Source organism: Sphingomonas sp. TZW2008 (assembly GCF_002117915.1).
Classification (GTDB): domain Bacteria; phylum Pseudomonadota; class Alphaproteobacteria; order Sphingomonadales; family Sphingomonadaceae; genus Sphingomonas.
Genome location: NZ_BDJB01000011.1, coordinates 1 through 57,671 on the forward strand (window position 1 = coordinate 1; position 57,671 = coordinate 57,671).

49 protein-coding genes and 1 other annotated feature are annotated in these 57,671 nt (G+C 62.4%); of the genes, 27 read left to right on the top strand and 22 right to left on the bottom strand.

Features of this window, described 5'->3' with window-relative positions:
• Positions 1-92: 92 nt before the first annotated feature.
• A protein-coding gene (locus tag B7L05_RS13545) for an IS630 family transposase (protein WP_144037291.1) occupies positions 93-1,039 on the top strand; the annotation gives its coding sequence in 2 pieces (ribosomal slippage) (positions 93-429 and positions 429-1,039; 948 coding nt in all).
• 410 nt (positions 1,040-1,449) lie between these two features.
• Positions 1,450-2,007, top strand: a complete 558-nt coding sequence (locus tag B7L05_RS13550; RefSeq protein WP_085810828.1) for a hemerythrin domain-containing protein — start codon at positions 1,450-1,452, stop codon at positions 2,005-2,007.
• 327 nt (positions 2,008-2,334) lie between these two features.
• Here B7L05_RS13550 and B7L05_RS13555 read toward each other — a convergent pair whose 3' ends face one another.
• From B7L05_RS13555 to B7L05_RS13575, 6 genes are all read right to left on the bottom strand, one after another.
• Positions 2,335-2,712: a hypothetical protein gene (locus B7L05_RS13555; protein ID WP_085810829.1), complete on the bottom strand. Its 378-nt coding sequence runs from the start codon at positions 2,710-2,712 to the stop codon at positions 2,335-2,337.
• Positions 2,713-3,323: 611 nt separating this feature from the next.
• Positions 3,324-3,797, bottom strand: a complete 474-nt coding sequence (locus B7L05_RS16965; protein WP_144037292.1) for a hypothetical protein — start codon at positions 3,795-3,797, stop codon at positions 3,324-3,326.
• Positions 3,798-4,563: 766 nt separating this feature from the next.
• Positions 4,564-6,993 (bottom strand): PAS domain-containing protein, encoded by a 2,430-nt coding sequence (locus tag B7L05_RS13560; protein ID WP_085810830.1) that lies wholly within the window; start codon positions 6,991-6,993, stop codon positions 4,564-4,566.
• Between the two features lie 88 nt (positions 6,994-7,081).
• Positions 7,082-7,486, bottom strand: a complete 405-nt coding sequence (locus B7L05_RS13565; protein WP_218776022.1) for a response regulator — start codon at positions 7,484-7,486, stop codon at positions 7,082-7,084.
• A 176-nt stretch (positions 7,487-7,662) separates the two neighbouring features.
• Positions 7,663-9,120, bottom strand: coding sequence for an integrase arm-type DNA-binding domain-containing protein (locus tag B7L05_RS13570; protein WP_085810831.1), 1,458 nt, complete (start codon positions 9,118-9,120; stop codon positions 7,663-7,665).
• A 200-nt stretch (positions 9,121-9,320) separates the two neighbouring features.
• Positions 9,321-11,411, bottom strand: a complete 2,091-nt coding sequence (locus B7L05_RS13575) for an amidohydrolase family protein (protein WP_085810832.1) — start codon at positions 11,409-11,411, stop codon at positions 9,321-9,323.
• Positions 11,412-11,790: 379 nt separating this feature from the next.
• On the opposite strand from B7L05_RS13575, the gene B7L05_RS13580 reads away from it, so the two are divergent.
• Positions 11,791-13,248 (top strand): alpha/beta hydrolase domain-containing protein, encoded by a 1,458-nt coding sequence (locus tag B7L05_RS13580; protein WP_085810833.1) that lies wholly within the window; start codon positions 11,791-11,793, stop codon positions 13,246-13,248.
• A gap of 242 nt (positions 13,249-13,490) precedes the next feature.
• Positions 13,491-14,309, top strand: coding sequence for a DNA/RNA non-specific endonuclease (locus B7L05_RS13585; protein WP_179187224.1), 819 nt, complete (start codon positions 13,491-13,493; stop codon positions 14,307-14,309).
• Positions 14,310-14,755: 446 nt separating this feature from the next.
• Here B7L05_RS13585 and B7L05_RS13595 read toward each other — a convergent pair whose 3' ends face one another.
• Complete coding sequence (locus B7L05_RS13595; RefSeq protein WP_085810836.1) at positions 14,756-15,316, bottom strand: hypothetical protein; 561 nt, start codon at positions 15,314-15,316, stop codon at positions 14,756-14,758.
• Positions 15,317-15,830: 514 nt separating this feature from the next.
• Positions 15,831-16,235, bottom strand: a complete 405-nt coding sequence (locus tag B7L05_RS17495) for a hypothetical protein (protein WP_085810837.1) — start codon at positions 16,233-16,235, stop codon at positions 15,831-15,833.
• Positions 16,236-16,250: 15 nt separating this feature from the next.
• Between B7L05_RS17495 and B7L05_RS17885 the strand changes: the two genes are divergently transcribed.
• The 5 genes from B7L05_RS17885 (at position 16,251) to B7L05_RS16975 (ending at position 19,172) form a co-directional block, all read left to right on the top strand.
• Positions 16,251-16,373, top strand: a complete 123-nt coding sequence (locus tag B7L05_RS17885; protein WP_375601265.1) for a hypothetical protein — start codon at positions 16,251-16,253, stop codon at positions 16,371-16,373.
• A gap of 114 nt (positions 16,374-16,487) precedes the next feature.
• Complete coding sequence (locus B7L05_RS13610; protein ID WP_085810838.1) at positions 16,488-17,132, top strand: hypothetical protein; 645 nt, start codon at positions 16,488-16,490, stop codon at positions 17,130-17,132.
• A 256-nt stretch (positions 17,133-17,388) separates the two neighbouring features.
• On the top strand, positions 17,389-17,670 hold the full coding sequence (locus B7L05_RS13615; RefSeq protein ID WP_085810839.1) for a hypothetical protein: 282 nt from the start codon (positions 17,389-17,391) through the stop codon (positions 17,668-17,670).
• 196 nt (positions 17,671-17,866) lie between these two features.
• On the top strand, positions 17,867-18,118 hold the full coding sequence (locus B7L05_RS13620; protein WP_085810840.1) for a hypothetical protein: 252 nt from the start codon (positions 17,867-17,869) through the stop codon (positions 18,116-18,118).
• A 736-nt stretch (positions 18,119-18,854) separates the two neighbouring features.
• The gene (locus tag B7L05_RS16975) at positions 18,855-19,172 is read left to right on the top strand and encodes a hypothetical protein (protein ID WP_144037295.1); all 318 of its coding nucleotides are present in this window, start codon (positions 18,855-18,857) and stop codon (positions 19,170-19,172) included.
• Between the two features lie 255 nt (positions 19,173-19,427).
• On the opposite strand, the gene B7L05_RS13625 is transcribed toward B7L05_RS16975, so the two are convergent.
• Entirely contained in the window at positions 19,428-19,712 is a 285-nt protein-coding gene (locus B7L05_RS13625) for a hypothetical protein (protein ID WP_085810841.1), read from the bottom strand.
• A gap of 1,026 nt (positions 19,713-20,738) precedes the next feature.
• Here B7L05_RS13625 and B7L05_RS16980 point away from each other — a divergent pair.
• A complete protein-coding gene (locus B7L05_RS16980; protein WP_144037296.1) occupies positions 20,739-20,933 on the top strand; it encodes an Rmf/CrpP family protein in 195 nt (64 codons plus the stop codon).
• Between the two features lie 412 nt (positions 20,934-21,345).
• Here B7L05_RS16980 and B7L05_RS13635 read toward each other — a convergent pair whose 3' ends face one another.
• Together B7L05_RS13635 and B7L05_RS13640 are read right to left on the bottom strand one after the other, a co-directional pair.
• The gene (locus B7L05_RS13635; protein WP_085810843.1) at positions 21,346-21,567 is read right to left on the bottom strand and encodes a hypothetical protein; all 222 of its coding nucleotides are present in this window, start codon (positions 21,565-21,567) and stop codon (positions 21,346-21,348) included.
• Between the two features lie 299 nt (positions 21,568-21,866).
• Complete coding sequence (locus B7L05_RS13640; RefSeq protein WP_085810844.1) at positions 21,867-22,298, bottom strand: SOS response-associated peptidase family protein; 432 nt, start codon at positions 22,296-22,298, stop codon at positions 21,867-21,869.
• Between the two features lie 514 nt (positions 22,299-22,812).
• Between B7L05_RS13640 and B7L05_RS16985 the strand changes: the two genes are divergently transcribed.
• Positions 22,813-23,004, top strand: a complete 192-nt coding sequence (locus B7L05_RS16985) for a hypothetical protein (RefSeq protein ID WP_144037297.1) — start codon at positions 22,813-22,815, stop codon at positions 23,002-23,004.
• A gap of 260 nt (positions 23,005-23,264) precedes the next feature.
• Here B7L05_RS16985 and B7L05_RS16990 read toward each other — a convergent pair whose 3' ends face one another.
• Entirely contained in the window at positions 23,265-23,534 is a 270-nt protein-coding gene (locus tag B7L05_RS16990; protein WP_144037298.1) for a DUF6894 family protein, read from the bottom strand.
• A gap of 262 nt (positions 23,535-23,796) precedes the next feature.
• On the opposite strand from B7L05_RS16990, the gene B7L05_RS13645 reads away from it, so the two are divergent.
• The 5 genes from B7L05_RS13645 (at position 23,797) to B7L05_RS13665 (ending at position 28,802) form a co-directional block, all read left to right on the top strand.
• Positions 23,797-24,942, top strand: coding sequence for a serine hydrolase (locus B7L05_RS13645; RefSeq protein ID WP_085810845.1), 1,146 nt, complete (start codon positions 23,797-23,799; stop codon positions 24,940-24,942).
• A 221-nt stretch (positions 24,943-25,163) separates the two neighbouring features.
• Entirely contained in the window at positions 25,164-25,655 is a 492-nt protein-coding gene (locus B7L05_RS13650; RefSeq protein ID WP_085810846.1) for a DUF3489 domain-containing protein, read from the top strand.
• Positions 25,652-26,059: a DUF2924 domain-containing protein gene (locus B7L05_RS13655; RefSeq protein WP_085810847.1), complete on the top strand. Its 408-nt coding sequence runs from the start codon at positions 25,652-25,654 to the stop codon at positions 26,057-26,059. The genes B7L05_RS13650 and B7L05_RS13655 overlap by 4 nt, the downstream gene beginning before the upstream one ends.
• Positions 26,056-27,729 carry a recombinase family protein gene (locus B7L05_RS13660; RefSeq protein ID WP_085810848.1) on the top strand — a complete coding sequence of 558 codons (1,674 nt, stop codon included), beginning with the start codon at positions 26,056-26,058 and terminating at the stop codon, positions 27,727-27,729. The genes B7L05_RS13655 and B7L05_RS13660 overlap by 4 nt, the downstream gene beginning before the upstream one ends.
• A 47-nt stretch (positions 27,730-27,776) precedes the next feature.
• Positions 27,777-28,802, top strand: a complete 1,026-nt coding sequence (locus B7L05_RS13665; protein ID WP_085810849.1) for an alpha/beta fold hydrolase — start codon at positions 27,777-27,779, stop codon at positions 28,800-28,802.
• A gap of 588 nt (positions 28,803-29,390) precedes the next feature.
• On the opposite strand, the gene B7L05_RS13670 is transcribed toward B7L05_RS13665, so the two are convergent.
• The gene (locus tag B7L05_RS13670) at positions 29,391-30,221 is read right to left on the bottom strand and encodes a GGDEF domain-containing protein (protein ID WP_218776023.1); all 831 of its coding nucleotides are present in this window, start codon (positions 30,219-30,221) and stop codon (positions 29,391-29,393) included.
• 332 nt (positions 30,222-30,553) lie between these two features.
• Between B7L05_RS13670 and B7L05_RS13675 the strand changes: the two genes are divergently transcribed.
• Positions 30,554-31,510 carry a GGDEF domain-containing protein gene (locus B7L05_RS13675; protein ID WP_179187226.1) on the top strand — a complete coding sequence of 319 codons (957 nt, stop codon included), beginning with the start codon at positions 30,554-30,556 and terminating at the stop codon, positions 31,508-31,510.
• A gap of 439 nt (positions 31,511-31,949) precedes the next feature.
• On the opposite strand, the gene B7L05_RS17500 is transcribed toward B7L05_RS13675, so the two are convergent.
• Positions 31,950-32,120 (bottom strand): hypothetical protein, encoded by a 171-nt coding sequence (locus B7L05_RS17500; protein WP_179187227.1) that lies wholly within the window; start codon positions 32,118-32,120, stop codon positions 31,950-31,952.
• A 383-nt stretch (positions 32,121-32,503) separates the two neighbouring features.
• Here B7L05_RS17500 and B7L05_RS13680 point away from each other — a divergent pair, with 383 nt between their 5' ends.
• Positions 32,504-32,779: a hypothetical protein gene (locus tag B7L05_RS13680; protein ID WP_085810852.1), complete on the top strand. Its 276-nt coding sequence runs from the start codon at positions 32,504-32,506 to the stop codon at positions 32,777-32,779.
• Positions 32,780-33,174: 395 nt separating this feature from the next.
• Here B7L05_RS13680 and B7L05_RS13685 read toward each other — a convergent pair whose 3' ends face one another.
• A complete protein-coding gene (locus B7L05_RS13685) occupies positions 33,175-34,002 on the bottom strand; it encodes an IclR family transcriptional regulator C-terminal domain-containing protein (protein ID WP_218776024.1) in 828 nt (275 codons plus the stop codon).
• A gap of 240 nt (positions 34,003-34,242) precedes the next feature.
• On the opposite strand from B7L05_RS13685, the gene B7L05_RS13690 reads away from it, so the two are divergent.
• From B7L05_RS13690 to B7L05_RS13710, 5 genes are all read left to right on the top strand, one after another.
• Positions 34,243-35,970 carry a hypothetical protein gene (locus B7L05_RS13690; RefSeq protein ID WP_085810853.1) on the top strand — a complete coding sequence of 576 codons (1,728 nt, stop codon included), beginning with the start codon at positions 34,243-34,245 and terminating at the stop codon, positions 35,968-35,970.
• Between the two features lie 72 nt (positions 35,971-36,042).
• Positions 36,043-39,096: a TonB-dependent receptor domain-containing protein gene (locus B7L05_RS13695; RefSeq protein WP_085810854.1), complete on the top strand. Its 3,054-nt coding sequence runs from the start codon at positions 36,043-36,045 to the stop codon at positions 39,094-39,096.
• Between the two features lie 72 nt (positions 39,097-39,168).
• A complete protein-coding gene (locus B7L05_RS13700; protein ID WP_085810855.1) occupies positions 39,169-40,578 on the top strand; it encodes a M20/M25/M40 family metallo-hydrolase in 1,410 nt (469 codons plus the stop codon).
• Complete coding sequence (locus B7L05_RS13705) at positions 40,575-41,819, top strand: Xaa-Pro peptidase family protein (protein WP_256926737.1); 1,245 nt, start codon at positions 40,575-40,577, stop codon at positions 41,817-41,819. The genes B7L05_RS13700 and B7L05_RS13705 overlap by 4 nt, the downstream gene beginning before the upstream one ends.
• Positions 41,820-41,830: 11 nt before the next feature.
• A complete protein-coding gene (locus B7L05_RS13710; protein WP_256926738.1) occupies positions 41,831-43,183 on the top strand; it encodes a M24 family metallopeptidase in 1,353 nt (450 codons plus the stop codon).
• 109 nt (positions 43,184-43,292) lie between these two features.
• On the opposite strand, the gene B7L05_RS13715 is transcribed toward B7L05_RS13710, so the two are convergent.
• The 4 genes from B7L05_RS13715 to B7L05_RS13730 all read right to left on the bottom strand — a co-directional run bounded on the left by B7L05_RS13715 (position 43,293) and on the right by B7L05_RS13730 (position 47,873).
• The gene (locus tag B7L05_RS13715; protein WP_256926739.1) at positions 43,293-44,636 is read right to left on the bottom strand and encodes a M24 family metallopeptidase; all 1,344 of its coding nucleotides are present in this window, start codon (positions 44,634-44,636) and stop codon (positions 43,293-43,295) included.
• Positions 44,637-44,907: 271 nt separating this feature from the next.
• Positions 44,908-46,065 carry an acyltransferase gene (locus B7L05_RS13720; RefSeq protein ID WP_085810857.1) on the bottom strand — a complete coding sequence of 386 codons (1,158 nt, stop codon included), beginning with the start codon at positions 46,063-46,065 and terminating at the stop codon, positions 44,908-44,910.
• The gene (locus B7L05_RS13725; protein WP_144037299.1) at positions 46,044-46,844 is read right to left on the bottom strand and encodes a hypothetical protein; all 801 of its coding nucleotides are present in this window, start codon (positions 46,842-46,844) and stop codon (positions 46,044-46,046) included. The genes B7L05_RS13720 and B7L05_RS13725 overlap by 22 nt, the downstream gene beginning before the upstream one ends.
• 603 nt (positions 46,845-47,447) lie before the next feature.
• On the bottom strand, positions 47,448-47,873 hold the full coding sequence (locus B7L05_RS13730) for a hypothetical protein (RefSeq protein WP_085810859.1): 426 nt from the start codon (positions 47,871-47,873) through the stop codon (positions 47,448-47,450).
• Positions 47,874-48,346: 473 nt separating this feature from the next.
• Here B7L05_RS13730 and B7L05_RS13735 point away from each other — a divergent pair, with 473 nt between their 5' ends.
• Together B7L05_RS13735 and B7L05_RS13740 are read left to right on the top strand one after the other, a co-directional pair.
• On the top strand, positions 48,347-49,747 hold the full coding sequence (locus B7L05_RS13735; protein ID WP_144037300.1) for a hypothetical protein: 1,401 nt from the start codon (positions 48,347-48,349) through the stop codon (positions 49,745-49,747).
• A 109-nt stretch (positions 49,748-49,856) separates the two neighbouring features.
• Complete coding sequence (locus B7L05_RS13740) at positions 49,857-50,645, top strand: Crp/Fnr family transcriptional regulator (protein ID WP_085810860.1); 789 nt, start codon at positions 49,857-49,859, stop codon at positions 50,643-50,645.
• On the opposite strand, the gene B7L05_RS13745 is transcribed toward B7L05_RS13740, so the two are convergent.
• From B7L05_RS13745 to B7L05_RS13755, 3 genes are all read right to left on the bottom strand, one after another.
• Complete coding sequence (locus B7L05_RS13745; protein ID WP_179187228.1) at positions 50,631-50,999, bottom strand: response regulator; 369 nt, start codon at positions 50,997-50,999, stop codon at positions 50,631-50,633. The genes B7L05_RS13740 and B7L05_RS13745 overlap by 15 nt on opposite strands.
• A 1-nt stretch (position 51,000) precedes the next feature.
• The gene (locus tag B7L05_RS13750; RefSeq protein ID WP_085810862.1) at positions 51,001-53,832 is read right to left on the bottom strand and encodes a PAS domain S-box protein; all 2,832 of its coding nucleotides are present in this window, start codon (positions 53,830-53,832) and stop codon (positions 51,001-51,003) included.
• 254 nt (positions 53,833-54,086) lie between these two features.
• Complete coding sequence (locus B7L05_RS13755) at positions 54,087-55,583, bottom strand: SulP family inorganic anion transporter (protein WP_085810863.1); 1,497 nt, start codon at positions 55,581-55,583, stop codon at positions 54,087-54,089.
• Positions 55,584-55,645: 62 nt separating this feature from the next.
• Positions 55,646-55,701: a sequence feature (sul1 is cis-regulatory element that is thought to sense ions involved in sulfur or methionine metabolism; They are found in Alphaproteobacteria), on the bottom strand.
• A gap of 362 nt (positions 55,702-56,063) precedes the next feature.
• On the opposite strand from B7L05_RS13755, the gene B7L05_RS13760 reads away from it, so the two are divergent.
• On the top strand, positions 56,064-57,158 hold the full coding sequence (locus B7L05_RS13760) for a zinc-dependent alcohol dehydrogenase (protein WP_218776025.1): 1,095 nt from the start codon (positions 56,064-56,066) through the stop codon (positions 57,156-57,158).
• Between the two features lie 10 nt (positions 57,159-57,168).
• A complete protein-coding gene (locus B7L05_RS13765) occupies positions 57,169-57,660 on the top strand; it encodes a hypothetical protein (protein ID WP_085810865.1) in 492 nt (163 codons plus the stop codon).
• Positions 57,661-57,671: the final 11 nt, after the last annotated feature.

Below are 57,671 nucleotides of genomic sequence, written 5' to 3' on the forward strand. Positions count from 1 at the left end.
TAGAGCGGTTTCCGGCCCTTCTGAATCGTTGAGGATTCACATTGGCTCGATTTTCTGATTCAGGCTTCTTGCCGGATTGGAGGCCGGCAGGGATGCCGCGAGTGCTGTCACAAGATCTTCGGGAGCGGGTGGTCGCCGCGATTGCGGGCGGCATGTCATGTCGGGCTGCGGCAGCGCGGTTTGGGGTGAGTGCCGCAAGCGCGATCCGCTGGCGGCAGTTGGTCGTTCAGCACGGTACGCCGGCAGCCAAGCGGCAGGGTGGCGACCGCCGTGCGGCCCGGATCGACGCACACGCGGCCTTCATCCTGGACGCGATCGAGGCGAAGGACGACATCACGCTGGTCGAGTTGCAGGTGCTGCTCGCCGAGCGCGGCACGCCGGTCGGGATCGGGACGCTGTGGCGGTTCTTCGACCGGCATCAGATTACGCGCAAAAAAAGACAGCGCACGCCACCGAGCAGGACCGCCCTGACGTCTTGAAGCGCCGGGAAGAGTGGTTCGATGGCCAGCTCGACCTCGATCCCGAACGCCTGGTCTTCATCGACGAAACCTGGGCGTCCACCAACATGGCGCGTCGCCACGGTCGCTGCCGGCGCGGCGAGCGGCTGCGCTCGGGCGTGCCCCACGGACACTGGAAAACCACCACCCTTGTCGCCGGCCTGCGCCGCACCGGTATGGTGGCGCCGATGGTGCTCGACGGCCCGATCAACCGCGACGCGTTCGTTGCCTATGTCCGCCAAGTGCTGGTGCCCGACCTCTCGCCGGGCGACATCGTCATCATGGACAATCTGTCGAGCCACGAGGCGCCCGCCGCGCGCGATGCCATCGAAGCGGCGGGCGCCAGGCTGCTCTTCCTTCCGCCCTACAGCCCCGACTTCAACCCGATCGAGCAGGCGTTCTCCAAGCTCAAGGCGCACCTGCGCAAGGCCGCCGAGCGCACCATCCACGGCCTGTGGGACGCCATCGGCCGCATCCTCGACCTCTACCCACCACAGGAGTGCGCCAACTACTTCGCCAACGCCGGCTACGATGCAGACTGATCGGAAACTGCTCTAGTACCCCAAACAGCGACAACAAAGAGGGCGAGCAACAGGTGCGTTGCAGGAATGCCAGGCTCGGATTGGTTGATTCTGGTGTGAGGGAAGTTTGCCATCTGGCCGCGCTTACCGGCATCCACCCGTACGTGCCACCAGAGCTGGCAAGCTGAGCCCGCGCTATAAACCCAGCGGCGTACGAAAGGCGCAAGGATCACTGTGGGATGCGCTCGAGCATTTCTCAAGCGCGATTCCCCCGCAGCGTGGCACGGGCCTCTTGTCGTTGCATCCCCTGACGCCCGTCATCGCTCGTGCCCAAATAGTCGTTTGAATCGATCGGCACGTTCGGTCCTCCGACTGGGACAGGAAGGCTCGGACGTCGTTGCGGCGTTACATAGGGGGTGCACAGGACCGGCATGGAAGCGAAAGCGAGCAATCTCAGCCAATCGGTCGCAATGGGAGCCGCGGCGGGTCTGGCAGTAGGCCTTGCCGCCAATTTCGTCCGAAAGGCGGCCGTTCAAAGCCCGACGGTTCTTGCCAGCAACTGGGACGCTGCACTGGCCGCAGAACACGCTGCTGCGCTCAAGATCTTTGATCTAATCGAGCGCACTGACAACAAGGCGACCGGCCGGCGAGCGGCGTTGCTTGCTCAACTAAAGCACGCCGTCGGCAAACATGCGTTTCAAGAAGAAAATGTGATTTATGCAATGATGCGCGATCACGGGTTTACGGAGGCTGCGGACCACCTCAACCACGAGCATGGCTACGTTAAGCAGTATTTCTTCGAATTGACCGAGATAGCAAAGGACGATCGAGCCTGGCTGCCTAAGGTAAAGAAATTCCGCACCATGATCGAAACTCATATGCGGGAGGAGGAGAGTGACCTTTTCCCTAAGCTTCGCAGGAAATTATCTGACGAGCAGAACAAGCACGTCACAGCCGCGATGAATAAAGAAGGCTTCAAGCTGGCTTGACACGCTGTGAGCGCTCGAGCCGGAGGCTACGTGTGGCATTCTACACGCCACAACGAGGTGAACGCTCCTGAAGCCGTATCTAACGCAACCGAGCACCCCAGAGCGAGGATCAGCAATCACGACCATGTCACTTTATCTGCGAGCCGCATCCGCGTAGCGGTCGTGCGCATCGGTAAACGGGCTGTTGCCATAACCGGCACGAAGCGCTGCCGCGCGTGCGTGGCACTCAGAAGCTGACACAGACCAGAAAGTTCCTCGCGACCGAACTCCTAAACTCGACCGCTACAGCACCACGCCCGGACTGGCTGATGGCTGTGACAGGCTGCCTTAGTGCCCGCTATAGGGAGGCATAATGCGATCGAGGGGAAGGGAGTGACCGGCGGGAGTTAACCCGATAAGTTGAGGATCTAGCTCGCCAGCGGTAATCGCTATCTCGAAAGCGTCGAGCATCCTGGTTACATCATCAGCGTTCCAGAACGTAACCGACTGACCGTTGATTACCAGCTGTTGTCCATCAGGGCGGGTCGGCGAAAAAGCGACCCTGCCGTTCTCGTTTTCAGCGATCCATCCAGCACCAGGAAGGTCATGGCGCTTTTCCTCATAAGCGCGGCGAGCATGAGCTAATTTGGAGAGCATGAGCGTGCGCTCCTTCTTCGGATCGGGTGCGATGCCGGTGGCTTCTTTGATGGTGTCGGTCAGAGACATAAGGCTACCCGTCTGTTTCGCAGGGACCTTGTCCGAACGATGCCGGCATAATGCGAGTTCCAGCCGTTCAGATCTTGAACTACGTTCGGAGCAATCGGCCAACTTGATATACGCTGCTTCCTAAGGGCAGCGCTCGCGCTGCGTTCGAAAAGCAGCATATTCGACGATGGGCGAGTGAGATCCGACGTGAAAAGTTGGCCCGCCATGCCGTGTTCAGAGGAGTTGGCAGGCCATAGTTTGTTCCGCAGCCGACTCGCTATCGCTGCGCAACAATCGTGTACGCTTTGCACCGCCAGCAGAAGCGAATTTTCTTACAATTGTTTCGAAAAAAAGCGCCCCGCTGAAAAGGGAGAAGGCGGGGCGCAGGATAGAGTCATGCTCGCGCTTATTTCGCGCGCCGCATCAAAGCGCCGAGCAGCCGCTGGTTCCGTGATGTTGAAGATTGAAGGTGCCCCGCCCAGCTTCGGGTTGAGCGAGGCACCAGGTTGCGATTCAGGGAGAAACGCTGGGCCAGCCTGGTTCAAAAAATTTGGTGGCACAAGCCGCTATTTAGAGGGTTGCAACACGAGCACCAAGGCGGGGCTGCCCAAAGAACCTGCCCCAGCACGGAGCTATTTCATTTTTCTTTGTAGTGGCAGGGACACGTCCAACGTTAACCCGTATTTTGTCACCTTCCGGGCTTCTTCGCAGCCGCCTGTAATCACCGCTTTGCAAATAACAGGCAATCGATCCGCTTCTGCTTCGCTTATGATAGCGCGAAAGGCCGAAACGTGTTGCTCAGGGATCTGGCCCGCTGACATACCATCGATCGTGACGATTACCGCGCTTTTGTGAGAATCATCGTAGTCACTCGCTAATATTTGAGCGACTGCCTGCCAATATACACCATCACGCCACCTACCACCAATAATCTGCTGAAAGACATTTTGGCAGGCACTTTCACCCACAATGGTCACCCCGCCTCCGGTCGCTAGGGGAAACGCTTTATCGAGCTTCCACCAGTTGCGTTCAAGGAGGCGACGCCCTTTGCCGTCTTCTATTTTCTCCCCAAGCAGCAGCCTCGACAGTGACGACCAAATTTCCATGGCAAAAAAGCTGGAGTGATCACTGTCTCATGTCAATCGCATAGCAGGCCAGGTCTTCTTACACCGGTGGCTTGAAGCGAGACAAGCAGAGCGTGTCGTGCATCAGATCTGTGACGAGCCGGCTGCCGAACCACCGACTTTTCATGCCGCGTAAGGCGCGCCCTCCGAACGGCGATAGCGGAGGATAAACAGCGAACCACCGGCAAGAAACTGGCAGGGCGTCGCGCGGATATCTGGCAGTCACTCGGTGAGATCGACCTACATCAGAGCGGCTTGAACGATGGACGACAAGCCATTGGCTCCGGGCGTTGCTACCTTCAGCGATCCCGGGTCAGCGCCGTCGAATATACCGCGCGAATAGCGACGCGAGAGAGCGCCGAACGGCAGGCAGGCGTCGATCTGATCGTGAGCCTCAAGGGGGGGCGAACCTCCGTTCGACGAACGTGCGGTGTGCGGCAACGCGGGCGAGGTGATCGGGTTCAACGCTGGCGGTCAGCGCTCGGAGGGTAGAGGCTTGACGCGTCAACGCTATTCTGAAGGTGCCGCTCAGAACCAGCTGTGATCTTGTCAAATTGATCACTGTCGCGCTTTATGAGAGCGTTAAAACCGCGTCTTGGTCACTCGCACGATGCGTAGCACAACTGTAAACGTTTAGCTGCGGTATTGCCATGAGCAGATGTTCGTTCGTCTTGCAGAGACGGCGATCTATCGGCTCGCTGCTCGAGCTTTACGCACCCGGGCGGCGGCAGATGTTGCTAACGGGTGTTCAAGAACCCTCGATCATGTCGCGGATGCGGGTCGCAAGTGCCTCCACTGCAAACGGCTTGGTGATCATCTCCATGCCCGGCTCTAGGAAGCCATTGGCGACGGCGGCATTCTCGGCATAGCCGGTCATGAAGAGCACCTTGAGGTCGGGCCGTTGCTGACGCGCGGCGTCAACGACCTGGCGGCCGTTCAGTCCAGGTAGTCCGATGTCCGTGATCAGCAGGTCGAGCCGTACCTTCGACTGGAGGATGGCAAGTCCTGCAGGCCCGTCCGCGGCCTCAATGGCGCGGTAGCCAAGCTCCTCGAGCACATCGACCACGAGATCGCGCACAGCCGCTTCATCTTCGATTACCAGCACCGCTTCCCCGGCTGCGGCGCGATGGTCGTCGGTCAGTTCGCCATGATCTTCCTCGGCACCGTCAAGCTCGCCATAATAGCGGGGCAGGTAGAGCTTGACCGTGGTGCCTTGAGCAACCTCCGAGTAGATGCGAGCATAGCCTTCAGACTGCCGCGCAAAGCCGTAAATCATCGATAGCCCAAGTCCCGTGCCCTGACCGATCGGCTTGGTCGTAAAGAAAGGTTCGAACGCCTTCTCGATCGTGTCGGCGGTCATCCCGATGCCGGTATCGCTCACGCAGATGCAGATATATTGCCCTGGTTTGACGTCGCGCTGACGCGCGACATAGGCATCGTCGAGTTGCGCATTGCAGGTCTCGATCGTGAGCACGCCGCCTTCGGGCATCGCGTCACGGGCGTTGATCGTGAGGTTGAGAATGGCGCTCTCGAGCTGATGAGGGTCACACAGCGTCTGCCACAAGCCCCCGGCCGTCACGATCTTAAGCGAAATGGCTTCGCCAATCGTTCGCCGGAGCAGTTCCTCCATGCCGCTGACGAGGCGGTTCGCGTCGACTGACTTGGGATCGAGCGGTTGACGGCGCGAGAACGCTAGCAAGCGGTGGGTGAGCGCGGCCGCGCGATTGGCTGATGTCATCGCCGTCGTCGCGTAGCGCTCGATCTTGCTGGTCTCACCTTTGGTGATCTGGCGCTGCATCATGTCGAGCGAGCCGATGACGCCTGTGAGCAGGTTATTGAAATCGTGCGCGATGCCGCCAGTCAGCTGGCCTACCGCTTCCATCTTCTGCGCCTGGCGTAGGGCTTCCTGCGCCGCATGCAATTCGGCTTCACGTGCCTTGACGTGACTTAGGTCGCGACCAACCGCGATGAAGTTAAGCCCGTCGGGCTCAGGCGCGACGGTCCATTCGATCGGCTTCCAGCCGCCATCCTTTGTCGCGATCCTGTTCTCGAACCGGGTGGGCTTCCCGGTGGCGGCCATATGCGCAATCGCTGCCAGCGTCGGAGGCGCGTCCTCCGTATGCATGAAGGCCGCATAACCGCGCGATAGTAACTCTGCCTCGTTCCAGCCTAGAATGCGCGTCCAGGCTGGACTAACCGCCGACATCATCCCGTTGTAATCGGCGCGGGCAAGCATATCCTGAGACAAGCTCCACAGACGCTCGCGCTCAGCCACCGCGCCGCTCTCGCGAAGCACCGCCTCTGCTATCTTATTGTCGGTGATGTCCAAAACGACGCCGGCCGAGCGCAACGGCAGGCCGTCGACGTCTCGTTCGATGGCGCCACGTGATGCAATCCAACGCACCTCGCCGTTTGGCCGCAATATGCGGTACTCGCTGATCAGGTCGTCGCCGGACGACATTGCTTCAGCAAGTTCCTGCCACACGCGCACTCGGTCTTCCGGATGCAAGGTCTCGTTACGGCGCTCGGGCGTCACCTCACCGCCGTCCTCGACGCCCAAGATCTCCATCGTGCGCTTCGACCAAGACCCGCGGACCCGCCGCATATCCCAATCCCAGGTACCGATCTTGGCGCTCTCGGTAGCCAGTCGGAGCTTCGCTTCGCTCTCGCGAAGCGCTTGTACGCCGACAACTTTCTCGGTGGTCTCCGTACAGGCGCAAAATACGCCGGCGATTGCCCCGTCATCGTCGCGCGCCGGGGAATAGGAAAAGGTGAAGTACGTCTGCTCCTCGAAGCCATGCCGATCCATGAGCAACGGGAGATCTTCGAGCCAAGTGGCCTCGCCGGCCAAAGCTCGGCGCGCGAGTGGGCCAATCTCGGCCCAAATCTCACGCCAGATGTCCTCGAAGCGGGCACCCATCGCATGGGGATGCTTGTTGCCCAAAATCACCGCATAAGCATCATTGTAGATGAAGGCGAGCTCCGGGCCCCATGCAACGAACATTGGAAACTTGGACGCAAGCATTAACGAGACGATTGTTCGCAACGAATTGGGCCAGTGTTGCGGTGCGCCCAGCGGTGAATTGGCTGCATTCAGCGACCGCATCAAGGCGGCTGTCTCACCTTTGACGCGTAGGAAGGCCGGGGTATTTTCAGAAAAAGATGTCGGCTCAACCATGCGACCAAGCTAGCGAGCCGACGTGCGGCACGAAAGCAACTGCATCAATGCGGTCCATCTTTATGTCAGTCCGCACGCAGGGCTTTGGTCATGCGTCTTGAACGAGCGCGGCGATCTCGCGCCGAAGCTGGTCGACGCTATATGGCTTCCTTATAAATTGCCCGTCGTCAGGTACTTGCGATTTGGAAGGGAACGTGTCGCCCGACGTGATCAGAAGCTTGATCGAGGGCCAACGTTCGTGGACGATCTTCGCCAGCGCTAGACCATCGATACTGCCTGGCATGCGAATGTCGGTGAACAGCACCGCCACCTCGCCGTGCCTTTCGAGAAACTGCAACGCCTCCTCGGCCGTCTCAGCTTCGGCTACTTCGTAGCCAGCATCGGACAGGATGTCCGAACCTACCAACCGGACGAGCATCTCGTCCTCGACAATCAGGATACTGCGATCTTTACGCGTCAACACGTCGCCTACTCGATAACCGACTTCGCTCAACGCTACCTTGACGGCCGAGTTCCACTCGCGTCGTAGAAACAATCACATTATCAGCTACTTACCCTAATCGAGACTGCCGCAGGCCAATCCCCCCACTGTGGAACGGGAGCAGGCAGATGATCGATTTATCACGCCGCCGCCGTTCCAAAACTTGGCTGATGATGTCGCTCGGTGCCTCAGGCCATCGCATGGAAGAACGCGACGATCTGCTCCGCGTATAGCGCCGCGCCGATCGGCGTTGCTGTCGCGTGCGTGCGATCCGTCGGCCGATCGATAGACTGGCCGGTGACGGTGTCAGTCTCTATCGGTTTTGTCGGAAAAATCAGGCGGTCTGGCATAGCGGCGTGCGTGTTGATGATGTCGACCTGCGGGTCAGCCGCATATCGGCTTAGGTGATCGAGCAGCAAAGGAGCAAGACCGAGCTCCCAGTGATGATTGTACGTCTGATGATTGCCGATCATTGGGACTGCCAGCCCAATACGACAGGCAGGCGCGGCCGCTTTGATCTGGCCGACAATGATGGCGATCGCCGTCGATGCGCTCTGCACCCCCGTCATCAGGCCGTCCGTACCAATGTCATTGATGCCGAGCGCGATGGTCACTGCAGTCGGATCCGCGAAACCGAACCGGTCGAGGTAGAATCGGAAGTCGAACACGTGACCGTTGCGCACGATCGCGGGATCATCGGCTTCGGTTGCGGCGCGAATGAATGGGTTGCGATCATCGGTCGCACTCGCGCGGGCGGCTTGCTCGTCACCCGGCGGTAGCGGGCCGTATTTGTCGTCTGCATGAATAAAGTCGACGGCGCGCCAGCTTGCCCGGCCTTCGCCGTCGATCGTCGTTCCGTCCCATCGACGTGTTCCAATCCACGTCGGCGTCACCGCCGTTTTCGTCAGCATGTTGCCGATAACCTGCTGCGTACCCGCTGTCGTAGAGTCGCCGATCATCAGAAAAATTGGCGAGCCAACCTTCGTTGCATCAGATTTACCGATGGCAAGTGGGAAGGTAATTTCTAGCGGGTCTGTCGCGCGGCTTGTGAGCTTCAGAACGGCGGTTGAGCCTAATCGATCGACAGGAAGATCGACCGCGGCCGTGAAGCTGCGCGCCAGCGGCTGCCCCGCTTCGTCCTGAGACAAAACAAAGAACTCCTGTCCGACCGCGCGCTCACGTTTTTGCAGCATCGACGGGCCAAACAGCGTGATGTGTCGCCCGCTGATACCGAACAGCTTCGGCCCGAGAACGATGCGCGGGGGTGTGCCGCGTGCGCGTAAATTTGCTTGAGTTTCTTCCGGCGCTGTCTCCTCCAGCTTTCCCTCGTTTGCCATGACATCCGGTGCCGAGGTGCCGGCCGGGATTTCTCTCTCGCGTCGACGCTTGCGCATCTCCAGCCATGGATCTCTGCGATCGCGCAAGAACGCGCGCGCGACGTCGCGCTCACCCCGCGCGTCCGCCAGGCTGACATCCGGATAGCGGCCGAGGAATAGGATCCGATCCTCGCCATTGAAGATGAAACGAAAGCGCCAAACCTTTTCGCCTTTCGGCGTGACAACGAGGTAGAGACCGGCCTCGTCGTCAAGTGCGTACAACTTCTGACCGGGACGCGCATCCCGCAAATCCTCGTCCCTGAGAGCCATCGAGCCTCAAAACTCCGTTACGCACACGACGCTCGTGGCCTCGTTCAAGGGCTTTGCAAATAGCGGGAAAAAAGCGTCGCCCGCGATCGATATATCGCTGGTGGGGCGTGCGGATGTTTAGGCAATGCCGCACCAGCTTAAGTCCGGCAGGAGCATGAGCACGGGCGGTCTGCTGACCGCTGGTGCTGATGCACGCAACCTCAGCGCGGCATCCCGCCAAGGCCGCTTGCTTTCCGCAATTCCGAACCATCCAGTCTGTAGCCATCAAGGAACACGGTTTGCACATGGCGCAGTGCGCCGAGGTTCTGTGACACGTCGCCATCAACCAGGATCAGATCGGCGCTTTTGCCCGCCGCGATCGAGCCGGTCGTCTCGGCCATGCCGACCATCCGCGCCGGAACGATCGTCGCCGTCTGCAGCGCCTCTGCGTTGCTCAGGCCCGCTTCCTGATAGAGTTCGAGCTCGCGTACGAGCTCCAGCCCCCAGCCATCGGTTCCTGCAACGATCGGCACGCCAGCCTCGTGCAGCTTGCCGACCACGCCGACCATCTTGGCGAAGCTCTTGCGGAAATCGTCGCGCGTCAGCCCGTCGAACAGCGGATAGCCCGCGATCTTCCAGCTGCGCGCTACCGCCGAGGGCGCAATGTCGACGAACGGCGCGTACTCAGGGGCGACTGCGCTCCCGTCCGACGTCATGAGCGGTTCCCACACCGTCAGCGTCGGATCGATGATTGTCTTGCGCTTGGCGAGCTCGGCATAGAATGCCTTCATCTCGGGCGAGTCGAGATCGACGTCCTTGCCGTATTTCGCCGGTCCTTCGAGCCGCGCCGCGGTGTTGGCCTTGTCGACGACCGCCTGAGGCATCGCCTGCATCATGATGAAGTTGATGTGCGTGATTTCGTCATACCCCGCGCGTACCGCTTCGAGGGGGCGCATGCCGGCGGGGATATGGCCGTGGACGTGGAGGCCCAGTTTGTGAGCCTCCGCTGCTGCTGGCGCGATCCAGGCGGGGTTCATCGAGGTGTAGAATTTCACCCCCCACATGCCCGCCGCCTTGATCTTGCGCACCGCCGCGATCGCCTCCTCGGGCGACGAGACGGTCAGCGCGCCCTGTGCTGCGAGCGGATCCTTGCGGTCGATAATGATCGAGACCTTGCCGTCGGGCGCAAGCAGCTCGCCCGCCGCGCGGCGCTTCATCAGGCTTAGCGTCTCGTCGATCATCGAGCCGGGGCTGCGATAATTGGTCATGCCAGTGGCCAAGTTCTGCAGCAGGTTCCAATCATCGCCGCCGACGTGACGATGCGCGTCCCACAGCCCGGGCGTCAGCGTCTTGCCGCGCCCGTCGATCGTCACCGTGCCCGCAGGCGCCTTGATTGACCCGCCAGCGCCGACCGCCGCGACCTTGCCGTCGCGCACCAGCACGGCGCGGTCGGGAAGATAGGTACCGGCGACCGAATCGAACATCAGCACATGATCGATCAGCGTTGGCGTGCGATTGGCCGGGCTCAGGAAACGTCGCGCGACATCGCGCACCATTACCGCTGTCTCGGCGTCCTGGATCTCCTTCAGCTTGGGCCCCGCCGCCTCAAAGCCTTCGGGCAGCAGCGAGATGACGCCGGCATTGCCGAAGAAGCGATTGTCCGTATCGAGCCACACCGGCGACGGCGAGAAGCCGAAGCCTTCGATGTAAGCAAGCTTTACGGTCTTCTTGCCAGCTGGCCCATTAATCTCAACCGGCTTCTTGATCGTGAGCGTGGCGTGGCCGCGCGGCAGCAGATCGACGCCCGAAGGACCCGCTGCGACGAGCGCCTCGATATCATGCTCACCCGCCAGCCACGGCCCGCCGTAGGTGTTGTAGCGCTTGCCGGCGAACGGTGCCGAGCCTTCATCGACCGCAGTCTTCCACCGCGCCACCCCGGCGCTGTCGACACTGAAATTCTCGGTCGCGTCCCCGGAATCGGTGAACCCGCGGATCGCCAGCTTGATCGGCCGCTTGTCCGGACCGAGCGTCACCACCTCGTCGGTTTCAGTGACCCAGCCACGCAGCGACATCGACATGCGATAGGAGATGTTGCCGTCGGGCGTTTTCCATGACCAGACATCACCGTGTTTCCCGGCAACCGAGCTGATCGTGAAATGCCGCGCGCCGGCGGGCGGCGTCATCAACTGCTCCTTGGTCGCAGGACCCGCCGTCGTGACCGCCTTCTGCGGCTGCGCGTCGTGCGCTCCCGCGGCAGCGGGTAGCGCTATGGCGGCAGCAGCGAGTAAGGACGCGAGCAGGCGACGGCGCATGGTAAAATCCCCCAGATCTCTCACGACACTGCCAAGCCGCGCGGATCGACGCAACGCCTCTCACAGGTGAGTGGCCAAGCCCATATGCTCGGCTTCGCTTTGCTCGACGTCGAGCCCTCGGGCGTGTTGTGTAAAATACGTCCCGCACGCCGGCGATGCTCGCACTCGAACTGCCGAATAATACATCGCAGCTTAAGGTCGCACATATGGACACCGGCACTATTGCGGGCGAGCCCTTCGCGAGCGCATGCAGCCCGCATTTAGGTGGGCGAACTCAAGCATGCTGGAACCAACTGATAAGAGTTCGGCAAGTTGGCGAAGGCAGGCGCGCCATACGTTCTGTCGAACACTCGTCATCACCATAACGCTGGGGGCTTTGATGTTTGCAAGCGCGGCCGAGGCCAGCGGCGTGACCCGGGTCGAGGTTCTAGGCCGAGAGGACGTAGGACAGTACGGCGGCAACGCATTTAGACGTTACCACGGCTTAGTGCACGGCACGGTGGCCGCAGACGAGGACGTGGCGGGCCTGCCTGTCGCGTTGGCCGGACGCACCGCGCTGACCTACGCGGTACCCTTCGAGGTCATCGCGCCCGTCGACCAGGCCCTTACCGACGCCGTCATCGTGGAGGTGGAGAACCGCGGGCGACCAACCGCCCTTGGTCTGCTGACTGGCTTTGCCGCCGGCGCGGCGGTGGCTCCGTCCGACGTGCGGTACCCGGCCGGCCTTGGCAACGGCTTTCCATTCCGCGCTGGCGTGGCATACGCGCGCGTGGCCTGGCAGGCGGGTGTTGCCGCCGACGTGCCGGCCGCCGCGCAGGGCGTGGGGCTCGTCATCCTGCGCGACTTCGGCCGGATGCTAGCTGGTGAAGGCGCCAACCGAGGTCCGCTGCCAACATTCCGGCGACGCGTACTCATGGGCATCAGTCAAAGCGCCTGGATGGCCAACGCGCTGGTGCAGGAGGGCTTTAACCGCGATCCGGCAACGGACAAGGCGGTGTACCAAGGCCTGTTTACCCGCAACGGCACTGGCAACGTGCTCGCTGTCAATCACGCGGCGGCCGGCGGGCCGCAGGCACCTTACCCGCTGCCTGACGCAGTGCCACTGACACCCGCGCAGCTGCTGACACGTCCCGGCAGCGATCCGATGGTGGTGGACGTGGCCGCCTACACTGACTTTTACCGCTTGCGGGCCAGCGTGTTTGCAGCGGCGCCCGGAGTGCCCCGCCTACGCCGCTACGCCGTGGCGGCAGCTCACGCACCGGCCGGCGGGTACCCCGACGCGCTCATCTTCGGCACCCTGCGCTGCAACGGTGGCGTGCCTGCGCCGCTCAATCCGCTAAACGACGCGGCATACGTGCGGGCTCTCCTCACGGCGTTGCTCGGCGCAATCGGTACGCGAGAGATTGCGGCCGGAAAGCTGCCGGCGGAGCACGCCTTTGACCTGGTTACGCCTGGCATCGCGCCTATCAATCTGCTGTCCGGGCAGAACATCCTCGTGCCGCGCGTAGACGGTGACGCCATGCCCGTGGGTGGCGTGCCGATGGCGGAGGCGGCGCTACCACTTGGCCGACCGGTGCCGCCAGCGATCTCGCCAGTGGGCACGCGCTCCATCACCGACGTGTGTGGCAACTTCGGTGGCTGGGCACCTTTTTCTTCAGCGGAGCTGCGGGAACGGTACGGCTTGCTTGACGACTATCGGAAGCGGGTCGCCTCTTTGCTGCAAGCACAAGTAAGGCGGGGTTGGCTGCTAGCCGACGACGTGGAAGCAGAGGCGGCACGGATTGGCATGGCTGCCGACCGCGCGTTTGGCTCGTACGCAAGAGAGGCCGGGCCGTAGCATCCGCTTAGCTCACGTTCCCTAAACGTTCTGTCCTACACGGCTGTTTAGCGCTACCTGAGGCGGAGAAGGGAGTCGCACATGATGCAGGTCGACGCGCCTCTGCTGCTCGCCGTGGCGGCACTGGTGAGCAGCTTCTCGTCCCTCGTGTGGGCGTTCCGGCGGCGGCCGTAAATCCGGCGGTCACGTGGAGCGCTGTTACTGCGCGCGAGATGATAGAGTATTGTTTGAGGTGGCGAAGGATGAGACACACGCTTCGCGGCGTGCTTAGGCTGGCCGCCTTTCTGGTGGCTGTGCCCGCGCTGGCCGACAACGCCAATTTGCACACCTTCCACTGCCTGCACGGCTGCCCGGTCGGCGCGCCCGCTAACGACGGCATCGTGGTGCGGGAGATTTACACGCTGGCCAGCAACCCGCTGACCAAGCTTGCCGACTGGGTGGCGTACCGTGTCACGCCCGACACCGTAGGCCCGTCGCAGCAGCGCAACTGGGCGGTCGACCCCGCGCTGGCGCCAGACGAGACGCTAGAAGAGGACGATTACAACGGGGCTAGCGCGGCGCTGCACGTGGACCGCGGGCACCAGGCGCCACTGGCAGCGTTCTCGGGCACGCCGTTCTGGAACGAGACAAACGTGCTCTCCAACATAACGCCGCAGGCGGCCGCGTTGAACCAAGGCGCTTGGCAGCGGCTGGAGGCGCGCGAGAACACCTTGGCGGTCAAGGGCAAGCTAGCCGTGTACGTGGTGACCGGGCCGCTGTTCGAGCGCTTGATGGCGCCGCTGCCGGCCGGGCCGGCGCTGCACCGGGTACCGAGCGGCTACTGGAAGGTGGTGGCCACCGCCGACGGGCGGCTGACGGCGTTCCTGTTCGACCAGCAGACACAGCGTGGCGCGGACTACTGCGCCATGCGCGCGCCTTTAGAGGAGGTGGTGCTTCGCGCCCGTCTGGTGCTCTTCCCTGGACCGGGCGCGCCCACGACGTGGCGGCCACTAGATGGCGAGCTGGGGTGTAAGCAGGCGGCGTCTGTGCGGCCGGAAGGTGCGCGGATTGAGACGCGGTAAACGTCGGGACCAAGGTTTAGGCGCCGTAAGCCAACGTTTGGTTCCCGCTCACTTGCGGACACTGGCCGTCGCCTGCAAGAACGTACAATGCTCGTCGTATTAGTCGTGCTTACCTGTATCATCGTTGCAGCTCTTGTGATTGCAAGCGCTGTCTCTGCCGTGTGCTTCCTATTCACGAAGAGTAACGCTCTATCGATAGCGTTGGGGACGCTTGCCTTGCCGACGCTGATTTGCTCTTCGTTCGTGTACTGGATGATGACGATGGAAGTAGATGACCAGTCGCCGGGCAACGTCCTGATCGGAAGCTTGGTCGCTTTGGCGGTCGTTACACCTACAACACTTTTCGCCAGCCGTTTCACCGTCCGGTTGCTGTCACACCGCACTGCGCAGAGTGCCGGCTGACCTAATAATATCGGGCGCCAAGGCGATCATGGGCCGACATCCAGTCAAGTGGCAGCCCATACACCCGCTCGCAGCTCCGCTGGTACCGGGTAGCCCTGCTTTAGCAGACGGGCGACCATGTCCTCGTAATAGTTCATTGGGCTGTTGCCCCAAGGCTTTGGATCGACGATCGTGTAGTTTGCCCAGTATCCTTCAAAGACGCTCCGATCCTGCAGGTGGGGGTATAGCGCTCGTAGCGCGAGCCGCACCTCCTCAACCGGGATTGCCTTGCGCGAGCCGCTGAACGACGCACGCAACAAGTTGTGGAGCGCCAACTCGATCGTGATCATTGCTGCGCGACGCCGACGAAGCTCGGGCAGACCTTGGCCGCACGCCTCGATCTGTACTTTCACGTCACGGCTGGAGCACTGCGGGCAGTTCAGCTCCCGGCATATCACCGCCCAGTCGCTCGACGCGCCGACGCTCCGGCGCATGATAAACTCCTCCCGATCAAGGAGGGTCTTCCGCTCGCACCCGCGGCACACGATCCGGATCGCGCCGTCGATCTTCCGCAGGTCGTAAATCGTTTTCGGCGGCCCAACCATCGAGCCGAAGTACCGGAACATACCCAGAACGTAAGGGCTGGTGATGTTGGAGAAGTTGTGCAGGGGTGCGCGATGATCGTGATCCTAGCTACGCTTGCCGCTGCCGCAGTTCCGCCCGGCACCACGTTCCGTTGCACACCAACACGGGTCTGGGATGGGGATGGCCCGCTATGGTGCGCAGAGGGCCCGCGCATTCGTCTGTCCGACATAGCCGCACGTGAGATGGACGGCACCTGTCGCAGCAATCAGCCGTGCCCCAACGCGAGCGCAGGGGCTGCTCGAGACGCCCTGGTAAAGCTTGTTGGCACGCCCATCGCAGATCGCGCGAGGGCCACGTTTTGGTGACTGCGCCGACGCTTACCTGCCGCTCACTTGGTAAACGAAAAGGCTTGAGAACCGCCGCTTGGTGCACGTCACCCCGTTATAGCGAATTGTCCTGCGCTATGGTTCGCACAGGCACAGTCTTGAAGTGGCAAAGATACTGGCGCGGCCAGCGATGCAGCATTTGAAGCCGGTCAAAGGGTCTCGCCTGTCGTCAATGTCGCTCGTTGAGATCGCCCGCAGATGACGCGACCAGAGCCTCTTCAGCAGCGATTAGTGCGCGCTTCTCTTCCGCCATGATCCAGCACAACATGTCTTCCTCATACCAAGGCGCTGTTTCGACAGCTTCGACGGACGGTCTCACGCCGGTCCAGACCAACAAGCCTTCGATCACCGTCCACGTGATTACCACCACCGCCACAACAGCAAGCGCAATCAGTCCAAGCCCGAGTAGTGGAATGGCGCAAATGGCAGCGGCAATAAGAACGGGTAGGAGAACAAACTCTCGCATCGCAACTTTGTGACCCAGCTTCTCCGTCGCGGCAAGGCAGTATAGGTTAGCTTTATGACGCCAGATCAGGAACGATGGGCTGAAGCGCTGGCGATCGAGCGGCAGCACGGCATGATGGCGCCGATGTGGATCGCCGAACGTATCGGTGCGCTGGCTATGGCCGGGGACCATGTCGGCGTCGCACGGTTTCGCAAGATCGCGGCGAAGCACGAACAGCTGCTCTCCAACAATCGAGGCGCTTGCTAGCGCCCGCCTTGGGGCGACTTGGATTCGGCAACGCCTTGACGCGTCGCGCGAAATAATTCTCCGATGTCACCAGCACTTGGCGCGGGGGGCGCCGAGTCGAAAGGGGAGGATTCAATGATTATTCGCTCTGGCGCGTTTGCGTGCGCGCTTTGCTTTGCCGTCACCGCGCAGGCGCAGGTTGCGGCACCGATCGCTACGCTGGCGCCGGCGGCTGCCGATAATACGCTGCGGGTTGGCACGAAGGTGCCGCTGAAGCTCAGCCAGGAGCTAACCACGAAGGGCAAGCTTCTCCGCGTCGGTCAGCACTTCAATATGGAAGTGTCCGAGCCTGTCATGGTCAACGGCCAGGTCGTTATCCCCGCAGGCGCGCCTGCAGTCGGCGAGATCACCGAGGTGCGCAACAAGGGCATGTGGGGCAAGTCAGGTCACCTGACCGCACAGATGCTCTATGTCAGTGTCGGCGGCCGCCAGATCCGCATGACCGGTACGTTCGACGACAAGGGCGTAACCGGTACCGGCGGGGTGATCGCTGCGGTGGCGCTGATCCCTGTTGCCGGGTTTTTCACTACCGGAACCAGCGCCAAGCTGCCGGTTGGTACCGCTGTGACTGGCTTCATCGGCGAGGACATCCCGGTGACCATGGCTGCTAGCGCCGTTGCGCCTCTGGCCGCGCAGCCGGCAAGTGCGCCGATCTCTGCCGCCCCGGCGCCTGCTGCACCTGCGCTTACGCCAGCGGTGGCGTCGAAGCCGAAAATCTGACTTTGGATCGCGCCCTGACAACTTGCGGTGTCTCGTAGGTCGGCAGGGCGCGGGGTTTCTTCATATGAACCTGCTAAAGCGTCTTTGGAATTACGAAACCGACAGCCCATGGGTCTGGGTGCCCCTGTGGGCATTCGGACTACTGCTATTTGGCGGCTTTGTGATTTAGCCGCGCCGCCCTTCGCACGCTTACTTATCCACAGCTTCCACAGGCCGCACGTCGCAACCCGACTCCAACGGTTCGCGTAAGCTCTTCGTGGCTTCGGTTCTTACTCCTTCCACTGGCGAGGAGGTCCGCGATCTGCTCGCGCATCTGCTGGCTGGCGTGACGCACGCCAGCGAGGCTACGTGGCATCAGCGCATCGGCACGATCGAGCGATACCCGACTTGGAAGTACGTGCGGTTCAACTGGGGTGTCGCGCCAAACACGAGAGGCGCTGATCGCCAGGCTATCGCAAAAGCAGTCGAGATAGTCAGAGCCGAGCACCCTTACATCACCGACCCGTTCTCGACGGACGTCGACTGGTTACGTCAGTGACTTGCGCACGTGGCCCGGCCCGCTGACACCGTTTCCCGAAAGCAGGCCGGCAGCTTTCAGCGCTGCAACTCTCTGATAGCGGGCAGGCCGCTTACGCCCAAAAGCGGACATGCTATCTCGAATTGTTCGCTTTAATCTTGGCTGGCGAACGGGCCCGACAAGGGGATCGGTCCGTTGAGGGTGCGAAGGAAAAATCATGCCCAACCAAAATGATGATCAGATGCCGTCGAACGATGATTCCGCGAAGCGGCCGTTCAACCCCAATGGCGGTGAAGACGAAAGTAGTGCGTCCAACGGCGCGAACGATGATCACCTGCACGACGATCAGAAGCCGCTACATCAACAGAATTTGGCCGGGGACGATCAGATCGATGACGATGATCCGAATAAGGTGGAGAAGCTCGCCAAAGCAGGGCAAGACATCGATCCGGATGCCGGGAGCGACTGATATGGCCGCCTATGCAAGCTTGCGAGCCTAGCACATGACGTCGCGCACCTGCTGAGGATGGCAAGCTTGCAAGCCGCCGTCTTAACAAGAGCGAAAGCGATGGTGGCGCTTATTTCAAGCGAATGCCGAACACTTGGTCGCAGAGGCCAAGTCGCTCGTCCGATCTGTATGTTCATCGCTTACGGACGTTCCGCTGGGTACCCGTCGATAACCGCCAATCACATCGATTGAACAGCTGGCCGCGAGCACGTCAGCGTACGCCGCGCATGCTTTATGCGTAATCTAGTTTTTGATGTTAACCATCTTCACCGGATCAAGCTTGGTTGATGGCTTGGACACATTGGTCTTCACCTTTTCGGCCTTGGGTTTTCGGATCTCTTTATTCGACTTCTGCTGGCTCTTAGCCATAGCTGATACCTCACGGGCGAAGAGCCCAGGTTGTCATGCCACGAATTGCGCGTTGCTCTCGCATACAATCGTGCGATCCTGACCAGATATATATCACATCCGACGCGCTGGAAGAGGTGGCAAAACGGTTCAGAAGGACAGCGGCTTGCAAAACTTAGCGCAGAACAGATCAGCTACGGACCTGGCATTAGTCAGGAGTAGTCGGTCTGGCCGAATATCCGATGGTGCACTTTCCCAGGCAACGTGCTATCCAGTTTCTACCGCACTGCACGTCCGAGCATTGTGCGGCTGAGAGCCCGCTGCTCCCGCTCTGCCGGAGGCATATGCGATGGATCTCAATTATCTGCTCGGCCGCGAACAGCACGCGCTATACATGGCCGAGACGTCGCTTTCGACCAGCGCCCGCATGGCACATCGCGCATTCGCGAAAGCGTATGGTGAGCTAATCGCAGAGAGCGGCTTTCCCCACCACGCCAATAGCGCGCAGCAGCGTTGGCCTGCTTCCCAGTCGAGAGCGCAGGAGCGGGAGGCAAGTTTAGCCGGTTGGGAGCGCGAGAGCGGAAACCTCAGTCAAGAACATCGTCGCAAACCAATCCGTTTCCCGGCGCATTGCGCTGCCAATGACCACGGTACAGAACGAGCGTGAGCATTTTGCCCCCGATTGGTCGAGCGCATCTTGACGGCGCGATAAAAGAAGGCCGTGCCGCTGCGTGCAACCCAACCGTTGGCGAGGAGACGTGCCCTTACTCGAGCCACGATCAACCGATGACACGGCATGCTTGGCTACGCGGCTTTCGAGAAGCGCGAGAAAGCGGTCCTGCCAAGCATGCGAATGCCCCTTTCGCCGGAACCATGGTTAAGCCGACTTAGGAGGCGCGCGTCCGTGGCCATCACAAAGGCGTTACCGGTATGAGCTCGAAGTTCGAACCTTATCCATCGCCAGGGCGGTCTCGAAGTGGCTCGGTTTGACGACGCGATAAGACGTGCTGCCGGGCCGCTCTTGAACTTCAACTTCAACGCTGACCGCAATGAACGCGGTTCCGTGAGCTCTAGTGTAGCTGCGCTCACGGGTATGAATCACGTAAGCCCCAGCGGGCATAACGGTTGGATCGTCACCGATGGAGAACGGAAAGCCGAAGATCGCGGTCGATGTCGTGGTGCGCTCGCCACTCGATTCCAGCTGCACCTATCGAGCCCGCTGGAAGGGGGTACGTACGACCGCCCCGGAGATGAGCCTGCGCCCGAATACCTTGCGCATTGTCTCCGCTACCTCACTGCGCGTGAGCACCACCCGAACACCGCCGGCTGGCAGAAGCTCAAGCGCGCTGATCACCGCACCGTTCTTAAGGCACAGCTGAGACACTTCTGCTTCGGTAGCGTTGACGTTGATTGCACGGCTCATGACGGCTCCTTGAAGAAAGCGGGAGCCCGTTGGTCTCTCAGCCGTGTCGGTGCTTAGGATCGCAACCCGGTAAATACGATATGGGCTCGATGATGGCCAATAGATAGCCTCAAAGTAAGACCTTTGTATCAGCCACAAAACCGCTGTGGCGGACGTTCGCGATTCTTGGACTCGTAAACTAGCCGCGCCCACACGACATCTCGGACATCGTACTGCCTGCCCGAAGCGAGGTACGACTGAGAGCCGAGTGCTCCCGCTTAGAGGAGCCCGCGCTATGACCTTCCAATCCGAAGCTGAGTATTTTGCCAGCAGGGCAGAGGCTTGTCGGCGAGCCGCCGGTAAGTCGAAGAGTTTGGCCGATGCGTTAGCCAATGCACACCTCGCTGAACGATACGATTCCTACTCGAAGGCCTCGCGCGATCGAGAGGATAATTCGCCACTAGCGCTGCCCGTTAAGTGAGTTTCGGTCAACGCTGGACGCAAACAGCTGTCGATGATCTACGAGCCGCAGTGAACGACGGACTATCGATCGACGATATCGTCAGGCAGCTAGGCCGATCGCTCGAGGATATCGAACAGATGATGGTGCGCTTGCGTCTCAGTCTCCGTCAATCAGACCTGCAAGGCTGATAGAGGTGAGCGCAGCCGAAAGGGCCTGCAACAATCAGCTTGACGCCAGCGGGCTCGTATACGTTCACAGTATGAAATAGTTATCAGCGTTGTAGGCCCATTCACGGCAAAGCCGCCGGCGTCCCGAGCGGGGTTGTTGCGAGCCTCGGCTTACTGCTGCAGCTGACGAGGTTTGAGTAGATGATGGTCGACCACTTCGATCTGACTACCGAGGAGCAAGCACGCGCTGCGGGGAAAGCAGCAGGAGCGCAGGCGGGCATGAACGCGATCGATTGTCCGATCTTTCATGATCGGCTTGATCTTCGAAGCGCGTGGATGGACGGCTTTTCTGAAGGGCGAGTTTCGCAATCAGGCAACTCCGTCAGTACAGACTGAAGCGTTCTTAGGGCTGTCAGCCCTGTTAGGTGGATGGCCATATGCCGGCTCGAAGCTCGGCCGGAACCGAGTAGTCGCGCTTTAGCAGACGAGCGACCATGTCTTCGTAAGCCTTGATCGGGCTCTCGCCCCACGCCTTCGGATCGATGATCGTGTAGTTCGCCCACGGCGATAACACGCGGCCTTCAGGCGCGGACCGTACGTCGTCTATGCAGCGTTCGCTTCTTCAGATGCGCAGATTCTAGCGCCCGCTGCTCGATGATCCGGACGTGCTCTTCGCGTGTCACAATGTGCGCGAAATGCGCCCATTCGAAGTGCACTAGCTCTGCGTATATTCCTGCGGCTGTAGCAGGGCCACCAACAAAAAACAGTTTCCGTTTTACGCTTCGAAACCGGGCTCGGACGCCCTCGATCATTTCGCCGGTTTGATCGCGCGGCGTTCTTCTCGTTCCCGCTCGTCCCATTCGCGTTCTACTCGCTGCCCGTTCGCTTCCGCCGCCTTGTCGGTCAGCCTGCCAGCGGTCTTCAGCGCTGCGTCCGGGGTGATAGTGACGGCAACGCCACCGGGTCCGTCGAGAAGGACCGATCCCTGCTCGGCATCCACCTTCGTGGCGTCATTGTAGATCTTACTCATAGGTCACTCCACTTCCGAAAGTAACAACGTTTCGGCCGGCACAACGATCAGATGAAATGCCACGATCTGGATTAGGCCGATCGTCTCGTGCCTCATCGATCACGTGCGCGTTCAATGGGAGAAACATAGAGGGAGACTGACGTGGAACTGCAATCGGCATTGGTACGCCTGCGCGAATTTAGCCTGTCATGGAACGATGAAGACGTGGTCGACGAGAACACTCCGTTGACGGGGGCCGATCTCAAGCTGATTGCGTAGCTACTTGGGTCAGAAGCGGCTTCCGCTGCCGGCGGCTCCGACTAGCCGTCCACTCGCATCAGCTGCGCCGGGTATGACGCCACCAGCTGCATCGCCTCCTCAATCGATGCGCGCAGCCACGTCTCCTCGTCTTCATCGTGCAGCAGCACCGGCATCGCTTTCGGATGGATCGGCGCTACCAGCAAGTTTGGCTCGGTCGTTCGGAACGCGAACACGGCGCGGCCCTCAGCCGGGCGCCAGATCCCGGCAAAGCTGACGATCGGCCGGCTGGGCACGGCGAACCAATGGAGCGGCTTTTGCCCAACAGGGCCGGGGCCGTATTCACGGAAGGCGGTGAAAGGCATCAGGCCGCGGCGCTCCGGCTCGGCGAGCGCGTACTTGCAGAACGGCGACGTGAAGTTGTGGACGTTCGTCACCTTCTTGTCGAGCAGCACCGGCTTGCCGGTCGCCTTGTCGATCCGCTTGCCCGGCACCTTGTGTGGAAAGCCTCAGCTCATCGTTTCGAGCATGCGTACGCCCTCCGCCTCGCGCACCACATACGCCGGCTTGTCGGGGAACAGCTCTGGCAGCGGGATCGTCAGATCGTTCAGCGTATGATGAGACTATGCCGTAGCGTGCGGCAAGCTCGGCTTCCTTGGCCGTCATGCGGTAGCGGTTGCAGATAGCGGCTCTCCGATATGCAACGGAGCCTCGCCAACCGGGTATGCTCCTCGCGAGCAACGATATGCGCGAAGTGCGCGCCATCGAAATAGATCAGCTCGGGGTACAAGGGAAACCGCCAGATAACGTAATATGTCAGCTACGTACGGCATCCCCGCACGGATGCATCAGAGAGGGAAAAAATGCTCGGATGGTGCGCGGTCCCTGCTCGACGCAAGGCTGTGGGATCGACCGCTCTTCCACTTCTAAGGTGAGCGCTGCCTGTCGCTCTTGCCCTTATCCGACGAAAGGAAGAGGAACATGTTTCACTCAGATTGGAATTGCAGGATGGGCAGTAGCTCGACGGTCGAACGCGCGTTCGAGCTTGCACGCGATGGTTCCTGCACCACCGTCAGAGACGTGCGGGACCGGCTAAAAAGCGAGCGCTATGACGGTGTAGATGCGCACATCTCAGGTGCATTGAGCCGGCAACTGAAAGCCGAGATCGTCAAAAGTCAGGCGAAAGAAACAGGCACCTGATCAACGGCTCTTGCATGATCGCTATCGCATATTGCGCGAGCTCGGCTGACACTCACCTTTCTGGGTTTCGCATTCATTCCGGTTCTCCCGGACGCTTTGCCTCACGCTAGATCAGTAAGGTGGGGCGCCCATTTGATCAGCGTTGTGGCGGCTGCCCGCCGGTGCCGCGCTGTTCCGGACGATCCTGGTTACAGCCGGACAGATAACGGGTTTTAGCTCGACCGCGCTCTAAGCACGTTTCCGTCCGTAAAGTCTCGGGATCAGACAACGTCATCATTAGCCGCTTGGCTTTTCCCACTAGGATGCGCTTCCGTGGCAACGAAGGTCAGTTGGAAAAGCGTCAGATTATCCTCGCCCGTCACGCGAATGGCCCACTTACCCGAACCCCAGAGCGTCTCCGGATTGTCGGCGAGCAAACCTACCGCGAGTCTCACGGCTTCGCGCTTTGCTGTTTCAAGGTCCCATAGTTCAGTGCCCTGAAGGTCAGGCGAATCTTGACCGTCGTGAACATGGAAAAAATAGCGCCTCATCATATGCTCCAGCCGTCAGGCAAGAGCGCTAGGTCTGCCAGTCGCAAGCGCCCATTCATTCAGCTCGCGATAGTTGATGATTAGCATATTGGTTCGATCAAACGCATTGATTCTCTCCAATCTATGTCTGCTAACCTTGCCAAACCCGGCCATTCACGAGCGGACGGTGGTATCCGAAAGCGGACTGTCAGCAACGGATACAATCTTGCGTCGATCATGCCACGCAGGCCAAATGGGTAAAAGAACATAGGGGAGGGTGGCAATGACGATTCAGCAGGCACTTGATGCGGCCGTCGCGTCCGGCAAGATCGCGGGCGCCGTAGCGATGGTCGGCAACCGGGCCGGAACGCTCGATGTGGCGGCAAGCGGTCTGCGCGATCCGGCAAGCGGCGCTGCGATGACCACCGACGCGATCTTTCAGCTGGCTTCTATGACCAAGGCGATCGTCTCCGTCGCCGCGATGCAATTGGTTGAAGGTGGTGCGCTGTCGCTCGATGCGCCGATCGGAACGCTCCTGCCGGCGCTTGCCGACGCTCAGGTCATTGATGGGTTCGGCGATGACGGCGTCGTGCGTCTGCGGCCTGCAAAAGCGCCGATCACGTTGCGGCATCTGCTGACCCATACGTCAGGCCTCGGCTACGCCTTCATGAACGCCGACATGGCGCGCGCGCAGGGGCCGGTCGCGCCGGGTTCGTTGGCGAGCCTGCAACCGCCTTTGCTGTTCGATCCCGGAGAGCGGTGGGAATACGGCATCAGCACCGATTGGGTCGGCCTCGCGGTCGAGGCCGCGACGGGGCGACGGCTGGGCGAGGTGCTGGCGGAGGAGATCTTCGTGCCGCTCGGCATGACCGACACGGGCTTTATAATGGATGCGGCGCAGGCAGCGCGCCGGGTCGCGCTGCTCGCCCGCGCTCCCGATGGTAGCCTGTCGCCATTCCCGATCGAGATCGGCGGTGGTGAGGCGGCTGAGTATCAATCGGGCGGTGGCGGGCTGCTCGGCACCGCGGCGGATTATCTGCGCTTCGCCCGCATGCTGCTCAACGCCGGGGAGCTCAATGGCGCGCAGATCCTGAAGCCCGAGACGGTCGCCGAGATGATGCGCGATCAGATCGCGCCGCTTCGCGCGGGCGCGCTGCGCAGCATCATGCCGCAATTCGCGCTCGACTATGATGCCTATCCCGACATGCACAGCGGCTTTGGCTTAGGGTTCCTGCTCAACCCTGAGCCTGGACCGGACGGCCGCGGCGCGGGAAGCCTGATGTGGGATGGCGTTGCCAACACCTATTTCTGGATCGATCCCGCGCGCGATCGCGCCGGGATCGTGATGATGCAATTTGCGCCCTTCGCCGATCCCGCGGCGCTGGCGCTGGTGAGCGCGGTTGAGCGGGCGGTCTACCAAGCAGCTTAGCGGCGGGCAGACGTCAAAAGTGCGTTCGGCATCGTTTCGAAGCGCACGTCCCCGGCGCCGCAATCGTCGATGAACGAACTCGACTTCAGGCCCGGGTAGAGCAACACCGTCGTTCGACTCGGGGAGCAGGTCTCGCCTCCCGAGGAGCCCCGATCGATCTGATCTGCGGGGCTTTGCTCAGTGGGAGCGGCGATGGTGCCGCTCCTAACTGGGAGGCGCTTATGTCCACCGTCACAAAGACGCAGTCGCTGCTGCTCCATCATGCAGCGCGCCGCGAAAACGGCAGCTTGTTCCCGCTACCTGAAGATCTGACCCACCCGCCAACAATCCGCCGATCTGTGGCTGCGATGGTTGGACGCGGTTGGCTCAAGGCGCGGCCGACCGCTGATCAAAGCGCGGTCGCGCATAGCGAGAATAACGAGCGCTATGGTGTCTTCATCACGCCAGAAGGATGCGCCGCGATCAACGTGAAGGCGCATGAGGTGGAGGTCGAGCATAGCTTGCGTGCAGCGCAGCCGACGACGAAAGCGGCGCAGGTTATCGCGCTGCTGCTGCGCGAGGAAGGCGCGACACTCACCGACTTGGCGCAAGCTACAGGTTGGTTGCCGCACACAACGCGCGCTGCCCTCACGAGCTTGCGCAAGAAAGGCCATCATCTCGCCAAGGCAAAGCAATCGGGCGGTCCCACCTTCTACCGGATCATCGCGCAATGACGCCGCTCGAGCTGGAGCTTGCAGCGCTCGAGGCAATAAACGGGCTGGCGCTGCATGCCCGCTGGATCGAGGTGACCGGCAGTATCGTCCCGCGCATCAGCCCCAAGCTGCTGCGCCTGGCGCTTGCCTGGGAGATCCAGGCCAAAGCAGCAGGTGTTGCGAGCGACAACACGGGGCGCATGCTTGATCAGATCGCGTGCGCGAGCGGGCGATCGGGAGCGCCGGGGGTGCGTCGGCTCACGCGAACATGGCGTGGGCGTACGCATATCGTCACCATCGGTGAGGATCAGGTCGTGCAGTGGAATGGCCGATCCTGGCGGTCGCTGAGCGAGGTTGCGCGGGAGATCACCGGCACGCGCTGGTCGGGGCCGGCGTTCTTCGGCCTCAAGAAGGTGGCGGCATGACGCCGGTGCGCTGCGCAATCTACACGCGCAAATCGAGCGACGAGGGACTCGAGCAGGATTTCAACAGCCTCGATGCGCAGCGCGAAGCCTGCGCGGCCTATATCCGCAGTCAGGCGTCGCAAGGGTGGCTGGAGATCGCTACGCGGTACGACGACGGCGGGGTGTCGGGCGGTACGCTCGAGCGACCAGCACTGCGGCGTCTGCTTGCCGATGTCACCGCCGGACACGTAGATACGATCGTCGTTTACAAGGTCGATCGCCTCAGTCGCTCGCTGTTCGATTTCGCCAAGCTGGTCGAGGCGTTCGAGAAGGCGAACGCGAGCTTCGTCAGCATCACGCAGGCGCTCAACACAACCAGCAGCATGGGGCGGCTCACGCTCAACATGCTGCTGTCGTTTGCGCAATTCGAGCGCGAGGTTACCGCCGAGCGGATCCGGGACAAGCTTGCCGCCTCAAAGGCGAAGGGGATGTGGATGGGCGGTGTCGCGCCGCTCGGCTATAAACCCGACGGCCGCACGCTCGCTGTCGTCGAGGAGCATGCCGCGTTGGTGCGGCATGTCTTTGAGCGGTATTTGGCGCTCGGCAGCGTTCGACAGCTCGAAGCTGAACTGCGCGGGCAAGGCATCTTCGTGCCAAGCCGGGTGACCGCGACCGGACGCGCGATCGGCAACGTGGCCTTCGCGCGCAGCACACTCTACCTGATGCTCAAGCGCGTCACCTATGCCGGGTACATTGCACACCGCGACAAGCGTTATCCGGGCAACCATCCAGCGATCGTTGATCACGCTACCTTCGAGCGGGCGCAGACCCTGCTTGAGACTAACAAACAGGGAGCCACGCGCAAACGCGAACCGCGCGTGGCGCTCTTGGCGGGCAAAATTTTCGATAGCACCGGCGAGCCGTTGATCCCAACGCATGCGACGAAGACGCAGTCTACCTCGTCCGGTACCAAGGTGACGCGATACCATTATTACGTGAGCCGCAAGCTGCATCAAAAGCGCAGCGATACGGGCGTTCGGGTGCCAGCGCGTGAGATCGAGCAACTCGTTGCTGAACAAATCGCACGTTTGTTCGATGATCCGGTCAGGCTGCTCGGCGAGGCGCGGCTATCGGTGCCGCTCGATCGCTACAGTGATGTGCGGCACCGTTGTGCCGAGCTCGCGGCGCGGCAACGGCAACGACGTCAGGACGCGCTTGCGATCGTCCGCAAAATTTGCGTAGCCGAGGACGCCGTGACGATAACGTGCTGCGCCGCGATGATTGCCGCGGCGCTCGAGCTGACATGTGATCACTTGCCGCGGCACACGATCAAACTGGACCGATCGGTCCGTTTGACTCGATCGGGAGGATCGATACGACTTACGGAGGATGCCGCATGTTCGGCCACCGTTCCCGATCCTTCTCTCGTTCGCTTATTGAGGCTCGCTCGCCGCTGGTGGAGCGAGCTGCGTCAAGGGCAGCTCGACATCACCCGACTGGCTGAGCGGGAGAATGTGAGTGCGACGTATCTGACACGTGTGGTTCGGCTCGCTTTCCTCTCGCCTCTTGTTGCTGATGCTATCCTGACCGGAAGGCAGCGCGTCGGCGTCACGGGCAAGAAGCTCACGGTCGACACGCCGCCGGTCGCCTCTTGGCGTAATCAGGAGCGAATTCTTCTGGCGGCGCACTAGAGCCGCGATGAGCCGCAACCTTGTGCTGTGCGCACGGTTGAATCGTCATGAAGCACAAGCCGAAAACCAAGTCGCTCGTGACGGCCCTTGTCCCACCTCACCGAACAGGGCGGTTGAAAAGGTGGCTCCTTCAAAACAGGGGCTGGGTCGCGACCGGCGCTGGAACCGCAGCGATCGTCGGCAGCGCGTTGTTCAATCAGGCAAACGCGCGACAGGCCGAAGCAGCAACGCCGCCCATCGGCAAGTTCGTCGAGGTGGACGGCGTGCGGTTGCATTACGTCGATCGCGGCGAAGGGCCTGTCGTTGTGCTGCTTCATGGCGCTGGGGTCATGCTGCAGGACTTTGACGTCAGCGGCGTCCTATCGCGTGCGGTAGAGAAACACCGTGTCATCGCCTTTGATCGTCCGGGATACGGCTATAGCGAGCGACCCCGCTCGAAGGTTTGGACGCCAATCCGGCAGGCCGAGCTGATCGCTCGTGCTTTGCGGCAAATCGGCGTCACGCGGGCGGTCGTCGTTGGGCACAGCTGGGGCACGTTGGTCGCGCTTGCGATGGCGCTCGAGTATCCGACCATTGTTTCCGGGTTGGTACTGGTCTCGGGCTATTACTATGGGACAGCGCGCCCTGACATTGTCTCGGGGGCCATTCCCGCTATTCCAGTGGTTGGCGACTTGCTTAACCAGACGATCGGTCCGTTGCTGGGTCTTCTGAACGGCCCGATCGGCGTCAAGGCGAGCTTTGCGCCCGCCCCTGTCTCCCCCAAATTCGCCAAATTTCCAAAAGCACTGGCGCTGCGCCCGTCGCAAATCCACGCAAGCGCCGCCGACGCGGCCTTGATGGTGCCGAGCGCGCTCGCATTGAGTCGCCGATACGATGAACTCACTTTACCTGTAATCATCATGGCAGGGCGGGGTGACTTGATCGTTCACATGGATGAGCATGCGGAACGGCTCGTTCGCCACATCAGAAAGGCGGAGCTGCGTATCGTGCCGCAGCAGGGTCATATGCTGCACTACGCAGTGCCTGAACGGGTTGTCGCGGCGATCGCCGATGTGGCGTTACGTGCAGCGTAGCTTGTCGTAAAGCCCGCGCCTTCCGCTTAACATTACCCATGCGCCTATACGCTTGGCAGGGCCGAGCACGCCCACATGACGCCTCTGGGCGCTTGGTGGCCCTAATTCCTTCGGGCTCACATCATCGGGACGCACAACTGGGGAACGGAAGGCAGCCGAACGAACCGGGCGAAGCACAACGCCCTAGCGTCGAGGCCGAGGGGGCGTCGAGCCACGCAACCGCACGCCGCGAGCTGCAATCAATAGAGAATGGCTTTTGATGATGGCGCAAAGCACAATCGCTTTACGCCGGCAATGACCTAGAGAAGATGAGCGAGCCAAAGGCCTTCCGCGATGACGGCGGTCCAGAAGACCGCCACGGCTGCTATCGAGCCGAGGAGGCCGCGATGCACGCGGGCCTCTGCCGTTATATAGCTTCTCTCGGCGTCCATCGCTCACCCTTCAGGCCGCCCGATGCAGCGTCACTCACAGTAGCTACGCCATGGTACGGCCGCAACGGATCTAACAGGAAGAAGTTGATCCAGAGTTAGCGGCTCAATCGATCAGCCAATCAGCCTGGCGAGAGGCAGCATCACTCTGCAGCCGCGATCAGCTGCTGGTATGGCCACCGAGCATCGGCTGGTGAACGACCGAAGGGGCAGGCGAACCGAACGGCGAGCAGATCGACGGTGCTTCGGCCGGGTCCGGCGAGCGGTCTAGCTGTCGCTGCTGCTTCTCGCGGTACATAGCGGCATCTGCATCTTGCAATAAGCTGTCGGGATCGCTGCTCGCGTCCGTCGACGCGGCATTCCCGACTGATGCGTCGATCGTAACCTCGCCCGTCGGCAACGCGATTGGCTCGCGTATATATCGCGTGATCCGTCCCTTGATCATCGCCATGATTCTTTCTGATGACTGCGGCAGGAGATAGCCAAACTCATCGCCGCCAAGCCGTGCAACGAGTCCCCCGGCGTCATTGCAGATTCGCTGCAAGCGTTCGGCGACTGTCCGCAGGACAGCGTCACCCGCAGCGTGGCCGTAACGATCGTTGATCGATTTGAACCCGTCGAGATCGATAAGAAGGAGCGAGACGCTTGGTTCGCGCGCGCCTTCAAGACCCTCCATCAACGCCAATCGGTTCGGCAGGTTGGTGAGGTAATCTCGGCGAGCGGCATCATGCGCCGCCTTTTCCCGAACGGCCGCCTGCCGAAGGCAGGTCCGCAATTGCCACTCACGCCGCGCAAATAAGACCACGGCCGCGGCGAGAAACACGAACGCGGCCCCAGCATACTCGTCCAGTTCGTACTGCTCCCCGTGGCGCAGGGTCATGCAGACGTAATCGAACCAGCCGCTACTGACGCACACCGCAGTCAAAGCCGCCGCGCAAGCCAGCGCGAACGCGTCTTCGAGGGACAGTTTGGAAGGCTTCGCGATGTGCACGTATATGGCCACTTTCAGCCCCCACGGCTGGAGAGAGACGCTGTACGAAAAATCTTAAGTTCATCTAAACCGGCCTGAAATCTCCAGCACAAAGCGGCGTCAGCAAAACGCTTCGCCCGCGGTGGCGCTCCGCATGGTTGGCTTTTTCAACGGCAGCGGCGTCTGCGCCAGCGCACCGGCTCGACGCATGATCTCGGTTAGGGCAATTTTGCTGCCGTATTTAGTTAACGTAGCACGGCCGTTAAGATTTGACTGCGATCGTTCAGGCTTCGTCGTTCCGAGGTTGTATGCTCGCGATCAAGAAGCTCGTTTGTTCGAGCAAGCGTTCAAAGGTGGATGTTGAGCTCGGCCAGCGCATCCTCTCGTTCCTGGCGGCGCAGAAGCTGGCGCCGACGCCGGACAATTATCGGTTCGGCTATTTGGTGGAAGGCTCGCCGAGCTCGCACGCGGCCATCGCCGTTGATGCGCTCTTAATGGACAATCGGTCGATCGAGCAGGCGGATGTCGATCGCATCATGGCGACCAAGTCCGCCAATTCCACCAGCGACACGAGCGAGTACGACGATAAGGAGCAAGTCGCGCTCCGCCATCAGGCCGTTCGCCTGGCCGATCTGACCGCGCAGGCGCGGACGAGCTCCGGTGATTTCGGCAGAGCGCTTACTGGTGACCTCGCCGGCTTCGTCGACGGATTGTCGTCGGTCGAGGCATTAGCGGCGACGATGCTCGAACGTGCCAAGCTCTACGAAGCTAAGTATCAAGAAGCGTCCAATCAGATCGAGGCGCTTCGAAGCGAGATTCAGGCCGCGCGCGGCGACGCTCGTCGCGATGCGCTGACCGGGCTACTCAATCGACGCGGGATGGAAGAGCGGCTTTTCGCGCGCAAACCCGGCACCGTCGGTGTGATCGCGGTCCTCGATCTCGATCACTTCAAATCGATCAACGACCGCTTCGGGCAAGCCGTTGGCGATCGCGTTCTTAAAGGCGTCGCACGCGCTCTCCTTTCAATTGCGGAGGGCTGCGATATCGCGCGGTGGGGCGGGGAGGAGTTCCTGCTTCTTCTCGAGCAGCAGACATCGCGACAAGCCGCGTCGACGCTTGACGCTATTTGTAGCGCCCTGCGAGGCAAGACGTTTCGGTCAAAGGAAACGGACGAGATCCTAGGAAGCGTCACCGTCTCGATCGGTGCCGTGTCGATCGGTCTTCGATCGATCCTTGAGGCGATCGAAGAGGCTGACCGGCTTCTATACCAAGCCAAGCAGCAGGGACGAGATCAGGTCGTGCTTGGCTGACATCGAGCTGGTCGCCATCATCGAGTTCTGGTCCGTCTGGAGTATCCGTCTTGCTCCGGGATGCTCGTTTTCAGAAGACCGCCTGCACCCTCTTGAACGTTCGATATGCGTTTAGGCGAGGGGGCGGAGGGCCAATCACGCACCTCCCTAAGCCTTCGACGCGAACCTCGCCGAGCGCACCGGCATAGAACACAGCGTTGATGTCGTCGTCGATGTCGTAGACTTAGATGAGGTCCGCAAGATTGATGCCGCGATGATAGTCGTTCTGCCCCGTACCGCTGATGGTCATCGGCACACCTTGTTTCCCGTCGATCAAGAATGCGGATACTTGCTTCAGAGCACGCGATAAGGATGCAGTTCTACCTATGTGAGACCGTTCGCTTCAATTTGGAACAATCGCAGTTGATAGCATGTCGAGATATGCTCGATACGTGGGCGGTTATTCGTTCACTTGCTGGGTGCCGAAGACAATCGGTTGTTTCCGACGAGCGCGGACCAGCTGTTCGAGCAGGATCCGAAGCTCCGCTGCGGCGAGGATCGATGGTACCGCAATCACAAAAAAGCACAATAGGAACAGCAGCATAGAACCCTCGCGGTTGAGCTGTTCCAAGCGGTCTACTCGCGCGCTGGTTCCCCCGGGACCATCGATCCTAATCAGCGATAACACGATAGGCCGTGCCTTACCGGCCACGCCGACGCGTGTGTGAGCTGAATGTCGCCGTTGCGAAGCTTGGGTTGAGACGCGGACGGCGATCTACTGCTGCGCATGTGGAGCGTTCCCGCCGGCGGATCTGATTAGCTGCGCGGACCAGGTGTAAGCAAGCACCCCAGCCATAGCTGACCCAAGCGAGCCCCGGAGCCAAGGCGCAGCATCTGCGGCGACTGCGGATACCTAATCCGTTCTATCAGCAGAAAATCTTCGAACAAACCCAAGCGTTCAACGGTTTAGTTACGACCGCTAGCTATCACAGCAGCGGCACGGGAGTGAGCGCAATGGAACGCGACCAGAAGCCGAACGTGGACCCCGAGCGGCTTGATCGGAAGAGCGAAGGCTTTTTCGGCCAGTCCTATTCGAAGAACCGCGAGGAAGAACTTTCGAAGTGCGACCCTTCGGGCGCGGTGAACGCCGACCCCAAAGATGCTGGCGATGGGGCAGGCGCTCGTGCATCGGTTGATCCGCGGACGGGCGAAGCGCGCGGGAGCGGCGCCGACGCGGCCGCGGACCCTCAACGCAAGCCCAATGCCGCTGTTGCCGAGGGTAAGGAATGATGGTGGTGCAGCGATCCGCCGCATGATGGCATAATGATCGCTGACCCCCTCAAAGCCGGGCGACGAGAGGCCTTCCGTCGGAAGATCAAAGCGCTGAGGAACGAGTCTGGGAGGAATTGTTCCCCGCCAGCCAGCTCGCAAGCGGCTGAACGACGAGGGCGCTCGACAGGTCGGAATGCCTTTTGTGCGAGGCCGACGCGCGCCATTCGATACGCACAGCAGGCATTTACGGCCCCGCCGCGTTCAAGGCTCGCGAACGGCGTATTGGGCTTAGCGGCAACCCAGCACCGCGAGCGGTAAACGCGTTTCGCGGATCGTCTCACCGCGACAAGGCGATCACGATCGGTCTTGCGCATTGGTGACTTGGGCAGGCGTCGGATACCGGTCACGGCGATTCAGCCCTGCTGGAAGCGCTCGTTAATGCTTTTCGCGGCGGCGCGCAGTTCGGGGACTAGCTTCTCGCGCATGTCCTCGACGGGGAAGCGCATCGACGGACAGCAGGCGTTGAGCGCCGCGATGACGTGGCCCGCCGCGTCGTAGATCGGTACCGACAGCGAGCGGACGCCGACCTCGAGTTCCTCGTCGACGAGCGAGTAACCAAGTTCGCGCGTCTCCTCGATCACCGCGCGAAGCTGCTTGATCGTGCGCACGGTGTTGGTGGTGTGCTTCTCGAGCGTCAGCCGCGCGAAATAGCGCTCGAGCGCGGCATCGCTTTCTCCCGCGAGCAGCACGCGGCCGGTGGACACGGCGTACGCCGGCAGACGGTTGCCGATGTTGATGCTGACCGAGATGACGCGATCGGGGGTCGAGCGGGCGAGGTAGGTGACGTCGTCACCGGTCAGCACCGCGGTGTAGATCGATTCCTGCGTGCGCTGTGACAGCGCGTTCATCACCGGCTGGACGACGTCGAGGATCCCGACCGAGGCGAGCGCCGAATAGCCAAGCTGGAGGACCTTGGGCCTGAGCGAGAAATCGCGCTCGCGCTTCTCGGCATAGCCCTCTCGCACCAGCGTCAGCAGCAGGCGGCGCGCCGTGGCGCGCGACATGCCGGTCGCCTTGGCGACGTCGCTCAGCGTCATCGTCGGCTTGTCGCGGGTGAAGGCGCAGATGACTTCGAGTCCGCGTGCGAGCGATGCCACATAGTCGCGATCGGCATCGTCCTGATCGGTTGCCAAGGCGTCGACGTCATCTTTGATGTCGGTGCTGTTCGATTGATCGGACACTTGCCTTCATCTCCCCCGAACTGCCCTGCGCCTCTGCTAAACGCGCGAGTTACCAATCTGCAACCCGATCGGATGCGAATGCCATCAGCACGCGCACGACGATCCATTCTAACCCGCCAATTTGTGCGCCATCGCAACACTCGTTCGGTATGCGATCAAAAATGCGTTGACAGTATGCGGCGATGCGGCAAGTTTGAGTTGCGGCCAGGCGGGGAGCTTGTCGCGGGTAGGGGATAAGACATGCGAAAGACGTTCGCAGTCGGCGCTGCAGTCGCGGCGCTGATGACGGGGACGCATGCGCTGCATGCGGAAGACTTCCGGGTTGAACTTTCCGCGCCGGCGGCGGGGCAGAACGCGTACGAAGGTCGGCTGATCTTGGTGATCGCTGCCGACGACAAGACGGAGCCGCGTTTCCAGGTCGACGCAAGTTACGAAAGCGCGCAGGTCTTCGGCATCGACGTCGAGAATTTCCGTAACGGCCAGGCCCGCGTGATCGGCAAGGACGTGCTCGGCTATCCCGGCCGCAGCCTGGCCGATGTTCCCGCAGGCACCTACACCGTTCAGGCCGTTCTGCATAAGTACGACACGTTCAAGCTGGCGAACGGCAAGGTCGTGAAGCTGCCCGCGGCGCGCGGGGCGGGGCAGAACTGGCGCAAGGAGCCGGGCAACCTCATCAGCAAGCCGTTCAAGGTCAATTTCGATCCGAAGCGGCCGGGCGAGATCAAGCTGGCGCTGAACGAGGTGCTGCCGCCGATCGATGAGCCGAAGGACACCGAATTCGTCCGACACTTCAGGTTCAAGTCCGATCGGCTGTCGAAGTTCTGGGGACGCGACGTCTACATGCGCGGTCACGTGCTGGTCCCGAAGGATTTCGACAAGCATCCCGAGGCGCGCTATCCGCTGGCAATCTTTCACGGGCACTTCCCCGAGGATTTCGGCGGCTTCCGCACCACCCCGCCCGATGCGAATATCAAGTGCACGCCGAGCAAGCGGTTCATCAACGAGACCTGCTACGAGCGCACCGAGCAGCGCGAGGCGTATGATTTCTACCGGAAATGGACGTCGCCCGATTTCCCGCGTATGCTGATCGTTGAGATCGATCACTCGAATCCGTATTACGACGACAGCTATGCCGTGAACTCGGCCAATATCGGCCCGTACGGCGACGCGATCACCTATGATTTCATCCCGGCGCTGGAGAAGAAGTTCCGCGGCATCGGCGCGGGCTGGTCACGCTTCCTCTACGGTGGATCGACTGGCGGATGGGAAGCGCTGGCGGTGCAGGTCTTCTATCCCGATCAGTATAACGGCGCGTTCGCCGCCTGCCCCGATCCGATCGATTTCCGTCAGACAATGGTGACGGATATCTACAAGGACAAGAACGCCTATTTCTGGACCGGGCCGTTCGGAAAGGTCGCGAAGCCGGCGAAGCGCGATTATCTCGGCCACCTGTCGAACACGATCGAGGACGAGAACCGGCTTGAGCTGGTGCTGGGCGACAAGACACGGTCCGGCGGCCAATGGGATATCTGGGAAGCGGTCTACTCGCCGATGGGCGCCGACGGCTATCCGCAGCGGATCTGGAACAAGGCGACCGGCGAGATCGACCCCAAGGTCGCCGCCTACTGGCGCGAGAATTACGATCTGCGCCACATTCTGCAGCGCGACTGGCAGAAGCTAGCGCCCAAGCTGCAGGGCAAGATCAACATCTATGTTGGCGACATGGACAATTTCTATCTCAACAACGCCGTCTATCTGATGGAGGATTTCCTAAAGACGGCAAAGCCCGCGTACGGCGGCGAGATCCTGTACGGCGATCGCGACGAGCATTGCTGGAACGGCGACAAGACCCAGCCCAATTCGGTCGGGCGACTGCGCTACAATTGGATGTACGTGCCAAAGATCCTGCAGCGGATCGAAGCGGCGGCCCCCAAGGGGGCTGACCTTACCAGCTGGCGATACAAGTGACCGGGCAAACGCGCACGGCGAGGGGACGCCGGCGCGGATAGCCTCAATCAACCATCATCAGGGAGTTCAATCATGTCCACCAGGGCACCATCACGCACGTTCTTTTTATGCTCGGCCGCCGCGTTCATCAGCGTCGCCCTGCCGGCGCACGCGCAGGATGCAGCAGCTGATATCGCCGCCGGATCGAGCGAGGACGGCGAGATCGTCGTCACCGGATCGCGCATCCGCTCGCCCAACCTCGAAAGCGTCAGCCCGGTGACGACCGTCGGAGCGGAGGAATTCGCGGTACGCGGCACGGTGCGTACCGAGGATCTCGTCAACCAGCTGCCGCAAGTGTTCGCGGCGCAGGGCGCGGCGAATTCAAATGAGGCGACCGGCACCGCGCAGGTCGACCTTCGCGGCCTCAGCCCGTCGCGCACGCTGGTGCTGATCAACGGCCGGCGGCTGCCGTACGGCTCGCCCAAGAACATCCCGTCGGACTTGAACCAGGTGCCGACGCCGCTGATCCAGTCGGTCGAGGTGCTGACCGGCGGCGCATCGGCGGTCTACGGATCGGACGCGATCGCCGGCGTCGTCAATTTCAAGCTGATGGAGAATTTCAGCGGCATCCGCTTCACCGGCAGCATCGCCGGTTTCCAGCATACCAACGACCGCGACGAGCTGCGCGATCTGCTTGATCGCAACAACGCGCGCGTGCCCGGTGCGTATCTGAAGCCGGAGAAGACGATCTGGAACGGCTTCACCACCGAATTGTCGGCGGTGGTCGGCGGCAACATGGACGACGATCGCGGCAACGTCACCGCTTATGCGACCTACCGCAAGGTCAACCCGATCCTGCAGGCGGATTATGATTACTCGGCCTGCGCGCTCGGCGCGACGGGTGCGGGGGGCAACGAATTCTCGTGCAGCGGCTCCGCCACCAACGCACCGGCGAACTTCACCAACGCCGGCGGCATTCCGGGCCTGCCGACGTCGTTCCGCGCCACCGGCGATCGCCAGTTTGTCGCCGGTACGCAGACGTACAATTTCGCGCCGTACAATTACTATCAGCGCCCCGACGAGCGCTACGCGCTGGGCGCAACCGCGCACTACGAGGTGAACGAGAATTTCAAGCCCTATCTCGAGGCGTCGTTCATGGAAGACCGCTCGGTCGCACAGATCGCACCGGGCACCAACAGTGCGGGCATCACCGTCGGCGCGGGCAGCATCAGCGGGATCAACTGCGACAACCCGTATTTAAGCGCGCAGCAGGCCAACTTCCTGTGCACCAGCCGCGGCCTCTCCACGGCGAGCGTCTACGATGCGGCGGGCAATTACGTCCGCCCCGCCTCGATCGCGCAGGGCGTGCTCGTTGCGCGGCGCAACGTCGAAGGCGGCAACCGGCAGGACGACATTCAGCACCAGAGCTATCGCATCGTGCTCGGCGCGCGCGGCGAGATCGCCGGGCCGTTCAAGTATGACGTCTATGGCCTCTATTCGAAGGTGAATTACCGCAGCCGCTTCCTGGGCGACGCCAATCGCCAGCGGACGGCGAACGCGTTCAACGCGGTGCGCAACTCGGCCGGCCAGATCGTCTGCGCGATCAACGCCGACGCCAATCCGAACAACAACGATCCCAATTGCTCGCCGCTCGACTATTTCGGGCCGGAGGCGAGCGCCCAGGCGGTGCGGTACGTCGCCGAGACCAAGTCGATCACGGGTGACACCAACCTCGTCAACATCGTCGCGGCGATCGACGGAAACCTCGGCGAATGGGGCTTCACCTCGCCGTTCGCGGAGAGCGGCGTCGCGGTCGCCTTCGGCTACGAATATCGCAAGAACTCGGTCGATTATCAGCCCGACGAAATCTATCAGGCGGCGGCGAGCCCCGAGCTGCCGATCACCGGATCGGTTGCGGCGAAAGAGTTCTTCGGCGAGTTGATCGTGCCGCTGGTCGAGAACGTGCCGTTCATGCAAACGCTCTCGTTCGAAGGTGCGTACCGCTATTCGGATTACGACAGCGGGTTCAAGACCGACACCTACAAGCTGGGGCTGAATTGGACGCCAGTGCGCGATTTCCGGCTGCGCGGGTCGTACCAGCGCGCGGTTCGGGCGCCCAACGTGATCGAGCTGTTCTCGAGCCAGCAGCTGTTCGAAGTCGAGCTGACCGAGAATGCCAACGGGTCGTACGATCCGTGCTCGGGCGCGGCGCCGATCGCGACGTTCGCACAATGCGCGCGCACCGGCGTGACGGCGGCGCAATACGGCAACATCGTCGACAATCCGGCGGGGCAGTTCAACTCGCTGATCGGCGGCAATCCCGATCTCGATCCGGAAACCGCCAAGACGCTGTCGCTGGGCGCGGTGTTCGAGCCGCGGTTCGTGCGCGGGCTGACGATCTCGGTCGATTATTTCGACATCAAGGTCGAGAACCTCGTCGGCAGCGTCAACCCGAACCTGTCGATCGCCAACTGCCTAGCGAACGGCGATCCGTATTTCTGCAGCCTGATCCAGCGCAGCCCCGACAGCGGCTCGCTGTGGCAGGGCGAGAACGGCTTCTTCCGGCGCTTCAATGTCAATACCGGCTCGCTGCAGACCAAGGGCGTCGACGTCGCGGTCGATTATCGCATGAACCTCGCCGATCTCGGCCTCAACGCCGGGCGGCTCGCGTTCAATCTCGTCGGCACGTACCTCGACTCGTACAAGACGGTGCCGCTGCCCAATTCGCCGCAGGCCGACATCTACGAGTGCAAGGGGCTGTACGCCGGGCTCTGCGGCCGCCCGCGTCCCGAGTGGCGGCACAAGTTCATGACGACGTGGACGCCGGCCGATCGCTTCAGCTTGACGGGCACGTGGCGCTACGTCTCCGCGGTCAAGATCGCGCAGACGAGTGATCAGCCGGCGCTGACCGGCAGCTTCTCTGGCGTGAACGAGCGGCTCGGATCGCGCAGCTACTTCGATCTCGCCGCGTCGTTCGAGGTGCGCAAGGACCTCGTCTTCCGCGCCGGCGTCAACAATCTGTTCGACAAGGATCCGCCGCTCACCACCACCGCGGCGATCGAGGACGGCGGCAACGGCAACACCTACCCGCAATTCTACGATGCGACGGGCCGCTACCTGTTCCTCAGCGCCAACGTCGGCTTCTGATGCGGTGACGGTTGAACCGGGGGCGTGCGCTGGTACGCCCCCGGTAATCGATAATCAGCTGGGGACTAAGTGATGAACGCGCGTTGGTATGCCGGGGCTGCACTGGCGATGATTGTGTCCGCGACGGGGACCGCCACGGCCGCGCCGGCAACCGACGCCGATCGCGCGATGGCGCGGCAGATGCTCGAAGAGGCGATCGCGACGCCGACCGCCAAAGGGCGCGGGCAGGTGCCCGCGCTGATCGAAAAATATGCCGCCCGGCTGCGCGCAGCGGGTTTCGCGGCCGAAGACATTCAGACCGTGCCGGTCGAGATCGACGGCGAGAAGACGGCGGGGCTCGTCGTGCGCTACGCCGGGCGCAATCCGCGGGCGAAGCCGATCGCGTTCCTCGGGCACATGGACGTCGTCGACGCGCTCAAGGAAAACTGGTCGACCGACCCTTATGTGCCGACCGAGAAGGACGGCTACATCTATGGGCGCGGATCGACCGACAACAAGGCCGGCGTCACCGCGCTGGTCGCCAGCTTCATCCGGCTCAAGAAAGCGGGCTTTATGCCCGAGCGCGATCTGCTGCTTGCCTTCTCGGGCGACGAGGAGAGCGGGATGATGACGACGCGCGCGCTGACCAAGCATCCGCTGGTCGCGCGCGCCGAATATGCGCTCAACTCGGATGCCGGCTCGGGGCAGATCGGCGCCGACGGCAAATATCGCTTCAACATCCAGGCGGCGGAGAAAACCTACGCCAACTTCGCGATCGCGGCAAAGAACTCCGGTGGGCACAGCTCCGCGCCGCGTGCCGACAATGCGATCTACGATCTCGCGCGCGCGCTGGTGAAGCTGGAGGGGCTCCGCTTTCCGGTCGAGTTCAACGAGATCACGCGGATCATGGTCGCCGACATGGCGAAGGAGAAGGGCGGCGAACTGGGCCAGGCGCTGACGACGCTCGCGGCTGATCCGACCAACGCCGCAGCGCGCGCCGTAGCGGAAAAATATCCGCACGACGCCAATATCCTGTGGACAACGTGCGTCGCGACGATGCTACAGGCGGGCAATGCGCCCAACGCGCTGCCGCAGAACGCGACGGCGAACGTCAATTGCCGCATCTTTCCCGGTACGAACGTCGAGGCGGTGCGCAGCAAGATTGCCGAGACGATCGGCAACGACAAGATCGCCGTATCGCTCGTCGGCGAGGGCGTTGCGAGCCCCGTCTCGCCCGTCAATCCGGCGCTGTTCGCGCGGCTGCAGAAGGCGATGGACGCGACCTATCCGGGCGTGACACTGAAGCCGAGCATGTCGTCGGGCGGCACCGACGGGCGCGAATTCCGCAGCGCCGGCATTCCGACCTACGGCGCTGGCGCGCTGGCGCTCGGCGCCGATGACAGCCGCGCGCACGGCACCGACGAGCGGGTGCCGATCGCCGCCTATCTGAAGCAACTAGATTACTGGGATGCCCTGCTGCGCGACCTGGGCAGCGCCAAGTGACCACGCTCGCGCGTCGCGATCTGCTGCGCGGCGGCGCTATGGCCGGGGTTGCCCTCACGGCTGCGCCGGCCGCAATCGGCGCAGCGCCGAGCCCGGCGATGGTGCCCGTCGCGCCGATCGGCCGCGCCGAGCGCGTGGCACGGCTCGCGCGGCTCCAGGCAGAGCTGCGCCGGCGGAACCTGTCTGCGCTGCTGGTCGAGGCGGGATCGAGCCTCGTCTATTTCACCGGCATCGACTGGTGGCGCAGCGAGCGGACCACGGCGGCGGTGATCCCGGCCGACGGCCCGGTGCTGATCGTGACGCCGTTCTTCGAGGAGCCGTCGATCCGCGAGATGCTCGACGTGCCGGGCGAGGTGCGCGTGTGGCAGGAGGACGAGAGCCCCTTCGCGCTGATCGCCGGCTGGCTATCGGAGAAGAAGCTGAGCGCGGGCACGCTGGCGGTGGAGGAGACCGCGCGCTTCTTCATCGTCGACGGCATCCGCCGATTGCTGCCCGATCTTAAGACGGTATCCGGCGCCGGGCCGGTCAACGCGTTGCGGATGATCAAGAGCCCTGCGGAAATCGCGCTGCTGCAACGCGCCAACGACATCATGATCGCCGCCTATCGCGCGACGCATGCCGAGGTGCGCGCCGGCATGACCGGTGATGACATAAATGCGATCATGACGGCGCAGATCGCGCGCCACGGCGGACAGCGCGGATCGAGCAGCGCGCAGGTCGGCCCGGGCAGCGCGCTGCCGCACGGGTCGAAGGAGCGGCTGAAGCTCGCCGAGGGCACGGTCGTGCTGATGGACTGCACGTGCAGCATGCACGGTTACGTCTCCGACGTGTCGCGCACCTTCGTCTTCGGCGAGCCGACGGCGGAGCAGCGCCGCGTGTTCGCGCAAATGCGCCAGGGCATGGTGGTGGCGATGGACGCCGCGAAGGTCGGCGCGCCGGCCGGCAGTGTCGATGATGCGGTGCGCGCCTATTACGAGAAGCTGGGCTACGGCCCACGTTACGCGCTGCCGGGCCTGTCGCACCGTACCGGCCACGGCATCGGGCTCGACGTGCACGAACCGGTCAATCTTGTGCACGGCGAGACGACGCCGCTGGCGCCAGGCATGTGCTTCTCCAACGAGCCAGGCCTCTATCTGCCGGGCAAGTTCGGCATCCGCATCGAGGATTGCTTCACCATCACCGACGAGGGGCCGCGCTTCTTCACGCAGCCGCCCGCGTCGCTCGACAAGCCATTCGGATAAAGGGGGGGACAATGCCACGATCGAGGAGCCTGTTGGGCGGGGCGGCGGCATTTGCCCTGATGACGCTCGCGCCGACCGCGATGGCGCAGGACGAGCAGTCGATGTCGCCGGCGCTGCCCAAGATCATGAGCCTGCGCGATCAGGCGCAGCTGCGCGACGCGTGGCTCGAGCGCCGCTTCGAGAGCGTGCTGCCGCAGCTGATGCGCGAGAACGGCATCGACATGTGGGTGCTGATCGCGCGCGAGTATCTCGAAGACCCGGTCGTCTCGACGATGCTGAACGCGACCAATTTGCGCGCGCGGCGGCGGACGATCCTGATCTATTTCGATCCGGGGGAGGGCCAGCCGGTCGAGCGGCTGGTCGTCAGCAAGCACGGCATGGGCAATCTCTATAAGCCCGTGTGGGACATGGAAAAGCAGCCCGACCAGTTCGCCCGCGTGCGCGAGCTGATCGCCGAGCGCAACCCGAAGAAAATCGCGCTCAACATTTCCTCGCTGACGGCGTTCGGCGACGGGCTGACGCACAGCCAGTATTCCGACCTGATGAAGGCGCTGACGCCCGAGCAGCAGGGCCGCGTCGTCTCGGGTTATCCGCTGGCGATCGGCTGGCTGGAAACGCGCACGCCCGAAGAGATGAAGGTCTATCCCGAGATCGTGCGCGTCGCGCATGCGATCATCGGCGAGGGCTTCTCGTCCGCCGTCGTGAAGCCGGGCGTGACGACCAACGAGGATCTCGTCTGGTGGTACCGCCAGCGTGTTGCGGATCTCGGTCTCGCTTCCTGGTTCCACCCGTCGGTAGAGGTGACGCGCAAGGGCACGCCGGGTGTGCTGCGCGAGCAGGCGAGCGTGATCCAGAAGGGCGACATGCTGCGCGTCGATTTCGGCATCCACTATCTCAATTTCAGCACCGATACGCAGCACGTCGCCTATGTGCTGCGCGACGGCGAGAGCGATGCGCCCGCCGGGCTGAAGGCGGGGCTGCGCGACAACAACCGCGTCCAGGATGCGGTGACGAGCGAGTTCCGCGTCGGCGCGACCGGCAACGAGGTGCTCAATCGCGCGCGTGCCAAGGCGATCGCCGCGGGGCTGAAGCCGACGATCTACTCGCACCCGATCGGCTATCATGGCCACGGCGCGGGCAGCTCGATCGGCCTGTCGGAAGAGCAAAAGTTCGTGCCGACCGGCGCGTACAAGCTGCGGCCGAACATCGCCTGGTCGATCGAATTGATGGCGACGAGGGCCGTGCCCGAATGGGGCGGCCAAATGGTCGATTTCAAGAGTGAGGAAGACGCCTTCTTCGACGGCAAGACCGTCCGCTACATCGACGGGCGCCAGACCAAGTTTCACCTGATCGGATCGCGCTGAGCTTCCCTTTCGCGGCCGGCGCAATGCGCCGCCGGCCGCGGCGCGGACCGTACACTGGGGCTCATCCCGGCAAGGGATGAGCCCCGTTCTTTTCGCCGACATCGTGGGATCAAGGGCGCGGCACCAGGATGAAATCCTCCTGCCCGCCGTCGAGGAAGCGGAAGCTGCCGTCGGTCGACAGGAAGCCGTTCTCCTCGTGCATGAAGCGCACTTTCTGCCCGCCCCATTCGGGCACGTTGGCCTGCGCGTTGAGCTCGATCGACCAGGCGGTGTTCGGATCGATGCGATACTCACCGCGGTGCGGCGCGGGCGCCTGGCTTTCCCAAGCGCCGATCGGCGCGCCGGCGGCGTGGCCGTGGAAGCCGATCGGGTGCGAGTAGATCGTGCCGTCGATCTTCTCCGCCTCGACCTGCCGCCGCGCGGCGGCGAGCACCTCGTTGCCGGTGCGCCCCGGCTTGAGCGCGGCGATCGTCGCCGCACGCACGCGGTTCATCGCCGCGATGCCGTCGCGCAGCCCCTTTGGCGCCTGCGTTTCGCCAGGCTTCAGGACGTAGGCGAGGCGCTGGATATCGGTGTTGAGCCCCATGTAGGTGATGCCGAAATCGACGTGCAGCATGTCGCCGGGCATGATGATCGTTGCGCCACGATGGCCCATCTCCTGCACGCTGAACGCGCCGCCATCGGCGCGCTGGATCGCCACGCTCGGCTGGAACCAGGTGTCGAGGCCCAATTGGTTGATGCGGTTGCGGAACCACCACACGACGTCGTCGGATGTGGTGACGCCGGGGGTGATGACGCGTTCGGAGAAACCCTCCTCGATGATCGCGTGCGAGATGCGCGAGATGGTGGGATAGCTCGCCATCTCTTCGGGGATGCGCGTCTCGAGCCAGCCGAGCGGCAGGCGCTCGGGGCTGACGAGGCGCTTGGCGAAATCGGGGCCGATCGCGTGCACAATCGCCTCGTAATGCGTCGCGCTGAGGCCATCGGCGAGCGGGAAGTCCTCCGACCGGTTTAGCGCGATCGTCGCGGGGTTGCGCGCGGCGATGATCCTGGCGAGCTCGGCCCACTGGTCAGGCTGTTCGTCGGGGTTCCACGCGGGCTTGAAGTCGCCGACCGGATAGCGCGCGAGTGCGAGCTTCTCGATCGGCTTGCCGTCGCCGGGATCGAAGAAGACGAGGATGGTGCGGCGCCTGGCGTGAAGCCAGGTTGCCGGCAGCATCGTCTCGACGACGGGATCCTCGTTATACTCGCCAGCGACGAGCACCCACATCTGCACCTTGTCGCGGCGCATCAGCGTCGGCAGGACGCGATCGAGCCGCAGCTTGAGCCAGCGATCTTCCGTTTCCGCGCGCCGCTCGAGCGGCAGAATGGCCGGCATTGCGTGGGCATGGAGATCCGCCGCAACAGGCGTCTGCCCTGCCGCCAGTGCCAGCGCCAAGATCGATACCCCCATATCAGCTCCCATTGTTCGTTAAGCGAACTTTTGTTCGACAGAAGAACTCTAAAGCTGTCGGGACAGGTTGTGAAGGGACAAGGTTGCGGCTCCAGCCCACCGGCGCGCCACATCGAGTGCGGCGCCTTAGCGCATCCGCGAAGCTGCGCGGACATCAAGGCCACTATCAAGGCTGCTAGCTGGTTTCAAAGGACTGCGCGGGGGCGTGACCGACGCTTGCTCGATGACCGTCAGGTGAAACCTGTCGCCCGTTTACGCGGCCCGCCAAAGGTCAGAGCCTAGCGATGCGATCGCGGCGAAGCGTTGCGCCGAGACGACGTCGCAGTGGCCGATCGTAAAACTTGGCCAGCAGCAGCGCGAGAATGCAGGCACCGACCAACGCGGCGATACCAATGGCGGGCGCGAAGGATGCGCCGTCTCGCCCGGTGAGCATCGACACCCCACGCTCGACCGGGAGCACCGCGTGTACGATGTATAGCGGGTAGGACAGCGTTCCGAGCAGCGCGTAGAGCCCGACGGTGCGGGGTTGACTGGCGAGCGCGGCAGCACACAGCAGAGGAAAGGCGACGCCGGTCACCAGCACGTCTTTCGCCCATCCCCACGATACTGGCAGCGCGAGGAGCAAGGTGGCGAGCACAAGGATCAGTGGCGCGGGCAGGCGAAGGGGAAGCACACGGCCCTGACGGTGGGCGCGTGCGATCAAAACGCCGATCGTGAACCCCGCCGTCACGCGCAGTGCGCCAAGTTCGGCATGTCGCCACTCGCTGCCGAAATCGATGCTGCCGAGACGCTGGGCGGCGAGCGCGAGCAGGGCCTCCGCGATGACGAAGATGATCAGCAGCGCCCTGCTCGATAACCCGCGCAGCAGCGCAGCATAGACGAGATTGACGCACAATTCCCAGAACAGCGACCAGCACGGGATGTCGAGCGGGAACAGATCGCTGCGTGGGGCGGGCAATATGTTGGGCAGCATTAATGCCCCAAGCACGGCAACGGGCACCAATGATCCCAGCGTCCACTGCGATTGGCCGGAGATCAGGCCGAGAAGCACGACGGCGACGCCGATCGCATGGCCGACGAGATAGAGCGGCATCAGCCGGAGGAGGCGCGTCGCCATGAAGCTTCCGGCCCGCAATCCCTGGACCAGCCGAGCGCCATAAGCATAGTCGATCACGATTCCGCTGACGATGAAGAACATATCGACCGCGAGATAGGCGCTTGCGAACGACCAGCCGGCAAGCATCGACTTGTAGTGAAAAGTAACGACGGCGAGTGCCGCGATGCCGCGCAACCCGTCGAGCGTTGCGAAGAACGGTTTGGCATCACCCGTCGCGCGCCGTTCTTCGATCAGGGGCGGGGTGAGCGGATCGGGTGAAACGGGGTCTGCTGCGTGACCGCGCCCCGACGTCACTGAAATTGCACCTGCCACCGTGTGATCTCGACGCTGCCGAAACCCTTGATCGGTTCAGCGCCGATGGCGACGCCCGACACCCAGTCTTCGGGCCGAGCCAACCGCTTGGCGACCAACCAGTCGAGCGCATGGCGCATGTCGAGGATGCCCGCCGGCACGTCGCCGTCGTCGGCCGGCGAGAAGGTAAGAAAGCGGTCCTGCAATGTTGCGCGCCATGGACGCCCAGCAGGATCGGTATAGAGACCGAGCTGACGCCCGGAGGCGACGAAGCTGCGCGTGGCAGGAGCGACGTGGAAGAACCAGCCGATCTCGAGCCGCTTCGATTCGTTCTCGCGCGGATCGCGGCGTAGGTAAAATTCGGTCAATATCGTCGCGTCGCCGAAGCGGAAATCACCCGTCCAGGCGAATGCCGTCTTCAGCACGCGAATGTCGCGCACTCGGCGCGGGGTGACCGGTGTCTCCGGTACGCCGCCGTCGTAATTGCCGTAGCCCAGGTGATGGTAACCCCATACCCCTGGGCCATTGCGCGGCGCATAGGGCGGCCATGCCCAATTGAAGCGTGTCCGGGCGGGAAAAGCGCGAAGATCGACCCACATCGTTTCCGAAAAATTGGCCCACCGGCGCAGGATCGGCTGATCGTCGACCGCCCACGGTGAGACAAAGCCGTAATATTTCCCTGCCGTATAGGTCGTTCGTGCCTTGACGGTGATGCGATCGCCCTTGCCGCCGGCGCGAAACGCAAAAGGTGCAGCGAGGACACCGACAACCAGCGCGACCACAACCAACAGCGCAATCACGATCAAACGTCCACGGGCGGCCAAAACTTGCTCCTAAGGAAAGCGCGGTCAGGGGCCTCGATAGCGGCTCGATCATGCGGCGGCGATAGCGCGACATCGCCGGTAGCAAATTCGTCGCCGCTTTATCCACGCTCCTTCGTTGAAAGGAGGTGATCATGCTCAGAAAATCTCGTCTTACCAACCGCCTGATCAGACGCATGAGGGTTGGTCTGTCCGCGTGCCGGCCATGCGGCTTGAAATCACTGCGCTGGCGAAGACTGGCGGCTAGCCGCGACCGCATTCCCAAGCCGATATTTACGAGTGCGCCTGCCTTTTCGACGCGGCGCTTGCGCGCGCCAGGTTATCTAGCATCCGGCATGTTCGAAGCCTCTGATATGGAGCGATATCGTGCGTGTGCTCGTGCATCGACTTGTTAGAAAAATAGGCGAAGCGTGGAAGGGTAGCGCGGCTGATGCACCTGCGCGGGCGTCACGAGAGTGGAATGCCGCTGTTGTCGCGTTCAACCCAAGGTGATCGCGCAACGGCGATTTGCGTCTTGAAGGCTTGGTGGCCGATTACCATCGAACCGTGAAGCCGGGCGACACAAGGCCGCCCGGGTTAAAATCAAAGCGTAGCTGAACGAGCTTGTGACGAATTGTGCCCGCCATGGCGGTACAGCACGTCCTGAACCTGCTGATCGTCCGCGCTTCCGCTTTGAACGGTGACAATCGCACCGCCGGTCTTCAGACGATCGCCATAATAGCTGGCGTCCGCCTCGCTGACCCCGTGCTTGGTCAACGTCTCGTTCAGCGTGCCGCCAAGAGCACCGACCGCCGCGCCGATCCCGATCGCCTCAGGCACCGCGGAGGCGGCGATCGCACCGGCTGCGGCAAGCGGACCAACACCGGGTATGGCAAGTGCAATCACGCCGAGACCTGCACCAAGCGCGCCGCCGCCAAGAATGCCGCGGAGCACGTTGCGGTGATGCTCGTCTGTAATCTCGCCATCACCCGATCGTGCCGTCGTGGTGCCGTTGTGATGAGCAAGCACTGATAGATTTGCGTCTTGAACCCCTAGCGAGCGAAGCTCCGCAACGGCGCGTTCGGCTTCGGAGTGGCTGTCGAAGTAAGCAGATACTTGGGTCATCGCACGTCCTCTCACAGGCGCCGCTTCATGGCGGCACGTGTCCAAAACCGAAAGGCAACGGTCCCGTTCCGGACACCGCTAACAAACGCCATAACCTATATAAATAAAGCAGGGTAAAGCTGAAGCTTCAGAAGATGAAAGGGCGAAAGGCGTGCGCTCGCTGAAGTCCGGTTGGGCAGAAACAGAGTTAAATGATCAGCATTAGCTGTGCGTTTGCACCCGTGGCGCGCCGGCGATCCGCAGATCTCGTTTCCTTTGATCAGGCTTTGTGCCGGCCGAGGTCCTCGGCTTCTATATTGGATCAGGTCCATCGATCTTGGCAGCGCGCATAAACACGGGATATTTGCCGGGTGGGCATATTGCGGCAGGACGCGCGCGTGTCTCCCGCTCTTCCCTGGATCGGCGTCGCCCAAGACGCTCCGTATTTCGTCGACGATCGCAATGTCGATTGGACGCCGATCGGCCAAAATGATGCGATAACCTGGCCGGAACTCGCCCCACTGTTCCGGCGGCGTGACCTGCCCGCGGTCGAGCGCCACCTCGTATGGCTTGCCGACCATGGCGTCACCTGTCTGCGCCTGATGGTCGAATATGCGCAGGGCCGACACCGCTACCTCGAGCGGCCCGACGGCAGCGCTGTGCCCGCCATGGTGCAGCTGTGGGACGATCTGTTCGCGATGTGCGAGCGGGTGGGCTTGCGCATTCTGCTGACGCCGGTCGACACCTTTTGGACGTACCTGCGGTGGCGCCACCATCCGTGGAATGCGGCGAACGGCGGACCGGTCACCCGGCTGTCGGCCCTGTTGCCCGATCCTGCCGCGCGTGCCGCGATCAAGGCGCGGCTTACCTTCATGGTGACGCGCTGGGGCAGCTCCGGCGCGCTATTTGCCTGGGACCTGTGGAACGAGATCCATCACGCTTGGGCCGGCGATAGTGCCGACTGCTTCGGTGAATTCATCGCCGATCTCTCGCAGCACGTCCGCCGGTTGGAGGAGCGACTATATGGTCGCAGCCATCCGCAGACCGTGTCGCTGTTCGGGCCGGAGCTGGACTGGCGTCCGGACCTCCCCCTTGCGGAGCCGATCTTCCGCCACCCCAATCTCGATTTCGCGACGATCCATATCTATCGCTCGGGCAGCATCGACGATCCCCGCGATACCGTCACGCCGGCGCTGGCGATGGCCCGCATCGTTCGCCGCTGCCTGTCCGAAATCGGCGACGGGCGGCCCTTCCTCGATACCGAGCACGGCCCGATCCACCGCTTCAAGGACAAGCGACGCACGCTACCTGAAGATTTCGATGACGAGTACTTTCGGCACATCAGCTGGGCTCACCTGGCAAGCGGCGGGGCGGGGGGCGGCATGCGCTGGCCGAACCGCCACCCGCACATACTGACGCCCGGCATGCGCCGCGCGCAAGCTGCCATGGCGCGTTTCCAGCCGCTGATCGACTGGCAGCGCTTTGCCCGGACACCTGCCGCTGTTCGTGCCCCGGGTTTCCACGCGGTTGCGTGCAGCGACCACGATCAGGCCGTCGTTTGGCTTGTTCGTCGCGGCCACCGGACGGCGGATGGCCGCGTCGCTCATCAGGTCGCCAGCGGCTCGCGCCAAACCGTCACACTGCCGATGCCGCCTGGCCGTTATGACGTTGTCGCATGGGATACAGTGACCGGCGTCGCGATCAACTCGCAGAATTGCCTATCAAGCGACGGCATGCTTCGCTTTGCAAACGCGGACGTTGGCGCCGACCGCGCGTTTGCGGTTCGGCGCGCGGGCTGACGCGCGAACTAGATCCGTCCTGATGAGGCTTTAAGTGAAAGTGCAACCTGCATTATAGACTAATTGTCATCCTCCGGTCTCTGTGGAGGCGGTTTGCGGAGGACCGACGATGAGTTTTCTCAAGGGACCCGACCCGCTGAAGCTTTTCCTCGCGAAGGTCGAGGGCCGATCCAAGCTGAACGACGAGGAGCGCGATGGCATCCTCGGCTTGCCGGTGACGCCGCGACAGGTGCAGCCGCATCGCGAGATCGTGCGGCTTGGAGATACGGCAGATCATGCCTGTCTCGTGGCCAATGGCATCGTCGCAAGGTTCGCCCAGGTATTAAACGGGGCTCGCCAGATCGTCTCGATGCATGTGGCAGGCGACATGGTGGATCTTCACTCGCTGATGCTTCCGGCTGCTCCTGCGCCGCTGGTCGCGCTTACGTCCACAACCATCCTTCAGATCCCGCATGCCGCCCTTCGCGATCTGGTCGCGCGCTTTCCCGGCGTGAGTGCCGCTCTGTGGCGGGAGTGCGTCATCGACGGCAACATCGTCGCGCATTGGCTCGTAAACGTTGGCCGACGCGATGCGCGGGTACGCCTTGCCCATCTGATCTGTGAACTCGCGGTGCGATCGAACCAGATCGGCACGTTCATCGACGGCCGCTTTCCGATGCCCATAACCCAGGATCAGATCGCCGATGCGCTCGGCCTGACGTCGGTGCACGTGAACCGGATGATGCAGTCGCTACGCGGCGAAGGGCTGCTCGAAAGTTCGGGTCGAGAAACCACCGTCCTCGATTGGCAGGGTCTGGTACGCGCAGGAGAGTTCGATCCTCATTATCTCCATCTGCCAGACGCGGTTGCCGGCCATGCGCTACGACATGCGGAGCCATATGCGCTAAACAGCCAATAACAGCCGTACGATCTCCTCGACCTTGTGCGGGGCGACGGGCTTCTCGACCCTCGCCGTTCCAGCGAACGCGTCCGGAATCGCGTCCCGGTCGTACCCGGTCACGAACGCAAACGGGATCGACTGTCGCGCGAGTTCCTGCGGCAGTTCGAAATCGATCCCGCGGCCAAGGTTGAGGTCGACGAGCGCGCAGTTCGGCGGCTTCGATCGTAGCGCGTGAGCCGCGTCCGCTGGATCAGCGAACGGGCCTACGACCTCAGCACCCGCCGCTTCCAGCGCCGCCTGAAGATCGGTCGCGAGATAGTAATCGTCCTCGAGGATAAGCACTCTAGCGTCCTGCAGCGTCGGCTCTGTCATGCTACCGTCCTCCTGCGTCGGTCTGAAGGATGCTCTCGTGGTCGACGAGCGGAAACTCGATACGGGCTGCCAACCCGCCTGGCCTGAGTTCGACGCTGCCGTAGCCCTTGAGCTCATATGGGATGCGTCGCCTGATCAATTCCGTCCCAAACCCCTCTCGGCGCGGTACGGCATCGACGATCGGCACGCCGTGCTCCCGCCAGAGGATCACCAGCCATCGCGAACCGTCGCGTGCCTCGACCTGCCAGCTGACATCGAGCCTGCCGGAACCACGTGAGAAGGCACCGTATTTGGTCGCGTTGGTCGCCAGTTCATGGATCGCAAGCGTCAGCACCTCGGCGGTCTTGGGTGAAATCGCAACGTCCTCGCCCGTCAAGCTGATCCGATCCTCCGATGCTGCCTGTGCCACGATCTCGTCGCGGATCAGGGATTCCAGATCGATCTTGGTTCCAGCCCTTCGTGTCAGCAGCACCTGCGTCCGCGCGAGCGCGGCGATCCGGCCTTGCAGGTGCGCGACATAGTCTTCGGTGCATCGCTCACCGTCGTTCGACCGACTGATCATGGATCGGGTCACCGCCAGGATGTTGCGCACCCGGTGCTGAAGCTCGGCCAGCAAGACTTGCTGCCGCTCCTGCAGCCGCCGAAGATCGTCGACATCGGTGGACGTGCCGAGCCACTCGATGATTTCACCCGAGCCATCGCGTATCGGCGTCGCGCGTGTCTGAACCCAACGATAGGCGTTCGCTGCTTTGAACAAGACGCGATATTCGACTTCGAAGCTCCCCTGTTCGACGGCAACGGCCCATGCGGCGCGAGCCGCCTCTCGATCGTCGGGGTGAAGCGGGGCAAGCCAACCCCAGCCGTGACTATCTTCTTCGCGTTGACCAGTGAATCTGGTCCACTGCGGGCTCGCCCAGGTCCAGTTGCCGGGCGTGCTGGCACGCCATACGAGCTGTGGCAGACCCTCGATCAGTGCGCGCTGCCGCTCCTCGCTCTCGTGTAGCGCGCTGTGACTGCGCCGCTGTTCGATCAAGTCTGCGGCCTGGCGCGCGAGCACGCCAAGGAAGCGCAGCTCCCGCTCGTTCGGGCGGTGTTCCGCGCGGCGCCAATGCGCGTTCAGCATCCCGAGCGGCGCGCCGTTGCGCGACATCAAGGGATAGGCCACGGCCGCTCGGATGCCCTCACCGGCGAGCAGCTTGCACCCTGTATCAGCCGCCTCTCCGGGGAAGTCGGCGAAAGCATACTCGCCCGTTTTCAAAGCGAGCCCGCAAGCGGTTCGACTGGTCGCGTCGACCCGATCGAAGTAGTCGATGATTGTTCTGGAGAAGGCATGGCTGGCAATCATGTCCAGCGTCATTGTCGCTGGATCGTAGAGTTGGACGGTGCCCGCGTCCGCGCCTGTAATCGCGATGGTCGCAGAGAGAACCTCGTCATAGATCGACTGCAGGCTGCTTTCCGGCATTAGTCGCTCCGCCAGGCTGCGAAGCAGCTCAGCGCTCGCCAGATCGGCGGCGAGCGCCTGCCGGCTGTCGCGAAGCGCTGCGTCGGCAAGCTTTCGCTCGGTAATATCCTGAAAAACGCAGGCGACGCGTCGGCTGTGCGATGGGCCAACCTTGGCGAGCCGAAAGTCAAACCACCGTCCATGCGGCGCGGCATAAAACTCGGTGCGAACGGGCTCGCCGGAGACGGCGACCAGGGCATAGACCTCATACCAGTGCCGCTCGTAGTCGGGGTCGATATCGCGCATGCGCCGACCCGTGAAATCGCGCCCGGCAATCCGTATCGCCGCCGAGTTTGCCTGCACGAAACAAATATCGACGGGCGCATCGTTCTCGTCGAGGATCACATCGGCAAGCAGGTAACCTTCATCCATGCTCTCGAAGAGCGAGCGATACCGGTCCTCGCTATCACGAAGCGCTGCTTCCGCTTGCTTGCGAGCATCGATGTCGATGTTCATCCCCGCCCACTTCCTGATCGTGCCGCTCGCACCGGGCACGGGAGCGGCGCGGACGTTGGTCCAACGCCACCCGCCATCCGGTGCGCGAACGCGAAACTCCGCATCGACCGGTTGCGTGGCAGTGATCGCCGCGCGCCACTGCCGTTCCGCGTGGGAGCGGTCTTCGGGATGGATGGCGTCGAGCCAGCCGTAGCCGAGCCACTCTTCCACCGTCTGGCCAGTATAGGCGCGCCAGCTGGGGCTATCGGTAATCACGACGCCGTTTGCATCGACTTCCCAGACTGCCTGGGCCCAGCTGTCGACCAGCAGGCGATGGAGAGCTTCGCTTGATTCAAGACGCTCCTGGAAGGCGATGCGCTCCTCACGCAGGTGAAGCCGATCGATCACCGGGCCCAGGATCATCGCATAGGTGCGCAAAAACTGGATCTCGTCGGCCCCAAACTCGCGCGGCGCGGTGGCATCGATTTGGAGCACGCCGTAAGGGCGCTGGCCCGGCACAAAGATCGGCACATTGACGAGCGCCATAATGCCAGCATTTTTCATGAAGTTGGGTATGTCGAAGCGCGTTTCGGCGGCGAGATCGCGCGAGATAATCGGCGCTGCAACCTTGATGGCATAGGTCTCGGACGATCGATCGTTCATGGGAAGCCGCACGGTACCGACGACGCCCGGCGCCCAGCCGACACCCGCCCGCACGAGTAACTCCTGTCGATCCTTCTGGATCTCCAGAACCTTTGCTCGGCCGGTACCCATTGCCTCGGCAACGAGGCGACACGCTTCTGTAAGCACCTCGTCCAGTACATCTGACCGGATCGCGAACTCGCCGAAGTCCGCTAGAATCTGCTGCCGCTTGATCAGTTCAGCCTGGTTCGGCACTCTCCGCCTCCCGCGCCCTGGCTCGCGCGTACCAAAGCATAACCTCGAGCCGACGACCTAATACGCGCAAACTCGGCGTGATGTGCCCCCAAAAAAGGACTGATCCCGTTTATCAATGGCTTCGAAAGGATTGGTCGTCGTCTGCAGGCGCTAACATTCGTCCTTTTTCAAGATCGTCAGCTTTCAATCGCGCGCGGCTGGGGATCGAAGCAAAAATGTACGGTGGCTCGTCCGAAGTTGGGCTGGAATTTGCCTCAATGCGGTGCCAGCCCAATTTCAACGCCAGTTTTGTCGTGGAGCGCGAAGCGATCAACGAGGTCCGCGCTCGCGCGATTATAGCCGATGACCTCGACATTGCGCCCGGCGCGGCGCAGCCGGGCGACGATCTTGTCGAGCGCACCGACACCTGAAATGTCCCAGAAGTGCGCTCGGGTAACGTCGATTACAACGCGTCGCGCCGCCTCGTCCGCCTGGAACGCACGCGTGAACCGGTCGACCGATGCGAAGAATATTTCGCCAGTTACATGATAGATGGCAGCGAACCCGTCCGCGGTTTCCTCACGCTTCACTGCGAACATCCGTTGCACCTTGCCCGCGAAAAAGATGCCGGAGAGCAGGACGCCGGCGAGGACGCCGAGCGATAGGTCGCGGGTCGCGACAACAACCACGACCGTTGTCAGCATCACCACCGACGAGGTTGGCGGATGGCGGCGCAGGTTGGCGATCGAATTCCAGCTAAACGTGCCGATCGACACCATGATCATGACCGCAACGAGCGCCGGCATCGGCACCCGGCCAACGAAGGGCCCGAGCACCGCCAGCAGGAACAGGAGGAACGCACCCGCGACGAAGGTCGACAGGCGTCCGCGACCACCGGAGCTAACGTTGATGACCGACTGTCCGATCATCGCACAGCCGCCCATGCCGCCGAAGAAGGCGGCGACGATGTTCGATCCGCCCTGGCCTGCGCACTCGGCGCGCTTGTCGCTGTCGGTATCGGTCATGTCGTCGACGATCTGCGCGGTGAGCAGCGATTCGAGCAGACCGACCGCGGCCATCGTCAACGAATAGGGCAGGATGATCCGCAGCGTTTCAAGCGTCAGCGGGACGTTCGGCAGAGCAAAGGTCGGCAGTCCCTCCGGCAGCTTGCCCATGTCGCCAACCGTGTTGACGCTGAGGCCCAGGCCGATGCTGATCGCACTGAGGACGAGGATCGCGACCAGCGGCGACGGCACGGCCTTGGTGACGCGCGGCAGGCCGTAGATGATGGCGAGGCCGCCCGCGACCAACGCGTAGCTGTCCCAGCCGACGTTGGTCAGCTGCGGCAGCTGCGCCATGAAGATGAGGATGGCGAGCGCATTGACGAAGCCGGTGATGACCGAGCGTGACACGAACTGCATCACGAGGTCGAGGCGGAGCAGCCCGGCGACGATCTGGATCAGCCCCATGAGTATGGTGGCGGCGAACAGATACGCGACCCCGTGCTCACGGACGAGCGGGATCACGAGAACGGCAACAGCCGCGGTCGCTGCGGAGATCATGCCGGGACGCCCGCCGATCAGCGAGATTGTGATGGCGATCGCGACGGAAGCGTAGAGGCCGATCCGCGGATCGACGCCGGCGATGATCGAGAAACCGATCGCCTCGGGAATGAGCGCGAGGGCAACGACGATGCCGGCCATGATGTCGCGGCGGGCGGCGGCGCCGTCAGTGAACCACTGACGGCGGTAGGTAGTGAGATCGGTATTCATTGGATATCCACAACAAGGCACATGGCGCCGACGCGGGCGCATGGATGGATTGGCATGTGTGATGTTGTCCGGCGGATCGGCGGCCGGCATAGCCACCCGGAATTCCACCGGGTCCTTGCGAGTAGCCTGTAGTCTACACGAGCCATTCGGTCAGATGCAATGCGGCCGCGCCCTTGCTGTCGCCACCGCGGCTTGATGGGCAGTCGTTGCTGCCGGCGCGTCCCCGACTCTCGGCCGAAAGCTAACAGTAAGCTTTCGGAGAACGGTGGCGCTGCCCGTGGTGCGTCGGAGAGGACGGATTGGTAAAATCCGACACTCAGTAACAAGACGCCGATCGAGATAACTGCCTAATCTCAAGCAATAACTGGGAACGATCGCGACCCGGCTCGCTTGATCCGTCAGCATCAAGCGGGACGGAGCGGCGCAATGTTGGCAATGAATTATCGCGGGCCCTACCGAGTTCGCGCCGACGAGCGGCCGATGCCGGTCATCGAACATCCCGAAGATGCGATCGTGAAAGTCACACGGTCGTGCATCTGCGGATCGGATCTCCACCTCTATCACGGCATGGTCCCAGACACGCGCGTCGGGCAGACGTTCGGGCATGAATTCTGCGGCATCGTCGAGCAGGTCGGCCCCGAAGTGCGCAACCTGAAGGTCGGCGATCACGTCCTCGTCCCGTTCAACATCGCCTGTGGCAAATGCCACTTCTGTCAGCAGGGGCTGTTCGGCAACTGCCACGAATCGAACGCGCAAGCGACGGCGGTCGGCGGCATCTATGGTTACTCGCACACTGCCGGCGGCTATGACGGTGGCCAGGCGCAATTCGTGCGCGTCCCTTATGCCGATGTCGGCCCGATGGTGATCCCCGACTGGATGGATCCCGACGATGCCGTGCTGCTGACCGACGTCGTACCGACGGGTTACCAGGCGGCCGAGATGGGCGGCATCCGGCGGGGCGATACGGTGGTGGTGTTCGGCGCCGGGCCGGTCGGCCTCATGGCGGCACGATCGGCCTGGCTGTTCGGCGCCGGGCGCGTGATCGTGATCGATCACCTCGATTATCGGCTCGAGTTCGCGCGCACGTTCGCACCGGCCGAGGTCTACAATTTTCGCGAGATCGACGACATGGCGGTCTTCATCAAGAAGCAGACCGACTCGCTGGGCGCGGACGTGTGCATCGACGCCGTTGGCGGCGACGCGGCGGGCAGCAAGCTGCAGCGGCTGTTCGGCGTCTATCTGAAATGGGAAGCGGGGAACGCGATCGCGCTCCACTGGGCGATCAACTCGGTGAAGAAGGGCGGGATCGTCTCGATCGTCGGCGTCTACGGCCCCACCGGCAACATCGTGCCGATGGGCAATGTGGTGAACAAGGGCATCACCGTGCGCGCCAACCAAGCGTCGGTGAAGCGGCTGCTGCCCCGCCTGATCGAGCATATCCGCGCGGGCCACATCGATCCCAAGGCGATGATCACGCACCGCGTGCCGCTGGAGGAGATCGCCGACGCGTACCACTTGTTCTCGGCGAAGCTCGATGGTTGCATCAAGCCCGTGCTGCTGCCCAACGGCTTTTGAGGAACACGCGATGAGCAGAATCGATACCGCGACGGTCCCGGGCTGGGGCGTCGATGCGGATCCCGAGAACGATCCGGGCTATCCGATGCGCCACAGCGAGGAGATGGAGACACGAGGGCTGAACTGGCAGCGGCCGGCCGTCCAGGATCCCGGCGTCGAGGTGCTGCAGTCGATCGAGCACAATCGCCGTCCGGCCGTGACGGGCACGTCCTCGCCGCCCACCGGCTTGTCGGGCATCATCCGGCGCGCCGCGTTCAAGCGCAGCGAGTCCGACTGGTTCCACTGGCTGATGCTGATGGGCGCCGACCGGGTGAGCGTAGCGGAAGGAGTGGTGGACGATCTTAAACAGGGACGCGTGCCCAACGTTCCGGCGGAGATGGGCGTGCGCGCCGAATGGCAGCACAACAAGAAGGGGCTGGTCCTTAAGAGCGCCGCGGGTGTCGCCGTTGGTGCGCTGCTTGTGGCGGCGCTGCGCCGGAAAGGAGCAGCGAGCTCGCCATGAAATTGCCGCTC

What these genes read in the sequence shown, in the direction of transcription:
- B7L05_RS13550 (WP_085810828.1), top strand. Translation starts at nt 1,450, where the DNA reads ATGGAAGCGAAAGCGAGCAATCTCAGCCAATCGGTCGCAATGGGAGCC.
- B7L05_RS13555 (WP_085810829.1), bottom strand. Translation starts at nt 2,712, where the DNA reads ATGTCTCTGACCGACACCATCAAAGAAGCCACCGGCATCGCACCCGAT.
- B7L05_RS16965 (WP_144037292.1), bottom strand. Translation starts at nt 3,797, where the DNA reads ATGGAAATTTGGTCGTCACTGTCGAGGCTGCTGCTTGGGGAGAAAATA.
- B7L05_RS13560 (WP_085810830.1), bottom strand. Translation starts at nt 6,993, where the DNA reads ATGGTTGAGCCGACATCTTTTTCTGAAAATACCCCGGCCTTCCTACGC.
- B7L05_RS13570 (WP_085810831.1), bottom strand. Translation starts at nt 9,120, where the DNA reads ATGGCTCTCAGGGACGAGGATTTGCGGGATGCGCGTCCCGGTCAGAAG.
- B7L05_RS13575 (WP_085810832.1), bottom strand. Translation starts at nt 11,411, where the DNA reads ATGCGCCGTCGCCTGCTCGCGTCCTTACTCGCTGCTGCCGCCATAGCG.
- B7L05_RS13580 (WP_085810833.1), top strand. Translation starts at nt 11,791, where the DNA reads ATGTTTGCAAGCGCGGCCGAGGCCAGCGGCGTGACCCGGGTCGAGGTT.
- B7L05_RS13585 (WP_179187224.1), top strand. Translation starts at nt 13,491, where the DNA reads ATGAGACACACGCTTCGCGGCGTGCTTAGGCTGGCCGCCTTTCTGGTG.
- B7L05_RS13595 (WP_085810836.1), bottom strand. Translation starts at nt 15,316, where the DNA reads ATGTTCCGGTACTTCGGCTCGATGGTTGGGCCGCCGAAAACGATTTAC.
- B7L05_RS17885 (WP_375601265.1), top strand. Translation starts at nt 16,251, where the DNA reads ATGTGGATCGCCGAACGTATCGGTGCGCTGGCTATGGCCGGGGACCAT.
- B7L05_RS13610 (WP_085810838.1), top strand. Translation starts at nt 16,488, where the DNA reads ATGATTATTCGCTCTGGCGCGTTTGCGTGCGCGCTTTGCTTTGCCGTC.
- B7L05_RS13620 (WP_085810840.1), top strand. Translation starts at nt 17,867, where the DNA reads ATGCCCAACCAAAATGATGATCAGATGCCGTCGAACGATGATTCCGCG.
- B7L05_RS16975 (WP_144037295.1), top strand. Translation starts at nt 18,855, where the DNA reads ATGGATCTCAATTATCTGCTCGGCCGCGAACAGCACGCGCTATACATG.
- B7L05_RS16980 (WP_144037296.1), top strand. Translation starts at nt 20,739, where the DNA reads ATGATGGTCGACCACTTCGATCTGACTACCGAGGAGCAAGCACGCGCT.
- B7L05_RS13635 (WP_085810843.1), bottom strand. Translation starts at nt 21,567, where the DNA reads ATGAGTAAGATCTACAATGACGCCACGAAGGTGGATGCCGAGCAGGGA.
- B7L05_RS16985 (WP_144037297.1), top strand. Translation starts at nt 22,813, where the DNA reads ATGGGCAGTAGCTCGACGGTCGAACGCGCGTTCGAGCTTGCACGCGAT.
- B7L05_RS16990 (WP_144037298.1), bottom strand. Translation starts at nt 23,534, where the DNA reads ATGAGGCGCTATTTTTTCCATGTTCACGACGGTCAAGATTCGCCTGAC.
- B7L05_RS13645 (WP_085810845.1), top strand. Translation starts at nt 23,797, where the DNA reads ATGACGATTCAGCAGGCACTTGATGCGGCCGTCGCGTCCGGCAAGATC.
- B7L05_RS13650 (WP_085810846.1), top strand. Translation starts at nt 25,164, where the DNA reads ATGTCCACCGTCACAAAGACGCAGTCGCTGCTGCTCCATCATGCAGCG.
- B7L05_RS13655 (WP_085810847.1), top strand. Translation starts at nt 25,652, where the DNA reads ATGACGCCGCTCGAGCTGGAGCTTGCAGCGCTCGAGGCAATAAACGGG.
- B7L05_RS13660 (WP_085810848.1), top strand. Translation starts at nt 26,056, where the DNA reads ATGACGCCGGTGCGCTGCGCAATCTACACGCGCAAATCGAGCGACGAG.
- B7L05_RS13665 (WP_085810849.1), top strand. Translation starts at nt 27,777, where the DNA reads ATGAAGCACAAGCCGAAAACCAAGTCGCTCGTGACGGCCCTTGTCCCA.
- B7L05_RS13680 (WP_085810852.1), top strand. Translation starts at nt 32,504, where the DNA reads ATGGAACGCGACCAGAAGCCGAACGTGGACCCCGAGCGGCTTGATCGG.
- B7L05_RS13690 (WP_085810853.1), top strand. Translation starts at nt 34,243, where the DNA reads ATGCGAAAGACGTTCGCAGTCGGCGCTGCAGTCGCGGCGCTGATGACG.
- B7L05_RS13695 (WP_085810854.1), top strand. Translation starts at nt 36,043, where the DNA reads ATGTCCACCAGGGCACCATCACGCACGTTCTTTTTATGCTCGGCCGCC.
- B7L05_RS13700 (WP_085810855.1), top strand. Translation starts at nt 39,169, where the DNA reads ATGAACGCGCGTTGGTATGCCGGGGCTGCACTGGCGATGATTGTGTCC.
- B7L05_RS13710 (WP_256926738.1), top strand. Translation starts at nt 41,831, where the DNA reads ATGCCACGATCGAGGAGCCTGTTGGGCGGGGCGGCGGCATTTGCCCTG.
- B7L05_RS13715 (WP_256926739.1), bottom strand. Translation starts at nt 44,636, where the DNA reads ATGGGGGTATCGATCTTGGCGCTGGCACTGGCGGCAGGGCAGACGCCT.
- B7L05_RS13740 (WP_085810860.1), top strand. Translation starts at nt 49,857, where the DNA reads ATGAGTTTTCTCAAGGGACCCGACCCGCTGAAGCTTTTCCTCGCGAAG.
- B7L05_RS13745 (WP_179187228.1), bottom strand. Translation starts at nt 50,999, where the DNA reads ATGACAGAGCCGACGCTGCAGGACGCTAGAGTGCTTATCCTCGAGGAC.
- B7L05_RS13755 (WP_085810863.1), bottom strand. Translation starts at nt 55,583, where the DNA reads ATGAATACCGATCTCACTACCTACCGCCGTCAGTGGTTCACTGACGGC.
- B7L05_RS13760 (WP_218776025.1), top strand. Translation starts at nt 56,064, where the DNA reads ATGCCGGTCATCGAACATCCCGAAGATGCGATCGTGAAAGTCACACGG.
- B7L05_RS13765 (WP_085810865.1), top strand. Translation starts at nt 57,169, where the DNA reads ATGAGCAGAATCGATACCGCGACGGTCCCGGGCTGGGGCGTCGATGCG.